The sequence below is a fragment of the Bradyrhizobium genosp. L genome (assembly GCF_015624485.1).
GTDB lineage: Bacteria > Pseudomonadota > Alphaproteobacteria > Rhizobiales > Xanthobacteraceae > Bradyrhizobium.
Window position 1 is genome coordinate 1,363,529 of the sequence record NZ_CP061378.1, and the last position, 55,035, is coordinate 1,418,563.

Annotated in this window: 57 protein-coding genes (2 of these 57 only partly in view); 30 read left to right on the forward strand and 27 right to left on the reverse strand. The window is 65.7% G+C overall.

Annotation, left to right across the window (positions count from 1 at the left end):
• Positions 1-18, forward strand: the 3' portion of a protein-coding gene (locus IC762_RS06345; protein ID WP_195787795.1) for an acyltransferase family protein. 1,128 nt of this gene lie to the left of the window's left edge; 18 of the gene's 1,146 nt are visible here — the last part of the coding sequence; the start codon falls outside the window, past its left edge; it ends in the stop codon at positions 16-18.
• Positions 19-75: 57 nt separating this feature from the next.
• On the opposite strand, the gene IC762_RS06350 is transcribed toward IC762_RS06345, so the two are convergent.
• Entirely contained in the window at positions 76-411 is a 336-nt protein-coding gene (locus IC762_RS06350; RefSeq protein ID WP_195787797.1) for a putative quinol monooxygenase, read from the reverse strand.
• A gap of 336 nt (positions 412-747) precedes the next feature.
• Here IC762_RS06350 and IC762_RS06355 point away from each other — a divergent pair, with 336 nt between their 5' ends.
• The 5 genes from IC762_RS06355 (at position 748) to IC762_RS06375 (ending at position 6,012) form a co-directional block, all read left to right on the forward strand.
• Positions 748-1,434, forward strand: a complete 687-nt coding sequence (locus IC762_RS06355; RefSeq protein WP_195787799.1) for an ArsR/SmtB family transcription factor — start codon at positions 748-750, stop codon at positions 1,432-1,434.
• A gap of 32 nt (positions 1,435-1,466) precedes the next feature.
• Complete coding sequence (locus IC762_RS06360; RefSeq protein WP_195787801.1) at positions 1,467-2,705, forward strand: FAD-binding protein; 1,239 nt, start codon at positions 1,467-1,469, stop codon at positions 2,703-2,705.
• Positions 2,702-4,018: a glycolate oxidase subunit GlcF gene (gene glcF, locus IC762_RS06365; RefSeq protein WP_195787803.1), complete on the forward strand. Its 1,317-nt coding sequence runs from the start codon at positions 2,702-2,704 to the stop codon at positions 4,016-4,018. The genes IC762_RS06360 and glcF overlap by 4 nt, the downstream gene beginning before the upstream one ends.
• A gap of 184 nt (positions 4,019-4,202) precedes the next feature.
• Complete coding sequence (locus IC762_RS06370; protein WP_195787805.1) at positions 4,203-4,622, forward strand: histone; 420 nt, start codon at positions 4,203-4,205, stop codon at positions 4,620-4,622.
• 400 nt (positions 4,623-5,022) lie between these two features.
• Positions 5,023-6,012 carry a TorF family putative porin gene (locus tag IC762_RS06375; protein ID WP_195787807.1) on the forward strand — a complete coding sequence of 330 codons (990 nt, stop codon included), beginning with the start codon at positions 5,023-5,025 and terminating at the stop codon, positions 6,010-6,012.
• 178 nt (positions 6,013-6,190) lie between these two features.
• Here the strand turns inward: IC762_RS06375 and IC762_RS06380 are convergent, their stop codons facing one another.
• Positions 6,191-7,933 carry an ABC transporter ATP-binding protein/permease gene (locus tag IC762_RS06380; protein WP_195787809.1) on the reverse strand — a complete coding sequence of 581 codons (1,743 nt, stop codon included), beginning with the start codon at positions 7,931-7,933 and terminating at the stop codon, positions 6,191-6,193.
• 317 nt (positions 7,934-8,250) lie between these two features.
• Between IC762_RS06380 and IC762_RS06385 the strand changes: the two genes are divergently transcribed.
• The 3 genes from IC762_RS06385 to IC762_RS06395 all read left to right on the forward strand — a co-directional run bounded on the left by IC762_RS06385 (position 8,251) and on the right by IC762_RS06395 (position 11,513).
• Complete coding sequence (locus tag IC762_RS06385; protein WP_195787811.1) at positions 8,251-9,915, forward strand: L-lactate permease; 1,665 nt, start codon at positions 8,251-8,253, stop codon at positions 9,913-9,915.
• A 134-nt stretch (positions 9,916-10,049) separates the two neighbouring features.
• Positions 10,050-10,466 (forward strand): META domain-containing protein, encoded by a 417-nt coding sequence (locus IC762_RS06390; protein WP_195787813.1) that lies wholly within the window; start codon positions 10,050-10,052, stop codon positions 10,464-10,466.
• A 104-nt stretch (positions 10,467-10,570) separates the two neighbouring features.
• A protein-coding gene (locus IC762_RS06395; RefSeq protein WP_195785264.1) for an IS630 family transposase occupies positions 10,571-11,513 on the forward strand; the annotation gives its coding sequence in 2 pieces (ribosomal slippage) (positions 10,571-10,906 and positions 10,908-11,513; 942 coding nt in all).
• A 113-nt stretch (positions 11,514-11,626) separates the two neighbouring features.
• On the opposite strand, the gene IC762_RS06400 is transcribed toward IC762_RS06395, so the two are convergent.
• On the reverse strand, positions 11,627-12,307 hold the full coding sequence (locus IC762_RS06400) for a hypothetical protein (RefSeq protein WP_195787815.1): 681 nt from the start codon (positions 12,305-12,307) through the stop codon (positions 11,627-11,629).
• 149 nt (positions 12,308-12,456) lie between these two features.
• Between IC762_RS06400 and IC762_RS06405 the strand changes: the two genes are divergently transcribed.
• Positions 12,457-12,933: a GNAT family N-acetyltransferase gene (locus IC762_RS06405; protein ID WP_195787817.1), complete on the forward strand. Its 477-nt coding sequence runs from the start codon at positions 12,457-12,459 to the stop codon at positions 12,931-12,933.
• Between the two features lie 25 nt (positions 12,934-12,958).
• Here IC762_RS06405 and IC762_RS06410 read toward each other — a convergent pair whose 3' ends face one another.
• On the reverse strand, positions 12,959-13,342 hold the full coding sequence (locus tag IC762_RS06410) for a VOC family protein (protein WP_195787819.1): 384 nt from the start codon (positions 13,340-13,342) through the stop codon (positions 12,959-12,961).
• A 314-nt stretch (positions 13,343-13,656) separates the two neighbouring features.
• On the opposite strand from IC762_RS06410, the gene IC762_RS06415 reads away from it, so the two are divergent.
• Together IC762_RS06415 and IC762_RS06420 are read left to right on the forward strand one after the other, a co-directional pair.
• A complete protein-coding gene (locus IC762_RS06415) occupies positions 13,657-14,304 on the forward strand; it encodes a bifunctional transcriptional activator/DNA repair enzyme AdaA (RefSeq protein WP_195790017.1) in 648 nt (215 codons plus the stop codon).
• Positions 14,256-14,723, forward strand: a complete 468-nt coding sequence (locus IC762_RS06420) for a PaaI family thioesterase (protein WP_195787821.1) — start codon at positions 14,256-14,258, stop codon at positions 14,721-14,723. The genes IC762_RS06415 and IC762_RS06420 overlap by 49 nt, the downstream gene beginning before the upstream one ends.
• Before the next feature lie 85 nt (positions 14,724-14,808).
• On the opposite strand, the gene IC762_RS06425 is transcribed toward IC762_RS06420, so the two are convergent.
• Positions 14,809-15,336: an ester cyclase gene (locus tag IC762_RS06425; protein ID WP_195787823.1), complete on the reverse strand. Its 528-nt coding sequence runs from the start codon at positions 15,334-15,336 to the stop codon at positions 14,809-14,811.
• On the opposite strand from IC762_RS06425, the gene IC762_RS06430 reads away from it, so the two are divergent.
• Positions 15,324-15,884, forward strand: coding sequence for a hypothetical protein (locus tag IC762_RS06430; RefSeq protein WP_195787825.1), 561 nt, complete (start codon positions 15,324-15,326; stop codon positions 15,882-15,884). The two genes, IC762_RS06425 and IC762_RS06430, sit on opposite strands and share 13 nt — an antisense overlap.
• A 59-nt stretch (positions 15,885-15,943) precedes the next feature.
• On the opposite strand, the gene IC762_RS06435 is transcribed toward IC762_RS06430, so the two are convergent.
• Complete coding sequence (locus IC762_RS06435) at positions 15,944-17,143, reverse strand: hypothetical protein (protein WP_195787827.1); 1,200 nt, start codon at positions 17,141-17,143, stop codon at positions 15,944-15,946.
• A gap of 96 nt (positions 17,144-17,239) precedes the next feature.
• Positions 17,240-17,716, reverse strand: coding sequence for a MarR family winged helix-turn-helix transcriptional regulator (locus IC762_RS06440; protein WP_195787829.1), 477 nt, complete (start codon positions 17,714-17,716; stop codon positions 17,240-17,242).
• A 97-nt stretch (positions 17,717-17,813) separates the two neighbouring features.
• On the opposite strand from IC762_RS06440, the gene IC762_RS06445 reads away from it, so the two are divergent.
• A complete protein-coding gene (locus tag IC762_RS06445) occupies positions 17,814-18,182 on the forward strand; it encodes an antibiotic biosynthesis monooxygenase family protein (protein WP_195787831.1) in 369 nt (122 codons plus the stop codon).
• 54 nt (positions 18,183-18,236) lie between these two features.
• Here the strand turns inward: IC762_RS06445 and IC762_RS06450 are convergent, their stop codons facing one another.
• From IC762_RS06450 to IC762_RS06460, 3 genes are all read right to left on the reverse strand, one after another.
• A complete protein-coding gene (locus IC762_RS06450; RefSeq protein ID WP_195787833.1) occupies positions 18,237-18,767 on the reverse strand; it encodes a GNAT family N-acetyltransferase in 531 nt (176 codons plus the stop codon).
• A gap of 145 nt (positions 18,768-18,912) precedes the next feature.
• Positions 18,913-20,559 carry a chaperonin GroEL gene (gene groL / locus IC762_RS06455; protein ID WP_195787835.1) on the reverse strand — a complete coding sequence of 549 codons (1,647 nt, stop codon included), beginning with the start codon at positions 20,557-20,559 and terminating at the stop codon, positions 18,913-18,915.
• A gap of 154 nt (positions 20,560-20,713) precedes the next feature.
• Positions 20,714-21,010 (reverse strand): co-chaperone GroES, encoded by a 297-nt coding sequence (locus IC762_RS06460; RefSeq protein WP_195787837.1) that lies wholly within the window; start codon positions 21,008-21,010, stop codon positions 20,714-20,716.
• A gap of 317 nt (positions 21,011-21,327) precedes the next feature.
• Between IC762_RS06460 and IC762_RS06465 the strand changes: the two genes are divergently transcribed.
• A complete protein-coding gene (locus tag IC762_RS06465) occupies positions 21,328-21,852 on the forward strand; it encodes a hypothetical protein (protein ID WP_195787839.1) in 525 nt (174 codons plus the stop codon).
• Between the two features lie 137 nt (positions 21,853-21,989).
• Here IC762_RS06465 and IC762_RS06470 read toward each other — a convergent pair whose 3' ends face one another.
• The gene (locus IC762_RS06470) at positions 21,990-22,949 is read right to left on the reverse strand and encodes an IS5 family transposase (RefSeq protein ID WP_433995876.1); all 960 of its coding nucleotides are present in this window, start codon (positions 22,947-22,949) and stop codon (positions 21,990-21,992) included.
• Positions 22,950-23,223: 274 nt separating this feature from the next.
• Positions 23,224-24,003 (reverse strand): protein phosphatase CheZ, encoded by a 780-nt coding sequence (locus IC762_RS06475; RefSeq protein ID WP_195787843.1) that lies wholly within the window; start codon positions 24,001-24,003, stop codon positions 23,224-23,226.
• Positions 24,004-24,313: 310 nt separating this feature from the next.
• Between IC762_RS06475 and IC762_RS06480 the strand changes: the two genes are divergently transcribed.
• Positions 24,314-25,120, forward strand: a complete 807-nt coding sequence (locus IC762_RS06480; RefSeq protein ID WP_195787845.1) for a L,D-transpeptidase — start codon at positions 24,314-24,316, stop codon at positions 25,118-25,120.
• 68 nt (positions 25,121-25,188) lie between these two features.
• Here IC762_RS06480 and IC762_RS06485 read toward each other — a convergent pair whose 3' ends face one another.
• The 6 genes from IC762_RS06485 to IC762_RS06510 all read right to left on the reverse strand — a co-directional run bounded on the left by IC762_RS06485 (position 25,189) and on the right by IC762_RS06510 (position 31,440).
• Positions 25,189-26,070: a DUF2076 domain-containing protein gene (locus IC762_RS06485; protein ID WP_195787847.1), complete on the reverse strand. Its 882-nt coding sequence runs from the start codon at positions 26,068-26,070 to the stop codon at positions 25,189-25,191.
• 113 nt (positions 26,071-26,183) lie between these two features.
• Positions 26,184-27,041 carry a ChbG/HpnK family deacetylase gene (locus tag IC762_RS06490; protein WP_195787849.1) on the reverse strand — a complete coding sequence of 286 codons (858 nt, stop codon included), beginning with the start codon at positions 27,039-27,041 and terminating at the stop codon, positions 26,184-26,186.
• Positions 27,038-28,081, reverse strand: coding sequence for a glycosyltransferase family 2 protein (locus IC762_RS06495; protein ID WP_195790018.1), 1,044 nt, complete (start codon positions 28,079-28,081; stop codon positions 27,038-27,040). Before IC762_RS06495 ends, IC762_RS06490 begins: the two co-directional genes overlap by 4 nt.
• A gap of 163 nt (positions 28,082-28,244) precedes the next feature.
• Positions 28,245-29,222, reverse strand: coding sequence for an ATP phosphoribosyltransferase (gene hisG / locus IC762_RS06500; protein ID WP_195787851.1), 978 nt, complete (start codon positions 29,220-29,222; stop codon positions 28,245-28,247).
• On the reverse strand, positions 29,219-30,394 hold the full coding sequence (locus IC762_RS06505; protein WP_195787853.1) for an ATP phosphoribosyltransferase regulatory subunit: 1,176 nt from the start codon (positions 30,392-30,394) through the stop codon (positions 29,219-29,221). The genes hisG and IC762_RS06505 overlap by 4 nt, the downstream gene beginning before the upstream one ends.
• 287 nt (positions 30,395-30,681) lie before the next feature.
• Complete coding sequence (locus IC762_RS06510) at positions 30,682-31,440, reverse strand: 16S rRNA (uracil(1498)-N(3))-methyltransferase (RefSeq protein WP_195787855.1); 759 nt, start codon at positions 31,438-31,440, stop codon at positions 30,682-30,684.
• A gap of 211 nt (positions 31,441-31,651) precedes the next feature.
• Here IC762_RS06510 and IC762_RS06515 point away from each other — a divergent pair, with 211 nt between their 5' ends.
• Together IC762_RS06515 and ubiA are read left to right on the forward strand one after the other, a co-directional pair.
• The gene (locus IC762_RS06515; RefSeq protein ID WP_195787857.1) at positions 31,652-32,380 is read left to right on the forward strand and encodes a hypothetical protein; all 729 of its coding nucleotides are present in this window, start codon (positions 31,652-31,654) and stop codon (positions 32,378-32,380) included.
• A gap of 10 nt (positions 32,381-32,390) precedes the next feature.
• A complete protein-coding gene (ubiA, locus tag IC762_RS06520) occupies positions 32,391-33,323 on the forward strand; it encodes a 4-hydroxybenzoate octaprenyltransferase (protein ID WP_195787859.1) in 933 nt (310 codons plus the stop codon).
• A 214-nt stretch (positions 33,324-33,537) separates the two neighbouring features.
• Here ubiA and IC762_RS06525 read toward each other — a convergent pair whose 3' ends face one another.
• Positions 33,538-34,065 (reverse strand): DUF6101 family protein, encoded by a 528-nt coding sequence (locus tag IC762_RS06525; protein ID WP_195787861.1) that lies wholly within the window; start codon positions 34,063-34,065, stop codon positions 33,538-33,540.
• A 272-nt stretch (positions 34,066-34,337) separates the two neighbouring features.
• Between IC762_RS06525 and IC762_RS06530 the strand changes: the two genes are divergently transcribed.
• The 6 genes from IC762_RS06530 (at position 34,338) to lpxK (ending at position 39,901) form a co-directional block, all read left to right on the forward strand.
• Positions 34,338-35,732 (forward strand): TldD/PmbA family protein, encoded by a 1,395-nt coding sequence (locus tag IC762_RS06530; RefSeq protein ID WP_195787863.1) that lies wholly within the window; start codon positions 34,338-34,340, stop codon positions 35,730-35,732.
• Positions 35,719-36,528, forward strand: a complete 810-nt coding sequence (locus IC762_RS06535) for a 3'(2'),5'-bisphosphate nucleotidase CysQ (protein WP_195787864.1) — start codon at positions 35,719-35,721, stop codon at positions 36,526-36,528. The genes IC762_RS06530 and IC762_RS06535 overlap by 14 nt, the downstream gene beginning before the upstream one ends.
• 114 nt (positions 36,529-36,642) lie before the next feature.
• On the forward strand, positions 36,643-36,891 hold the full coding sequence (locus IC762_RS06540; protein WP_044538909.1) for a DUF4170 domain-containing protein: 249 nt from the start codon (positions 36,643-36,645) through the stop codon (positions 36,889-36,891).
• Positions 36,888-37,601, forward strand: a complete 714-nt coding sequence (locus tag IC762_RS06545) for a lysophospholipid acyltransferase family protein (protein WP_195787866.1) — start codon at positions 36,888-36,890, stop codon at positions 37,599-37,601. Before IC762_RS06540 ends, IC762_RS06545 begins: the two co-directional genes overlap by 4 nt.
• Entirely contained in the window at positions 37,564-38,898 is a 1,335-nt protein-coding gene (locus IC762_RS06550; RefSeq protein ID WP_195787868.1) for a 3-deoxy-D-manno-octulosonic acid transferase, read from the forward strand. Before IC762_RS06545 ends, IC762_RS06550 begins: the two co-directional genes overlap by 38 nt.
• Positions 38,891-39,901: a tetraacyldisaccharide 4'-kinase gene (gene lpxK / locus IC762_RS06555; RefSeq protein ID WP_195787870.1), complete on the forward strand. Its 1,011-nt coding sequence runs from the start codon at positions 38,891-38,893 to the stop codon at positions 39,899-39,901. The genes IC762_RS06550 and lpxK overlap by 8 nt, the downstream gene beginning before the upstream one ends.
• 2 nt (positions 39,902-39,903) lie before the next feature.
• On the opposite strand, the gene IC762_RS06560 is transcribed toward lpxK, so the two are convergent.
• Complete coding sequence (locus IC762_RS06560; protein ID WP_066502498.1) at positions 39,904-40,131, reverse strand: DUF2093 domain-containing protein; 228 nt, start codon at positions 40,129-40,131, stop codon at positions 39,904-39,906.
• 185 nt (positions 40,132-40,316) lie between these two features.
• Between IC762_RS06560 and IC762_RS06565 the strand changes: the two genes are divergently transcribed.
• Entirely contained in the window at positions 40,317-41,150 is an 834-nt protein-coding gene (locus IC762_RS06565; RefSeq protein WP_195787871.1) for a dienelactone hydrolase family protein, read from the forward strand.
• Here IC762_RS06565 and xseA read toward each other — a convergent pair.
• Positions 41,147-42,757 carry an exodeoxyribonuclease VII large subunit gene (xseA, locus tag IC762_RS06570; RefSeq protein ID WP_195787873.1) on the reverse strand — a complete coding sequence of 537 codons (1,611 nt, stop codon included), beginning with the start codon at positions 42,755-42,757 and terminating at the stop codon, positions 41,147-41,149. The two genes, IC762_RS06565 and xseA, sit on opposite strands and share 4 nt — an antisense overlap.
• Before the next feature lie 167 nt (positions 42,758-42,924).
• On the opposite strand from xseA, the gene purD reads away from it, so the two are divergent.
• Positions 42,925-44,205 carry a phosphoribosylamine--glycine ligase gene (gene purD, locus IC762_RS06575; protein WP_195787874.1) on the forward strand — a complete coding sequence of 427 codons (1,281 nt, stop codon included), beginning with the start codon at positions 42,925-42,927 and terminating at the stop codon, positions 44,203-44,205.
• 105 nt (positions 44,206-44,310) lie between these two features.
• On the opposite strand, the gene IC762_RS06580 is transcribed toward purD, so the two are convergent.
• The gene (locus tag IC762_RS06580; RefSeq protein WP_195787875.1) at positions 44,311-45,543 is read right to left on the reverse strand and encodes an acyl-CoA dehydrogenase family protein; all 1,233 of its coding nucleotides are present in this window, start codon (positions 45,541-45,543) and stop codon (positions 44,311-44,313) included.
• A 120-nt stretch (positions 45,544-45,663) separates the two neighbouring features.
• Between IC762_RS06580 and IC762_RS06585 the strand changes: the two genes are divergently transcribed.
• Entirely contained in the window at positions 45,664-46,569 is a 906-nt protein-coding gene (locus IC762_RS06585; protein ID WP_195787877.1) for an alpha/beta fold hydrolase, read from the forward strand.
• A 212-nt stretch (positions 46,570-46,781) separates the two neighbouring features.
• Here IC762_RS06585 and IC762_RS06590 read toward each other — a convergent pair whose 3' ends face one another.
• Positions 46,782-47,240, reverse strand: a complete 459-nt coding sequence (locus IC762_RS06590; RefSeq protein WP_195787879.1) for a nucleoside deaminase — start codon at positions 47,238-47,240, stop codon at positions 46,782-46,784.
• 129 nt (positions 47,241-47,369) lie between these two features.
• Between IC762_RS06590 and IC762_RS06595 the strand changes: the two genes are divergently transcribed.
• Both IC762_RS06595 and rsmD read left to right on the forward strand, forming a co-directional pair.
• Positions 47,370-49,514 (forward strand): pseudouridine synthase, encoded by a 2,145-nt coding sequence (locus IC762_RS06595; RefSeq protein ID WP_195787881.1) that lies wholly within the window; start codon positions 47,370-47,372, stop codon positions 49,512-49,514.
• A 6-nt stretch (positions 49,515-49,520) separates the two neighbouring features.
• On the forward strand, positions 49,521-50,084 hold the full coding sequence (gene rsmD, locus IC762_RS06600) for a 16S rRNA (guanine(966)-N(2))-methyltransferase RsmD (RefSeq protein ID WP_195787883.1): 564 nt from the start codon (positions 49,521-49,523) through the stop codon (positions 50,082-50,084).
• Positions 50,085-50,341: 257 nt separating this feature from the next.
• Here the strand turns inward: rsmD and IC762_RS06605 are convergent, their stop codons facing one another.
• The 3 genes from IC762_RS06605 to mutL form a co-directional block, all read right to left on the reverse strand.
• Positions 50,342-50,578 carry a hypothetical protein gene (locus tag IC762_RS06605; RefSeq protein ID WP_195787885.1) on the reverse strand — a complete coding sequence of 79 codons (237 nt, stop codon included), beginning with the start codon at positions 50,576-50,578 and terminating at the stop codon, positions 50,342-50,344.
• Between the two features lie 184 nt (positions 50,579-50,762).
• Positions 50,763-51,554 carry an HNH endonuclease signature motif containing protein gene (locus IC762_RS06610; protein ID WP_195787887.1) on the reverse strand — a complete coding sequence of 264 codons (792 nt, stop codon included), beginning with the start codon at positions 51,552-51,554 and terminating at the stop codon, positions 50,763-50,765.
• A gap of 128 nt (positions 51,555-51,682) precedes the next feature.
• On the reverse strand, positions 51,683-53,503 hold the full coding sequence (gene mutL, locus IC762_RS06615; protein WP_195787889.1) for a DNA mismatch repair endonuclease MutL: 1,821 nt from the start codon (positions 53,501-53,503) through the stop codon (positions 51,683-51,685).
• A 218-nt stretch (positions 53,504-53,721) separates the two neighbouring features.
• Here mutL and IC762_RS06620 point away from each other — a divergent pair, with 218 nt between their 5' ends.
• Positions 53,722-54,039, forward strand: coding sequence for a ribbon-helix-helix domain-containing protein (locus IC762_RS06620; RefSeq protein WP_195787891.1), 318 nt, complete (start codon positions 53,722-53,724; stop codon positions 54,037-54,039).
• A gap of 203 nt (positions 54,040-54,242) precedes the next feature.
• On the opposite strand, the gene IC762_RS06625 is transcribed toward IC762_RS06620, so the two are convergent.
• Positions 54,243-55,035, reverse strand: partial view of a GMC family oxidoreductase gene (locus IC762_RS06625; protein WP_195787893.1) — the 3' portion only. It continues 776 nt past the right edge of the window; only the last 793 of its 1,569 coding nucleotides appear in the window; the start codon falls outside the window, past its right edge; its stop codon occupies positions 54,243-54,245.

The window sequence follows — 55,035 nt, forward strand, 5'->3', positions numbered from 1 at the left end:
AATCGCGTATCGGTCTGAGGCCGTGCCGGACTGCGGTGCGGGCCTGCGATGCAAGCCCGCCCGCGAAGGCGCCGCCTACAGCAGCGCATATTGCATGCGTTCGCGTTTTGCCAGCAGCGGCAGCGCCTCGCCCGCGATGTAGGTCTTGAAGTGGGCGCTGTCCTGATGCGCCTTGAACGCGGCCTCGTCGCGGAACAACTCGTAGAACAGGAACTGCCCCGGGTTGTCCTTGGCCCGCGAGATCAGGAATAGCTTTACGCCGGCTTCGCGCTGCGCCTCGGGCAGGAAGCGGTCGAGGATCGCGGCGACCTTGTCGGCCTCGCCCGGCTTCGCTTCCCATTGCGCGACGATCAGCAAGCCGCCGCCGTCGACCGCGTCGCTGATCGATTTCTGTGTTGCATAGTGCTTCATGGTGCTGGCTCCTAGTGGCTGTTGAGATTGCGATGACGATATCGTCCAGGGCGCGAGATAGATCGCCAGGACGGTTCCGAGGGCGGAGATCACCGACCTGCGGCTGAACGCTTCACGGGATCGCGGCGCTGTCGGCGCCGCATTCGATCGCTCCATGTCTGTCTCCATCGGTTGGTTTCGAACGCGATCGGTGCAAGCTTGTAGCGATCGCACTGCCGGATGGATTCGCCTGGCATCGAAGTGTCGATGTCGTGAACGGTTCGATCATGATCGAAACGTTGCGGCGGCCCGCCATGCGAAAAGCCTCCTGCCTGTCGACCGATGCCGGAGCCGGCCATGCAGACCATCGCCGCGGAGCTTGCCGAACTGGCCTCCCTGATCGCCGATCCCGGGCGTGCCAGCATTCTGGTGCGGCTGATGGATGGCCGCGCGTACCCCGCGGGCGAGCTTGCCGAGGTCGCCGCCGTCACGCCGCAGACCGCGAGCTGGCATCTTGCAAGGCTCGCCGAGCGCGCGCTGCTCACGGTCGAGCGGCGCGGTCCGCGGCGGCTCTACCGGCTTGCCACCCCGCTGGTTGCGCAGATGCTCGAGGGCATGATGACGGTTGCTGCGATCGATCCTCGCCCGGACCGGCCGCCGCGGATCGACGCCGAGATGCGCCGGGCCCGGACCTGCTACGACCACCTTGCCGGCGAGCTCGGTGTCGCCGTCACCGACGCGATGCGCCAGTGCGGTCATCTCAATCTGGACCCGGAGGGCGGCGAGTTGACCGCGGCGGGGCTGACGTTTCTCGGCGAACTCGGCATCGACCTGCGTTCGCCGGCGCGGCGTCGGCGGGCGTTGTGCCGGCCCTGTCTCGACTGGAGCGAGCGGCGCCCGCATTTGGCAGGACGGGCAGGCGCCGCGCTCGCCGAGCTTGCGTTGCAGCGGGACTGGATCCGGCGCCGGCCGCAGGGCCGTTCCGTCGAGATCACCGATGCCGGGCTCGCCGCGTTCCGCAATCTGTTCGGCGCGCGCATTTGATTTCGGAGCCGAATTTGGTTACCGCCTAGCGCGTGGATACGCTCAAGGTCAGAGACGCCAAAGACGTCGAGGAAGTGGTGCGCGCGGCGATCGCCAGCGAGCAGCCGCTCGAGATCATCGGCCATGGCTCCAAGCGCGCCATCGGCCATCCGATGGCGACCAATGCGGTGCTGGACGTCTCGGCGCTGAACGCGGTCACCTCCTATGAGCCGAACGAGCTGATCATCACCGTTCAGGCCGGCGCGCCGCTTGCCGACGTGCAGTCGCTGATCGATGCGAAGAACCAGCAATTCGCCTTCGAGCCGATCGACACCTCGGTGCTGCTCGGCAACGCGGCGGGGGGCACCATCGGGGGCATGATCGGGGCCGGGCTCGCCGGACCCCGCCGCATCAAGGCTGGCGGCGCCCGCGATCACCTGCTCGGGGCGCATGCCGTGTCCGGGTTCGGCGACAGTTTCAAGACCGGCGGCCGGGTGGTGAAGAACGTCACCGGCTACGATCTCTGCAAGCTGCTTACCGGTTCCTGGGGCACGCTCGCGGTGATGACCGAGGTGACGCTGAAGGTGATGCCGAAGCCGGAGGCCGAACGGACTTTGCTGTTGCGCGGCCTCGACGACATCGCCGCCAACAAGGCGATGACGGCGGCACTGGGTTCGCCCTTTGACGTCTCGGGTGCGGCGCATCTGCCGCAGCAACGATCTGGCACTGAGGCGGGCGTGCTCGCCAGCCTGGCGGGAGCAGGGCAAGCGGTGACACTGGTGCGGCTCGAGGGCATCGCGGCCTCGGCGGCGCACCGGGCGGCTTCGCTGAGCCGGACCTTGTCCTCCTTTGGAACCGTCGATGTGCTCGAAGACGACGCTTCACTGAAGGCCTGGGCCGCATTGCGCGACGTCACCCCCTTCGCCGCCAATGGCGCACGCGGGGGCTGGCCGGTGTGGCGCATCGTCTGCCCGCCGGCCGCGGGCGGCGGGCTGGGCGAAGCGCTGGCGAACGAGACCGGCGGCGAGGTGATCTACGACTGGGGCGGCGGGCTGATCTGGGCGGCGCTGCCGCCGGATGCCGACGCCCAGGCCACGCTGGTGCGCAGTCGTGCCGGGGCGATCGGTGGCCACGCCACCCTGATCCGCGCCGGCGAGGAGGTGCGCCGCATGGTCGACGTGTTCCAGCCGCAGGCGGTCGGCCTTGCCGCGCTCGGTGAGCGGGTGCGGGCCAGCTTCGATCCGAAATCCATCCTCAACCGTGGCCGGATGACGCGAGGCGGCGCTGCATGAAGACCGAATTCACGCTGACACAGCTCGCCGATCCCGACATCAAGGAAGCCGATACGATCCTGCGCAAATGCGTGCATTGCGGCTTCTGCACGGCGACTTGTCCGACCTATGTGCTGCTCGGCGACGAGCTCGATAGTCCGCGCGGGCGCATCTACCTGATCAAGGAGATGCTGGAGAAGGACCAGCCGCCGACGGCGGACGTGGTCAAGCATATCGACCGCTGCCTGTCCTGCCTCGCCTGCATGACCACCTGCCCGTCGGGCGTCAACTACATGCATCTCGTCGACCAGGCCCGGGTCCGAATCGAGCAGGACTACACGCGCCCGCTGCCCGAGCGGCTGCTGCGCTCGGTGCTCGCCTTCGTGCTGCCGCGGCCCGGCCTGTTCCGGATCAGCATGATCCTGGCCGGGCTCGCCCGTCCGTTCGCGGCGCTGCTGCCGACCCCCTCGGTCGGCGCGTCGAGCCCCGGCCTGCTGCGCCGGATCAAGGCCATGCTGGCGCTGGCGCCGCGCGCATTGCCGCGGCCGGGTCCAGCGGCGGGAACCGTGTTCGCACCCATCGGCCGGCGGCGCGGCCGGGTCGCACTGTTGCAGGGCTGCGCCCAGCAGGTGCTGGCGCCGCGCATCAACCAGGCTGCAATCAATGTGCTGACCCGGCACGGCATCGAGGTGGTGCTGGTCAGGGACGAGCAATGCTGCGGCGCGTTGACCCATCACATGGGGCAGGACGCCGACGCGCTGGCACGGGCGCGGGCCAACATCACGGTGTGGCAAAGGGAAGCGGACCGCGAAGGGCTCGACGCCATTCTGGTCACGACCTCGGGCTGTGGGACAGTTGTCAAAGACTACGGCTACCTGCTGCGCGAGGATGGAACGTTCGCCGAGCCGGCCAAGCGCATCTCTGCGCTGACAAAGGATATCACCGAGTATCTCGCAGGCCTCGAGCTTGCGCCTTCAACGCTCGAGGCCAACGTCACCGTCGCCTATCACTCGGCTTGTTCGCTGCAGCATGGACAGAAAATAACTGCGCTTCCGAAAGAATTGCTTTCCAAGAATGGATTCGTGGTGAAAGATGTGCCTGAGAGCCATTTGTGTTGCGGTTCGGCGGGCACCTACAACATTCTCCAGCCCGACATTGCGAGCAGATTGCGCGATCGCAAGGTCGCCAATATCGCGCTTGTCAAACCGGACATGATCGCTGCGGGCAATATCGGTTGCATGGTTCAGATTGCCGGCGGCACGTCAGTCCCAGTGGTGCACACGATTGAGCTTCTCGATTGGGCGACAGGAGGTCCCCGGCCAGGATTGAATTGATCGACTGCCACCCGGGCATGATCCGGACCTGAGCTTCTCGCCGCAAACACCAAGCCTTAACGCGGCGATCATGCCCGGCAAGCGATGCGGATGATGCCTCTCGCGAGGCCCGTTCGCTGTCCGGCAAGCGATCACTTCAATGCGCCCGGCGGACTCAAAACTCAGCGGCAACTGGAGGACCACGATGGCGAAGTCGAAGAAGGCGAAGAAAAGCAAGAAGGCCAAAAAGGCCAAGAAGGCGGTAGCGGCGAAGAAGAAGTCTGCGAAGAAGGCCAAGGGCTACGCGAAGAAATCCGCCAAGAAGGCCGGCAAGAAAGCGGCCAAGAAGGGCGCCAAGAAAACAGCAAAGAAAGCGGCGAAGAAAGTCGCCAAGAAGGCGGCTCCGAAAAAGGCTGCTGCTCCCAAGGTAGCGGCGCCAGCTGCGCCCAAGCCGGCCGCCAAGAAGAGCGCGCCGAAAAAGGCCGCGCCGAAGCCGGCTCCGGTCGCAGCACCTCCGGCGCACGAGTCCGCGCCGCAGCCCGCCGCGAGCTGGGCCACGCCGAGCCACGAGCCGGCGCCGGGCTGGGTCGCCGGCACCGCCTCCGAAGGCGGCGAGCACCACTAGCCTTGATCTTGGCAGCCCGTCGCCCACCGGCGCGGAACTCGATTGATCGCGAAGCCGCAGCGGACCTCCGCTGCGGTTTTTCGCTGTCTGGTCGGCGCAGGCCGCAGCGGTTGCCCCGCCGAGAGATTCGCTGGCCGGCTCGCCCAAAAGCCGCACCGCCGATGATCATCAGATGTTTCAACCGCTACGGGAGGCACAAAGTTGTTGTGCCGGTGCAACACCCGCCAACCAACATAAGCTGAAACAGTGCGAACGCCTAAAAAGTCGGCAAATGCCCGCCTTTTTTGCTTCTCGGAAGTGGAGTCGCGTTTCAGATTGGCCACACGCGATTTGGTTGCAGTCCGTTTGTCGCGCGCCCCGGGGGGCCTCTGGGCTGTTTGGAACGTAAATGGGGACCGTCATGAAGAAACTGGCTTTGTTAGCAACGGCGCTAGCAATGATCTCGAGCTCGGCAATGGCAGCTGACATGGCGGTGAAGGCCGTCAAGGCGCCGCCGCCGGCCCCGTTCGATCCCTGGGATGTCGCCTTCGGCGCCGGCATCATGAGCGACTACATCTTCCGCGGCGTCACCCAGTCGAACCACAATCCGTCGGTCACCGCGTATTTCGAGCCGCGCTACAACGTCAACAAGGACCTGCAGCTCTACGTCGGCACCTCGACCGAAAGCATCTCCTTCGCCAACCGTGCTGCGGCCGAAGTCGACGTCTACGGCGGTATCCGCCCGACCTTCGGCGCCTTCGCCTTCGACATCGGCGTCTGGGGTTACCTTTATCCGGGTGGAACCTGCTACTACGGCGCGCCGTTCGATACGGCCGGCAATGCGCTGAGCCCCCAATGCGCCACCAACTTCCTGGCAAACGGCAACGTGATGAAGAAGGACGTCTCGTTCTTCGAAGTCTACGGCAAGGGCACCTGGACCATCAACGACAACTGGGCCTTCACGATCGACGACTACTACTCGCCGAACTTCCTCAATACCGGCGCCTGGGGCAACTACGCTTCGATCATTGGCAAGTACACCGCGCCCAGCACCGTGTTCGGCTCGAGCGGCGTCGGCATGTATGTGTCGGGTGAGTTCGGCCGGCAGTGGCTCGGCACCTCCGACAGCTTCTATGGCGTTCCCGCGTTCCCGACCGGCATCAAGTACGCCGACTACAACACCTGGAACATCGGCATCGGCTTCACCTACAAGGTGTTTACGCTCGATCTGCGCTACTCCGACACGGACATGTCGAAGGGTGATTGCTCTGCCTTCACCAGCGACTACACCGCAGGCGGCACCACCAACGTGACCCCGATCAACCCCGGCGGCACCGGCTCCAACTGGTGCGGCGCGGCCGGCATCGCCAAGCTCTCGGTCGACCTGACCGCGATGTCCAACCTGAAGTAATCTCTCCTTCCGGAGACAAGGGGCGGCAGAGCAATCTGCCGCCCCTTTTGTTTTGGTGGCCTCCCACAATCTCGTCATGCCCGGGCTTGTCCCGGGTATCCACGTCTTCGTTTCCGCGTGAAGAAAGACGCGGATGGCCGGGTCAAGCCCGGCCATGACGTTGTGGAGATGCCAGCGTCTACGACGCCGCCAGCTTCGTGGCGTCGCGCAGGGTGAAATGGTCGCCGTCGCGGACCAGCGTGACGTTGCGGTCGTGGACGGCCTCGAGCGTCGAACGGTGGCCGATCGAGACCACGGTGGTGCCGGGCAGCTTCTCGGCGATCAGGTTGTAGAGCGCGGCCTCCGACGGTTCGTCGAGCGAGGCGGTCGCCTCGTCCAGGAACAGGAATTGCGGTGCGTGCAGCAGCGCGCGCGCAATGCCGAGCCGTTGCTGCTCGCCAAGCGACAGCATCCGGTTCCAGTGCGCCTCTTCATCAAGCCGGGTGGCGAGTTGCGGCAGGCCGACCGCCGCCAGGGCATCGCGGACCCGTCCTGCCTCGAACTGCGCGGCTTCGCCCGGATAGACCACCGCGTCGTGCAGCGATCCGATCGGCAGATAGGGGCGCTGCGGCAGCGTCATCAGCTTGGCATCGGCGGGAATCTCGACCGCACCGCTGCCGAACGGCCAGATGCCGGCCACCGCGCGGAACAGCGTCGACTTGCCGGCGCCGGAGGGACCCGTCACCAGCGTCCGCTCACCGGGACGGAAGCTGAATTGGTGGGCCGAGACCAGGGGCGCAGCGTTCGGCAGTTTGACCAGAAGCTGCGGCAGGGTAATCGCGGCGCCGGCAGCCGGCCTGGTGTGGATCATCGCGGGATCGGTTGCGAGCGTCTCGCCGCTTGCGATCGAGTTCTCGAAGCCGTCGAGACGGTCGACGATGGCGCGCCATTCCGCGAGGCCCCGATAGTTCGAGACGAAGAACGAAAACGCATCCTGCACGTTGCTGAAAGCTTCGAGCGCCTGCTGGAACGTGCCGATCTGGATCTTGTTGGCGAAATAGGCCGGCGCCACCATCATCACGGGAATGACGACCGAAGCCTGGCTGTAGCTCTGCGTAAACGCGATCAACCGCTTGGTGCGGGTCATGAGCTCGAACCAGTTGCCCATGACGCGGCCGAAGCGCATCAGCAGCCGCGCGCGCTCGGCTGCGCCACCCTTCAGCAGCGCGATCTGTTCGGCGTTCTCGCGGACCCGCACCAGGTTGAAGCGGAAGTCGGCCTCGCGGCGCTGCTGCTCGAAATTGAGGCCGACCAGCGGCAGGCCGATCCAGTGCGTGAATGCCGTGCCGAAGATCGCGTAGATCAGCGCGGTCCACACCAGATAGCCGGGGAATGTCAGGTCATGACCGTAGATTTGCAACGGCGCGGCCGCCGACAGATTCCAGAGCACGACCAGGAAGGACAGGATCGTCACGACCGAGCTGAGCAGCCCGACGCTGATCGAAAGCGTCTGATCGACGAACATCTTGACGTCGTCGCTGATGCGCTGGTCGGGGTTGTCGGCCGAATCGCCCTTCAGTTGCATGCGATAGTGGTTGGCATCGTGCAGCCAGCCGCCGAGATAGCGGTTGGTCATCCAGCGGCGCCAGCGGATCTGCAGCCACTGGTTCAGGTAGAGCTTGTAGATCTGAAGCAGGACCAGCATCGCCGCGAGGAAGCAGAAGACGAAGAACTGCCAGACGAACCCGTTCCAGTCGCGCTCCTGCATGGCGTTGTAGAAGTTGGCGCGCCATTGATTGAACAGCACGCTGTTGGCCACCAGCGCGAGCTCGATGACGATGATGATCGCGAGCAGGCCGCGGCCGGCCCATTTGTCCTCGGAGTAGAAATAGGGCGAGGCGATGCGCCACACCGTCGCGAGCGTCGTGCGGATCTTGTTCACAGATTATCGTCTCCGGGGAATGGGGCCGCAAAGGCCTGAAGAATCGGGACAATCAGGGCAAGACTCGACTAAAGTCGTAAGTCTGGCATGCAAGCGTTGGCTTGTCCCAACATTGCTGTCAACCCTAGCATGCCGATAACGGCTGGGGGCGGGGGACCTACCAAATTTCGCGAGGATGTGAGCGATCCTAAAGGATTGTTCATGCGCGAGCCGGGCTTGACCACTGTCGACGCAACTCCCGCGATCCATGCCAGGCGCGCCGCGACCGTTCACGCCGGCCGGCGCGCTGCATAACGCGTGAGGAGGAGCCGGAAACAATGTGGAATCAAATCTACAACCCGTTGGGCAACGCGGCGCTGTCGACGATCGCGGCCGCCGTTCCCGTGGTCACGCTGTTGATCCTGATCGCCAGCGGCAAGGTGAAGGCGCATATCGCGGCGATCATCGCCGTCATCGTGACCAACCTGATCGCGATCGTCATCTTCACGATGCCGGCCGGCATGTCGATCCGGGCCTCGCTGCTCGGCATCGTCTCGGGCTTCTTCCCGATCGGCTGGATCGTGCTCAACGTCATCTTCCTCTACCAGGTCACGGTAAGGTGCGGGAAGTTCGAGCTGTTGAAGCGCGCGATCGGCGGCGTGACCGAGGACCGCAGGCTGCAGCTGCTGCTGATCGCGTTCTCGTTCGGCGCCTTCTTCGAGGGCGCCTCGGGCTTCGGTACCCCGGTTGCGATCACCGGCGCGGTGCTGATCGGGCTCGGCTTCTCGCCGCTCGCCGCCTCGGGGCTTTCGCTGATCGCCAACACCGCGCCGGTCGCGTTCGGCGCGCTCGGCACGCCGATCCAGGGCCTTGCCTCGGTGACCGGGCTCGATCCCTACATCCTCGGCGCAATGGTCGGCCGGCAATTGCCGCTGTTCTCGCTGATCGTGCCGTTCTGGGTGGTGTGCGCCTTCGCGGGCTGGCGCGGCATGATGCAGGTGTGGCCGGCGATCCTGGTCACCGGCGTCTCGTTCGCGGTCCCGCAATTCGTGATCTCGAACTACATCAATCCCTGGATCGTCGACATCGGGGCGTCGCTGATCTCGATGGGCTCTCTGATCCTGTTCCTGAAGGTGTGGCAGCCGCGCGAGCTCTGGCTGTCGCCGAAGCTGCGCGGCCATGACGAATCGGCGGCGACGATGGCGGCTGCCAAGCCGCTCGACAAGACGCCGCTGACCTCGGGTGAATTGTGGAGCGCGCTGCTGCCGTGGATCATCGTCTGCATCCTGATGCTGATCTGGGGCAATGGCGCCTTCAAGAGCCTCGCCGACTCGATCTTCACCTACAAATTCCCGATCCCCGAGCTCGACAAGATGATCATGAAGGTGCCTCCGGTGGCGGCTCAGCCGACGCCCGAAGCCGCGGTGTTTAACTTCACCTATCTGTCGTTCACCGGCTCGGGCATGCTGATTGCCGCGATCATTTCCGGGCTTCTCATGGGTGTTTCGCCGGCCGGGCTCGTCAAGGAATATGGCCGCACCATCCGGCTGTGCGCGATCTCGCTGATCACGATCTCGGCGATGCTGGCGATCGGCACGCTGACCCGGCTGTCCGGCATCGACGCGACGCTTGGTTTGGCCTTTGCCGCGACCGGCGTGCTGTATCCGTTCTTCGGCACGCTGCTCGGCTGGTTGGGCGTGGCGCTGACCGGATCGGACACGGCCTCCAACATCCTGTTCGGCAATCTGCAGAAGATCACCTCGCAACAGCTCGGCCTGTCGCCGATCCTGATGGCGGCGGCGAACTCGTCCGGCGGCGTGATGGGCAAGATGATCGATGCGCAATCGATCGTGGTCGCCTCCACCGCGACCAACTGGTACGGCCACGAAGGCTCGATCCTGCGCTACGTGTTCCTGCACTCGATCGTGCTGGCCTGCCTGGTCGGCCTGTTCGTGACGCTGCAGGCCTATGTCTATCCGTTCACGGAGTTGGTGCTGAAATAGCCTTGTTCCGGTGGCTTCGAAATCCCCGTGGGCGCAAGCGCGCGGGGACTTTGTTTGCGCTGTGGTCGAACTGGCCAAGCGCGGTGGCGTCCAATACAAGGGCGCCCGTCAGGGTCGCGATTTCGAGGAATGGCATGATTTCGGTCGGACGATTTTTGCGCGGTGTCGCACTTTCGAGCGCGGTGTTGGGAGCGGCTCCAGCCTTGACACCAGCGTTGGCCCAGGAGGAATTCCCGTTCGGCGCGCTGATGACGCTGGATGCCGCGCGGATGCCGGGCTCGAAGCGGATTCCCTCGCTCGAGATCGGCGACAATGGCGAGGTTTCGCTGGAGCTGTGGTGCAATGGCGGCCGGGGCCAGTTCTCGGTCGCCGGCAACACCGTGATCTTCGTCCCCGGCGCGATGGAGAACCGCAATTGCCCGCCTGATCGAACGCAGGCCGACGGCGATCTGCTCGCAGCCTTGGGCGAAGCCACGACATGGAAGCGGCAGGGCGATGTCGTCACCCTGATCGGCAGCAGGTCGCTGCGCTTCCAGATCAATTCCAACTGAGACGGTAGCGCCTCTTAGAGTCTTTCCGACTTTGTCTGAATCGGGGATTCCCAAATCAGGTGAGCTCTGATTCAAGCTTCCTGCTGGGACGGAGGCCAGCAAGGATGGCGCGAGCATACTCACTGGATCTGCGTGAGCGTGTTGTTGGGTTGGTTGCAAGTGGCGAAACGTGCCGGGCGGTGGCGGAACTGTATGACGTCAGCGTTGCGAGCGTCGTGAAATGGTCGCAGCGGGCGCGAGCGACAGGCAGCGCGGCGGCCAGGCCGATGGGCGGCAGGCGGCCTTACCTGCTGGAAGGTGAGCGCGACTGGCTGCTGGCTCGGCTGACCGCGAAGCCTGATCTGACCCTGCACGCGCTGTTGGCGGAGCTTGGGGAGCGCGGCGTCGTAGTGTCCTGCGACACGCTCTGGCGATTCCTCAAGCGCCAAGGCATCAGCTTCAAAAAAAACCGTGTTCGCGACAGAGCAGGATCGTCCTGACATCGCGCGCCGCCGGGCCTGGTGGAGACGACACCAGTCGAAAATCGATCCTGCTCGTCTCGTCTTCATCGATGAGACCTGGGCAAAGACCAACATGGCCCGGACCCATGGCTGGTGGCGACGGGGCGCCCCTCTCAGGGCTCAGGTCCCGCACGGCCATTGGCGGACGATGACCTTCCTCGCAGCACTCCGGCACGACCGTATCGCGGCCCCCTGCGTCATCGACGGGCCGATCAACGGCGAGAGCTTCCGTGCCTATGTCGAGCAGTTGCTGGTGCCAACGCTCCAACCCGGCGACATTGTCGTCATGGACAATCTCGGCTCCCACAAGGGCCAAGCTATCCGCACGGCCATCCGCGCCGCGGGCGCCCGGCTCGTCTTCCTGCCGCCCTATAGCCCCGACCTCAATCCGATCGAGCAGGTCTTCGCAAAGCTCAAAATCCTGCTCCGCAAGGCTGAAGAACGCACCGTCGACGGCGTCTGGCGTCGCATTGGCAGTCTTCTCCAACACTTCACACCGCAAGAATGCGCAAACTACCTGCGCAACGCAGGATATGCTTCTGTCTAAATCGGAAAGGCTCTAGAGCATGATCCGGAAAAGTGTGAAGCGGTTTTCCGAAAAGATCATGCTCAAACAAAGAGCTAAAGCGCGATGACGATTCAACCCAATCTCATCGCGCTTTAGGGCGTCGCGATCAATCCGCCGGCAGTGGCGACGATCCAGCGGTTGCCCCAGCGGACGATTGAATCGACCCGTCCGAGGCCGGGAATGACGTCGCCGCGGGCCGCCATCTTGACGCCCTCGGGGCCCTCGATCACGGCGGTGCCGTTGCGGACCTCGACCACGGACCATCCGGGGATCGTGCTCGGCCGTGACTCCGGCGCTACCGCCAGCGGCTGATTCGGCGCGAGCGCAGCGGCCTGCGCGTTCAGCGTGGTGGGGGCGGCGCCCAACGCGAGCGGGCGCGGCGGCGCTGCCACGGTCCTGGGAATGCTGCCGGTGACGGCCGGCTCGGCGTTGGCGGCCATCCGTCGCGGTGTCTCGCTCTTGCTCGGGCGGGTTTCTGCGATGTGCGGGGGAGGCGGTGCTTCTCGCTGCGCCACGGGGCGCGGGCTCGGCAGGCCCATGAATTCGTGCCAGTTCACTCCGCCGGTCCAGCCCAGCACGAAGCTCGCGGCCAGCGCCGTGGCAGCCAGCAATATGGTGCCGACACGGTCGGCGATCGGTTCGCGCAACAGCAGGGCGGCGTCATGATTCTCGCCGGAAAGGTCCCAGAGGTCCGCGGCCGGCTCCGGCGAACGCGTCTCCGTCGCATCTGTGGGCCAGATGCTCCCAGGACTGATCGGCTCGCGGTCTTGCATGGCGCAACCTGTGGTTCGGCTGACGCAAATGATGATCCCGGGAACTGAATCGAGCGTTAATTTTCCGTGACCGAACTGCGGCAAAGTGTTGCCTGGCGGTCGGTGGTACCACATTGACGCCGCCGCGCCGGCCGACAACGATGCCTGGGATGCGCCAGAGCGAGTTCAACGTCGCCGCCGAGGATCCGACGCAGCCGGACATCCGGCAGCTGATTGCCCTGTCGGACGCCCACATGGAGGGGCTGTATCCGACCGAGAGCAACCACCTGGCTGGCGCCGAGGCGCTTGCGGGACCGGACACGGTGTTCCTGGTTGCACGCCGCAATGGCGAGGCGTTCGGATCGATCGCCTTCCGCATCATCGTGTCCGGTCATGCCGAGATGAAGCGGCTGTTCGTCCGCGCCGAGGCGAGAGGATTCGGGCTCGGCCGGCGGCTGCTCGCAGCTCTCGAGCATGAGGCGCGCCGGCGCGATATCGACCGCATCAGCCTGGAGACCGGAATCCGGCAGCCGGAGGCGATTGGGCTCTATCGCGCCTCCGGCTTCCAGGAGTGCCCGCCGTTCGGCAGCTACGCGGCCGATCCGCTCAGCCTGTTCATGACCAAGCGCCTGAACCGGGTGGGCTAGCGAAAGCGTAACCTACTCCACGGTCCTAGGCCTCGTGCGGGTCCGGCGGCGTGGCGATCTCGACCAGGATGCCGCCGGGCGCGGTGCAGTAGAAATGCGCGCCGCGGCCGCTGCGGCCGGCTTCCTGGATCGGCTGCGGCGACAGGCCGGCGGCGACCAGTTCGCCGCGCTTGGCCTCAACGGCATCGCGGTCCTCGACATAGAGGCCGAGATGGAAGGTCTCCGGATAGCTCTCCGGGTCGGCCTTTTTCAGTTTCATGAGCGTCAGCACGAAGCCGTCGTCATTGCGCAGGATCGTGAAGGCGCCGGCGCCGCGTTCGAGCAGGCTCTTGAAGGCGAAGTGGCGCTGGAAGAAGCCGGCGAGGCCGCCGACGTCGGAGGTGGCGAGATTGAGATGTTTCAGGTGCATGGGTCGCATCCGTTCGGGTTCGAGGGAACGGACGGTGACGACATCGAAGCTGACGGAAGAGCCGAACTGGCAGTGCGCGCGACCCAACCGGCAGCGTGACGATCGCGTCGCTCTGTCCGGCCGTGGGTCTCTCCGCAGCGCGGAGGGCTAGTATTCCCGTCGGGAACTGGCCGGGCTTACCAATCCGGCCACACCTATTTTCGGCAGAGAGGCCGTAACACGCGGCGCGATGCAGCGTCAAACGGCGGTCGTTTCCGGACGTCGTCTCCGCAAAGCGGGTCGTCGTGGCGGCAGCGCGCGGCTATAGCGGTCGCATGCTCGATTTCGCCGCACAGTATCAAGCCTTTCAACGCCGCGATCCCGCCTGGGACGGCGTCGTGTTCGTCGCGGTCAGGACCACGGGTGTGTATTGCCGCCCGGTCTGCCCGGCACGCACGCCGCTGGCGCGCAACATCCGCTTCTACGGCAGCGCCGCGTCGGCGGAGCGCGCCGGTTTCCGCCCCTGCCTGCGCTGTCGTCCCGAGGCGGCGCCGTTCTGTCCGGCGTGGAAGGGCACCCGGACCACCGTCGAGCGCGCGCTGGCGCTGATCGAAGCGGGCGCACTCGACCGCGGCGACGTCGATGCGCTCGCAGACCGGCTCGGGATCGGCGCGCGGCATTTGTCGCGGCTGTTCGCCGAACATCTCGAGGCCTCGCCGCTGCAGGTCGCGCTGTCGCTGCGCGTGCAGCGCGCCAAGCGCCTGATCGACGACAGCGACCTTCCGATCCGATCGGTGGCGCAGCGCGCGGGCTTTTCCAGTGCAAGGCGCATGAACGCGGCATTCGCGAAGCTCTACGGCCGGTCACCCTCGTCGCTGCGGCGGAGACCACCGCCGGCCATCACGACGCAATCAAATCGCGAAGGAGATCAGCAATGGCCAAGACCTACGGCACCGTCAGCGCAGAACAAAAACAGCAGATGAGCGGCCTCGCCTTCGTGCAGGGGCTCGCCGGCGGGGCGCTGCCGCTCAACACGATCGCGCGGACATTGGGATATGACGTCGCGGAAGCCGAGCATGGCCGCGTCGTGGTCACGCTCCGGCCGACCGACGCGCATCTCAATCCGGCCGGCACGGTGCATGGCGGTCTCACCGCGACGCTGCTCGACAGCTGCATGGGGCTCGCCGTGCAGTCGACGCTCGACCCCGGCATCAGCCAGACCACGCTCGAATTCAAGATCTCGCTGGTGCGTCCGATCACGCCGGATACCGGGGAGATCAGGGCCGAGGGCCAGGTGCTCAATTGCGGCCGCCGCATCGGCACCGCCGAGGGCAGGGTCACCGACAGCAAGGGCCGCCTGCTGGCACATGGCACGACGACGTGCCTGATCTTCCCGGCATAGCCAGGAGCTGTAGGGCGCAAAGCGCAGCGTGCCCACCTTCCACGACGTGCTCGTGAAGGTGGGCATGTCGCTACGCTTGTTGCTCTCAGCGCGCGGTTTCCTGAGACCCCGGCATGTTGTTCCAGCCGGCCGGCAGCGCGCCGCCGGGCCGCCCCGCAGGGCCCTCGTGCTCGGGCAATCTGATCAGGCCGAGCTGCAGCATGGCGGTGATCGCGTCTTCCTGCCCGAGCTCCTCGGCGATCCGTCCGTCCTGCACGCGGAGCACCGTGGTGCCGGCGAACCTCATCTTGCGGCCCGAGGCGGCCGGAAGCGAGCCGAGGCGGAAGTCGCTGAGCGCCGCGCCGGTGTGGGTGCCTCCGCCCTCCCAGCGGCCGACGACAAGATCGCCCTCCGCGATCAGATCGCCGACGCCCCAGAAATTGAGATCGGGGAAGGCGTCGCGAAACTCGGTCATGAATTTCGTCACCGCGGCGCGGCCGCGCTTCGGTTCATGCATCGGGTAGTGCACGAGAATGTCCGCGGTGGCGAGCTCGTTGATGATGCGCGGATTCCAGGGATTGCCCCAGAACTCCTTGAACCAGCGGGCCACGACGCTCTTGTTTGCTTCTGACATCGGATCGTCTCCATCTGCGTGTTGCCGGCGTCGCGATCGGCGATGCCGCGATGGGCGCAGTCAACAATGGGACGAGGTGTATCCGACACCCGATTCCGGATCGGGCGTGCTGCGCCGCGCCGCGCCAGATTCTGCTGTGCCCGCATGGCGTTTGGCACGGCCTGTCGCGTCGCGTCGCACGATCCGGAATCGGGTGGTTCGCGGAACGCCAACGCGAAATGCTTCTCCTGAACACGGAGGACCAGGTGATGCGAAACTTCGATGCGATCGCCGCGCTGCGCGGCGAGGGACTCCGTCCCGAATTACGCGCGCTGCTCGATCGCGTGGCGGCTGAGCCGCGCGATGAACTTTTCAGGAGAGGCGACGGAATGCTGCAATCCGGCCCCGACCCCGTCCCCGCAACGGCGCGCAACAACGTCGTGCCGCTCAAGCGCGACAGAGCTGGATCAATCGGCTTGCCGCTGTTTGGCTCACCTCTCCCCGCTGGGGAGAGGTCGATTTGCGCAGCAAATCGGGTGAGGGGCCGCAACTCCGACGAGAGACCGTAATCCCTCACCCGACGCTATGCGCCGACCTCTCCCAAGGGAGAGGTGGACCATCGACGGTCTCAGCGCCACACCGATTTGTCGGCGTCCCAGCGCTGGCCCTTGAATTCCTTCAGCAGCGCGTCGATCGAGCCGTTGTCGTCCTTCGGCTCGCCGCCTTCCTCGTCGCTGCCGGTGTCTTCGGAGAGGCTGAGCTTGGCGCCAGCGCTGTCGTCGGTGGTCGAGGTCGCCGGGCTCGAGACCCACAGGATCATGCGGTCGGTGGCGCCGGGTTTCTCGGGCGAGACCAGCGCGGTGATCTCGAGATTGTCGGTGAGGCCGAGTGCGGGATAGATCGGGCTCGGCCGCTTCAGCACCAGCTTCAGCTTGCCGGTGTTGGCGTTCCAGGTCGCGGAGGCCGGCTTCGCCGACAGCGTCTTGCCGAGCACGCTGCCGATCGCGGTGGCGATCTTGTCCTTGTTGATCTTGTCGCCGCTCATCCAGTCGGCGGCGGCGAAGCGGATGGTGCGGTCCATCTCGATCACGCCGCTGGTCCATCCGGCCGCGGTGACGCCCGCGGTGGATTTCGCCTTCGCGAGCAGCGCGCTGGCGCGTTCGGGGTCGATGGTGAGGTTGATGGTCTGCTCGCCGGCGCGCATCGCATCGCAGGTCACCGCGAGGCTGGAGGTGGCGATCTCGACCGGCTCGCCCTTCAGGCCCTTCAGGAAATCGGTCGCCGCATCGAGCTTGACCCGCACGCCGACCGATTCCGGCGAGACGTCGGTAAAATCCTTCGGTTGCGGCGTGATGCCGTCCTCGCTCGCCTGGTTGTCGAGATATTCCTTCTCGCTGAGGTCGGAATTATCAGACGAGGCGACCTCGGTCACGGCTGGGCCGATCGTGATCTGGCCGCGGAATTCGAAATTATCGCCGGTCTGCTTGCGCGTCAGCTTGACGATGACCGGCTGCTTGTCGGCGACGGTTTGGGTGGTGCCCGACAGCGTCTGGCCGTTGACGGCGAGGTTGGCGACGAACCGGTCCTTGCGGTCGGAGCCCTTTTGCGCGGGATAGCAGACGTCGAGCACCGCCGCCGTCACGGCCTTGCCCTGGCGGGTTTCCTTCAGGACGACGTCGGCATTGCCGTCCATCAGGCCGTCGATCGAGGTGAAATAGCGGGTTTCCGGGCCGCCGGTCGGGTTCGCCTTCGATTGCAGCTTGATCTGGGCGAAAGCAGGCGCCGAGGCAACGGCAAGACCGAGCAGCAGGAGGGGCAGGGCGCGCATGCGATGAAGTCCTCGAGGGGGAGAATCGGTTCCGTCGTAACTACCAAACCTCCGTGTCATTGGCCAAAAAAGAAGGCCGCCTGACGGCGAAGCGGATCAGGCGCGCGTCTCCGGCTCCTCGCTGCTCTCGAGCTTGCCGCGCAGCGCCGTGACGACCCGGTGCATCGCTTCGATGTCCTTGATCGCAAGTCCCTCGGCGAGCCGGTTGATCCAGGGCAGCTGCAGGCGCATGGCGGCGTCGAACGCCTCGCGTCCCCTGTCGGTCAGGACGACGAGCTGGGCCCGGCGGTGGTGCGGGTTGGTCTCGAATGTGACGAGCCCGTCGCGTTCCAGGTCGTTGACGATCCGCTGCACGTTCTGTCTGGCGGCGCCGAGGTCGCGCGCCAGCCACGCCACCGGCTGCGGCCGTTCGGCGGCGATGATCGCGCCGAGAATCTGCCAGCGCGCGCTGGTCAGCCCGAGGGGCGCCACCAGGCGATCGCCGGCGGTGAAAATCAGGCTGTTGAGCCGGAACAGGTCGAGCATCAACTCGCTCAGGGCGTCGCCCGCGGGCGTTCGCTTGGCATGCGGCATTTGTCACCATAAGTTTATATTGACATCATGTTGTCAATATACTACGTATCGATCGTAACGGAATGACACCATAGCACCATATCGAAGGGAACCAACCATGCCGCAGATGCGCCCCCTGGATCCGGCTTTTCCGATCGGCCGCCAGCTCGCGGTCGACGCCACCTCCGTCGTGCTGGTGAACGTTTTCACGCTGGACGCGGCCGACGAGTCGAGCTTCCTGAAGGCATGGCAGGACGATGCCGTCATCATGAAGCGGCAGCCGGGCTTCATCTCGACCCAGCTGCACCGAGCGCTCGGCGCAAGCCCGACCTACCTGAATTACGCCGTCTGGGAATCGACCGCCGCGTTCCGCACGGCCTTCGCCAATCCCGAGTTCAGGGCCAAGCTCGCGGCCTATCCGGCCTCGGCGGTGGCATCTCCGCATCTGTTTCAGAGGGTCGCGGTGGCGGATATCTGTGTCGCGTAGTCCGGCAAAGGCGATCCGGTCGGCGCCGAGGTTGTCGCCTCGGGATCTATCCGTTCACACCGTGTTGCCGCGGAGATCGAGCAGTTGATTCGGCCATCGCATTGCTGAGAGTTCTGCGTACATGCTTCCCCGATAGATCAAGGTCCTCGGCGTCCCGTCCGGCTCAATGAAGTGCGTCGCATTCTCCATCAGCCTGTAGCCCGCGCCTTGGTAGATGCGGGGCTCGTAGGCAAACAGGATCGCGAAGGGAATGTGCCGCTTTGCCAGCTGTTCATGCGCGCGCCGGACCAGCGCGTGGCTGTAGCCGGATCGCCTGCGGTCGGGCGCAACGGCAATTCCGCCAAGCAGTCCGATTTCGACATTCTCGCGTCCAATTCCGACCTCGCGGGTGTAGAGGCCCAAATGGCCGAACACCAGCGGACCATCGCGCAAGATGATGGCTATGTCAGGCGCTCCGACCGCGCGATAATAGTCACCCTCGTTCGGTCCATCTTCGGGAAAGGCATCCCTGAGCAACCGGCCGACGCCGGATGCGAGATCGCTGTCACCGAGGTCATCCGGTCGAACCTGCAACAGCTCAATCATCGGCTCCCCACTCGGTCGCAACGCCGAGAGCTTATCGCGGATCGCAGATTTCCGCCAAAGGCGCGGGCAAGGCCGGGGCCCCGTGGCGAAAAAAGAAGGCCGCCCGGAGGCGGCCTTCGATTGCGATCGGGATGTGCGTGAGGGCTCAGAAGCCGCCCATGCCGCCCATTCCACCCATGCCGCCGCCGCCCGGCATCGCGGGGGCTGCTTCCTTCGGCGCCTCGGCGACCATGGCTTCGGTGGTCACGAGCAGGCCGGCCACGGAGGAGGCGTCCTGCAGCGCGGTGCGCACCACCTTGGCGGGGTCGATGATGCCCTTGTCGACCATGTCGACATAGTCCTCGGTCTGGGCGTCGAAGCCGAAGGTCTCCGACTTGTTCTCGAGGATCTTGCCGACCACGATCGAGCCCTCGACGCCGGCATTCTCCGAAATCTGGCGGATCGGAGCTTCCAGCGCCTTGAGCACGATGTTGATGCCGGCCTGGACGTCGGCATTGTCGTTGGTGAGACGGCCGACCGCCTTCTTGGCGCGCAACAGCGCGACGCCGCCGCCCGGCACGATGCCTTCCTGCACCGCGGCGCGGGTCGCGTTCAGCGCGTCCTCAACACGGTCCTTCTTCTCCTTGACCTCGACCTCGGTCGCGCCGCCGACCCTGATCACGGCAACGCCGCCGGCGAGCTTGGCAAGCCGCTCCTGCAGCTTCTCACGGTCGTAGTCCGAGGTGGTCTCCTCGATCTGCGCCTTGATCTGGCCGACCCGGGCGTCGATGTCCTTCTTCTTGCCGGCGCCCTTGACGATGGTGGTGTTCTCCTTGTCGATCACCACCTTGCCCGCGCGTCCGAGCATGTTGACCGTAACGCTCTCGAGCTTCATGCCGAGCTCGTCGGAGATCAGCTGGCCGCCGGTCAGGATCGCGATGTCCTCGAGCATCGCCTTGCGGCGATCGCCGAAGCCCGGCGCCTTGACGGCTGCGACCTTGAGGCCGCCGCGCAGGCGGTTGACCACCAGCGTCGCCAGCGCCTCGCCCTCGACGTCCTCGGCGAGGATCAGGAGCGGACGGCCGGACTGCACCACGGCTTCCAGCACCGGCAGCATGGCCTGCAGGCCGGACAGCTTCTTCTCGTGCAGGAGGATGTAGGCATCTTCCAGCTCGGCGGTCATCTTCTCGGCGTTGGTGATGAAGTAGGGCGAGAGATAGCCGCGGTCGAACTTCATGCCTTCGACGATGTCGACCTCGGTCTCGAGCGACTTGTTCTCCTCGACCGTGATCACGCCCTCATTGCCGACCTTCTGCATCGCCTGCGCGATCATCTTGCCGATCGCGGTATCGCCGTTGGCCGAGATGGTGCCGACCTGGGCGACTTCCGACGAGGAGGCGACCGGCTTGGCGCGCTTCTCGATGTCCTTGATGACGGCTGCGACCGCGATGTCGATGCCGCGCTTGAGGTCCATCGGGTTCATGCCGGCGGCGACCGACTTGCCGCCCTCGCGGACGATGGCCTGGGCCAGCACGGTCGCGGTGGTGGTGCCGTCACCGGCGGTGTCGTTGGTCTTGGATGCGACCTCGCGCAGCATCTGCGCGCCCATGTTCTCGAACTTGTCCTCGAGCTCGATCTCCTTGGCGACGGTGACGCCGTCCTTGGTGATGCGCGGGGCGCCAAAACTCTTCTCGATGACGACGTTGCGGCCCTTGGGGCCCAGCGTCACCTTGACGGCATTGGCGAGCACGTCGACGCCGCGCAGCATGCGCTCGCGGGCGTCTCCGGCGAATTTCACGTCCTTGGCAGCCATTGTGTGTACTCCTGGATGATTGGGATGCGCCGTTTCTCTCGCTCGTCATCGCCGGGCTTGACCCGGCGATCCATCTTCTTCCGAAGTGTGATGGATGCCCGGGTCAAGCCCGGGCATGACGGCGTGGGGGTTGCGGCAGCGCGAATGAACTACGTCAGGCCAGCACGCCCATGATGTCGGACTCCTTCATGATCAGGAGCTCCTCGCCGTCGAGCTTGACCTCGGTGCCCGACCATTTGCCGAACAGCACGCGGTCGCCGACCTTGAGGTCGATCGGGATCAGCTTGCCCTGCTCGTCGCGGCCACCCGGGCCGACGGCGACGATTTCACCCTGCGAGGGCTTTTCCTTGGCCGAGTCCGGAATGATGATGCCGCCCTTGGTCTTCGCTTCGGCATCGATACGCTTGACCACGACGCGGTCATGCAGCGGGCGGAAGGTGGATTTAGCCATGACGTTCCCTCTTGGAAGGCTGGTTTCAGGTCCGGTTCATCGAGACCGGCGTTGGATACGTCCCGTCAGCGCCCGACAGGACGCCGGACGCGCTTAGCAATCGTAGTGCGAGAGTGCCAACCGCGCGCGGGAAATATGGCCTGGCGCCGATCCTGTCAAGCAAAGTGGGTTAAGGCCTTGGTGAGGCCAATATAGGATGGTGGACCGGAAACCAAATCGTAGCGATGACGTAATTTTGCCAGACGTCGTTGCTCCGCCTTAAGTTTTACGCTTGGCTGCGGGACGGGTGTGGCCAGGACAGAAGTCGGGGGATGCAAATGAACAGGTCACTCAACGCGCGATTGGTCGCACGGCTCGCGGCTGTCCCGGCGCTGGCGCTATCCCTCGGGGCGTGCAGCAGCTTCAGCTTGCCGTCGTTCTCGTCGAACAATCCCGAGCCGCCGCCGCAGGCCGATGCCGGAGGGGGGCCGGAGATGCCGGCGACCATCCGACCCGACGAGATCGTCGGCCGCTGGGGCCTCGCCTCGTTCCAGAACCCCGCCGACCGCGCCCGCACCGAGAAGGCCGCGCGCGATCAGTGCAAGCAGCCCTACGTGATCGGCGCCGGCCAGTCCGGCGGCGTCATCATGCATCTGGCCGACCAGGCCACCCCGCAGGAATTGCGGCTGAAGGGTTCGCCGAGCGGCAAGAACTATATCGGCCCGCCCGGCCCGACCCCCGGCGAGCAGGACCGCGAGATCGTCTCGTTCGACGGCCGCGTCCTGATCACCCGCTTCGTCGACAAGGACGCCGCCACCCGCTACGGCAACATGGTCTACGTCCGCTGCGCGCCGCGGGCGTAGTTCGTTTCTCGATCTCGCCGCATCAAAGGTCCGCCTCTCCCCTTGTGGGCCTGTTGCGTTATTGACGTTTTGAAGCGCGGCGGGAGAGGCAGGCGTGGCAGCCGGAACGGTGTTGATTGATGTGCTCGGAGGGCGGCTCAGGCTGCGATTGTCGCCCACCGCCGCATATTGAAGGCGATGGCGGCGAGTTTGACCTGTGCGCTTGCCTTGATCAGGCCAACGTAACGGATACAGGTCAGCCGCATGCGGCATTTGAGAGTGGCGAAGGTGGTCTCCACCTGCGCCCTTCGCCGTGCGATGAGGCGGTTATAGCGTTTGAGCCTGGCCGGTAGCTCCGGATGATGCTTGTTGGGGCGGCGCGCGATCCGAGGCTTCTTGCCTTCCGCTTTCAGCCGAGCCCGTCTGGCATGGGTGTCGTAGGCCGCGTCGGCCCACACTGCGGCTTCATCTCCGCGGATCAAGTCGTCTGCCGGTGTCGTGTCGTTGATATTGGCGGGTGTGGTCAAAACCGCGCGGATCAGGCCGGATCCTTCGTCGACGCCAACATGTGCCTTGTAGCCGAAGGTCCAGCCGCTCTTGCCTTGCCGCTTGACGAACCGGGCGTCGGGATCGTTTGACGGCCGATCATCCTTCGGCGGTGCAGATACCGCCTGGATCAAGGTCGCATCCAGCATTGTGCCGCGCTTCAGGATAACACCGGCATTCTCGAGCTGACGGTCCAGTTCACTGAACAGCTTCTCCAAAAGCTCCTGTTCGACCAACTGGTTCCGGAAGCGGCTGAGCACCGTGTGATCAGGCACCGCATCCTCAAGGCTCAGACCGACGAAGCGCTTGAACGATAGCCGATCTCCCAGCGCCTCCTCGAGGTCGCGATCCGAAAGACCATAGAGCGACTGCAACAGCAGCGCGCGGAACAGCACCAGCACAGGATAGCCCGGGCGACCGGGGCTTGCCTCATCCCGCAAATGGGCCAGCAGCTTCTCGAACCGATACCATTTGACCAAGCTCGACAACCGCTCCAGCGCCGCATTGGCGCCAGCCCCCTTCGGCAGCAGCGCTTCCACAAAGCTCGGCTGTCCCGTCTGCTTCACCGCCATCGTCATTCCCCTCGGCCTTTGCCCTAAGGAATCACAATCGCCAGATTACGCAACAGGCCCCTTGTGGGAGAGGCCGGATTGCATCGCAGATGCAATCCGGGTGAGGGGTATCTCTCCCCGAGTTCAACTCTCTCAGTCTGGGCAAGCGGAGAGATACCCCTCATCCGGCGCTTCGCGCCACCTTCTCCCACAAGGGGAGAAGGAAAGAGGGCGGCCACAAACAAAAACGCCGGCCCTTGAGGCCGGCGCTTTGTATTCTCCCAATGCCGATCGTTCAATTGAACATCGCGTCGATGTCGTCCTGCGAGGCGTGGCCGACGTCGCCGTCGAGCTTGGGGCCGTTGAGCAGGCGGGCGTCGCCCTCGCGGGTGTCGACGATCGGCGGGGCGTGCGACTTGATGGCGTCGACGCCGCCCCAGATTTCCATCATCTCGCTGATGTGCTGCTCGATGAACTTCATCGTCTGCATCACCTTGTTGATACGCTGGCCGGTGAGGTCCTGGAAGTTGCAGGCCTCGAAGATCGCGATCACGCGCTCCTGGATCTCCTCGCTGAGCAGCTTCTGCTGGTCCGGCGTCACATTCTTCGACAGCGCGCTGGCGGCCTGGTCGATCGCCTCGACCGCCTCGAGGATCTGCTGGGTGGCCTGCTCGGTGCCGCCGACCACGGCGCCGAGCTCGCCATTGACCTTGGCCATCTCCTCGCCGTTGAAGCTCTTGCCGTGCAGCACGGCGATCTCGCGCTTGGTGCGGCTGATCGCGTCGTGGATCAGGTCGAGTTCGACCTTGAGCTTCTCGCATTGTTCGACCTGGGCGCGGTAGGTCTCGAGCATCGCATGCATTTCGGCAACCTCGCGCGCCACCATCGCTTCCGTGGTCTCGATGGCGCGCTGCGCGGGCGGCGCGGCCATCTGCGCGCGGATCGAGCGCAGTTCGGCCATGATCTCGCGATGCATCGGGCCGATGTCGACGCCGCCGGTCGCCTCAGGCTCCGGCGTGGCCACGTCGCCCATGATGGCCTGCTCGACACGAAAACGCTTGCGCTTCACTGACATGATTTCAATTCCCGCCCCATAACTGATGTCCGTTCTAGACAGAGCGGATTTAACGTCAGGTTCACGCGGGAACAGTTTGCGCGCATCACGTGAAGCAGCGTCGAACGGCCGGTTAACCATGTCGGGCGCGCGTTCACGCAAAATAAACGCTGTCGGCCAAAACCGCCGCCGATTGCCGGCGTGGTGAATCCCAACCGCGATTCCGTTTACCAAACCGATGCGGTTTTCATTGCTTATTGACCACGTGCAACGGCGCAAGGTCTTGCCGCCGCACGCAACACGTCACGACGAAACAGTACAGAGTACGTCGATGCAAAACAGAACCACGCTTGCGCTGCTTGCCGGCGCCACCTTCCTTGTTGCTGCTCCGCTTCCCGCATTCGCGATCGATGCGGCGCAGCTCCCCGAGCCCACCGTGATCTACGCCGCCCCGCCGGCGCCGCCGCCGGTGCGCACTGCCTATGCGCAGCCGCAGCGCTCCAGCATGGGCGGCGGCTTCATCGAATTCCTGTTCGGCGACGCGCCATCGTCGCAGGGCTACGCGCCGCAGCAGCCGGTGTATCAGCAGCAGCCAGCCTATTACGGCCGTCAGTCGCTGCCGCCGATGGATCCGCAGCAGCAGATGATCCAGCAGCAGCAGGAAGCCGGTATCGATCCGCGGCAGCAGCCGTTCGATCCGAAATACGAAAAGCAGATGGTCGACTATTCCGGCAAGGAAGGCGCCGGCACCATCGTCGTCGATACCCCGAACAAATTCCTCTATCTGGTGCAGCACGACGGCAAGGCGCTGCGCTACGGCATCGGCGTCGGCAAGCCCGGCTTCACCTGGTCTGGTGTCAAGACGGTCTCGGCCAAGCGCGAATGGCCGGACTGGACGCCGCCGGCGGAAATGCTGGCACGCCGTCCCGATTTGCCGCGGCACATGGAAGGCGGCCCGGAAAATCCGCTCGGCGCGCGCGCGATGTATCTGGGATCCACGCTGTACCGCATTCACGGCTCCAACGAGCCCTGGACGATCGGCACCAATGTCTCCTCCGGCTGCATCCGGATGCGCAACGAGGATGTCATCGACCTCTACGGCCGCGTCAATGTCGGCGCCAAGGTCGTGGTGATGTGATCGATCACAACGCTTGAATCAAAACGGCCGCTCGATGAGAGCGGCCGTTATCGTTTAAGCGATCGCGTTTACGCGTAGTCGCTGTTGTCGCCGCCGCCGTCGAAACCATCATCGTCGTCGGCGTCCTGATCATCGTCTTGGTCCTGGTCGGCCTGCGCCTGGTCGAACGCGCTGGTGCGCGAGCCGGAATCATTGTCGCGGCCGGAGGAGTTGACGTCGTTGATCCCGGCGTCACGCGCCAGATTGCTCGACGACTGGTCGCCGCCCCAAGGACGCGAGCCGCCACCGAACAGGCCGCCGCCGTCGGCAACCGACTGGTGCGTGCCGCCGCCCATCAGGCCGCGGATGCTGCTCATCAGCATCGAACCGCCGACCACGCCGGCCGCGGCCGCAGCCGCAGTGCCGAGGAACGAGCCGCCGCTACCGCCGCCGAACGCGCCGCCCTGCGGAGCGCCGTATTGCTGGCCGTAGCCTTGTCCGCCCTGGCCGTAGGACTGACCATAACCGCCAGACTGGCCATAACCGCCGGACTGGCCGTAGCCACCGGATTGATCATAGCCGCTGGCATGCTGCATCGCCTGGCCCGAGTTCCAGACCGGGCGGCTGCCCTGATCGCGGCCCATGTCGGGGGCACGCACCGGCGGCACCGACCCGTGCGACTGATCCTGGCCGAAAATCGCACCACGCATCGAATCGAGGAAGCCGCCGGATTGCTGCTGCGCCGGCTGCTGCTGGCTGACCGCGGCCTCCAGCTCCTGGATACGGTCGTGGGCGCGCTTCAGCGCCTCGTCCTGCACCAGCGCCGTCTGCACCAGCGCATAGACCGCGTTCGGCGCGGTGCGCAGGCCGGCCATGATCGCGGACATGGCCTCATTGTCACGTGGGGCATTCTCCAGCTTGGCGAGCCGGTCGAACAGGTCGTCGATCAATTGGCGTTCTTGCGGTGTCATGGCGTTCTCCATCGCGTCGATTGCGAACCGGCGCGCCCGAGATGTAGGACGGGCTTTGTGGCGCAAGGAGTGGGGGTGCGAATTAAATTTCTGTATGCGACAAAACGACCGGATTACCTTGGCGAATTCAGCCCCAGTGTAACATTATTCAGCGCGAGCTGCGCCGGAAAGTCGTCGCTTGCGAGATAGGCATATTCCTTCTCGCGCTGCGTGGTCAGGATGTCGAGGTTCTTCAGCACCTCGTCGACGAAGCCGGGATGGCACATCACGAGCCCGTCCTCCGGCAGGTCCTTCAGGAAGCCGCGCATCAACGGCCCGAAATCCGGCTCTTTGGTGAAATCATAGGCGCCGGCAAAGGTCGGATTGAAACGCAGGCCGAGCTTTCTCGCCTTGTTGCGGAATTGCGTGCTGAGCACGTCCAGCACCAGGGTCTTGAACCCGGTGACCCGCTGCGTGAACGGCAAATTGAGCCCGCCCTGGCGCACCCAGGCATCCGGCGTGCGCTCTTTCACCGCGCGCAAAAAACCGTCGCGCACCTGCGGGAACAGCTGCGCGTGCTGGTGGCCATCGACATAGTCGGGGGCGCGACGGAACAGCTCGCGAAAGGCGTCGAGTTGCGCCAGCACCTCGGCATGAACAAGCTCGGCATCGAGCCGCCGCAGCATCCCGGCGCGCAACAGTTTTGGGAACGGCAGGAACATGTCGCCGTCGAGCGGACGGAAGTGCAGCGTCAGCGGCCGGAACGGCGCAGTCAGCGTCACATGCAGCCCGATCGCGCAGCGCGGGCTCTTCGCCACCGATGCCACAAGCGCCGCCGCGGCGTCGCGGCCGATCGCCGGCGTCACCATCATGACCGATGTTGCGTTGAGCCGGCCGCGCTCGATCAGATCGCGGATCGCGCGGTTGACGCCGTCGCTCAGGCCATAGTCGTCGGCACACAGCCAGATCCGGCGTGGTGCGGCGTCGCTCATTCGGCGGCGGTCCGCTCGCTCGCTTCGGCGGCGGCGCCGTCGGCGTGCTTCTCGGTGTGCTCGGCGACGAAATAGATCGGCCGCGCCTTCAATTCACTGAGGATCTTGCCGATATATTCGCCGACGATGCCGATCATGATCAGCTGCACGCCGCCGATCGTCATCACGCCGATCACCAGCGACGGATAACCCGGCACCTGCTTGCCGGTGGTCCAGACTTCCCAGAGGATCGAGAGGCCGAACAGGAAGGCGAAGCCCGCGAGCAGCGCGCCGAGCAGGCTGGCGAAGCGCAGCGGCGCCACCGAGAACGAGGTCAGGCCCTCGATCGACAGGCCGATCAGCCGGCCCGCGTTGAACGTCGTGACTCCGTGCTCGCGCGGCGCCGGCTCGTAATCGACACGGATCTGCTTGAAGCCGATCCAGCTCGCCAGACCCTTGAAGAAACGGTTGCGCTCCGGCAATTGCCGCAACGCGGCCGCCGCGCGCGGCGACAGCAGCCGGAAGTCGCCGGCATCCTCCGGGATCTTCTGCCGCGCGCCCCAATTGATCAGCGCGTAGAAGCCGCGCACCGCAAGCCGCCGCGCCGCCGATTCATTGTCGCGGTTGGCCTTCGCGGTGTAGACGACATCGTAGCCGTCCTCGATCCAGTGCGCCACCAGCCGCTCCACCAGCGTGGGCGGATGCTGGCCGTCGCCGTCCATGAACAGTACCGCGCCGCGGCGGGCGTGGTCGAGGCCGGCCATCAGCGCCGCCTCCTTGCCGAAATTGCGCGACAGCGACACCACCTGGACGTCGAGGCCGTCGGGCGGAAGCTCACGCGCGATCGCCAGCGTATTGTCGGCGCTGCCGTCGTCGACATACACCACCTCGCAGGCGACGCCGTAGCGGGCGCGCAGCGACTTGGCGAGGCCGACCAGCCGCGCGTGCAGCGCGGAAAGTCCGGCGGCCTCGTTGTAGACGGGCACGACGATGGACAGGCCGCGGGAGGATGCGGTCTTCGCGGTTGTGGTCAGGCTGGAAACGTCAGAGCCCAGCATCATCATCGATCAGGTTCCGGAACTAGAGCGTTTTCGAGCGAGGCCGGTCCCGGACTTGATCCGGGATGGACTTCCGGTTCGCGTGCAGAAAACGCGTCGAAAAAGAGATCATCTGCACAATATGGTACCGCCGGCCGGCTGTCGCCAACATGAACGGCCAATTGACTCATTGTCGCAGGAAGGCCTCGAGTTTCGCGAACAGCGGGTTCTCGCGGTCGAACACATAGTCGAGCGACACCACCGACACCGTATCGGCGCCGTGGTCGCGCAGGAAGGAGCCGAGCGCGTAGAGTTTTCCCGGTGGGCAGTGCAGCGTGAGCATGCCCGACGAGGTCGGCCCGCCGAACGGAGCGACCACACCGAACCGGTTGTGTGCCTCCGTCAGCAGCGCATCGTTGCAGCCGGCGAAACGGGTGCGGACCTCGCGATACTTGCTGGCGCGGGCGCGGGCGGCGATGTGGTCGAGGATGACGCGCGCCGTCTCGCGGGCGCCGTTCGACCAGTCGGCATCCCGCGACGCAACGAGGTTGGCCTGGCTGCGCAGCATCACGCCGTCGTCGAGCACCTTCAGCCCGTTGGCGGTGAGCGTCGCTCCCGTCGTGGTGATGTCGACGATCAGCTCGGCCGAGCCGGCCGCCGGCGCACCCTCGGTGGCGCCGGCGCTCTCGACGATGCGGTAATCGCCGACACCATGCTTGGCGAAGAAGCCCCGCGTCAGGTTGATGTATTTGGTCGCCACCCGCATGCGGTGATTGTGCTGCTCGCGGAAGCCGCTTGCGACGTCGTCGAGATCGGCCATGGTGCGGACGTCGATCCAGGCCTGCGGCACTGCGACCACGACGTTGGCATAACCGAAGCCGAGGCCGTCGATCATCAGCACGCGCCGGTCGGCGTCCGCGATGCTCTCGCGCACCAGGTCCTCGCCGGTGACGCCGAGATGCACCGTGCCGCGCGCCAGATTGGCCGCGATCTCGCTCGCCGAGAGATAGGCGATCTCGACATTGTCGACGCCTGCGATGGTGCCGCGATAGTCGCGCGCGCCGCCGGCCTTCGACAGCATCAAGCCGGCGCGGGCGAAGAAGCTCTCCGCGTTCTCCTGCAGGCGGCCCTTCGAGGGTACCGCGACGACGAACGGCGTGCTCATGCGGCGTCTCCGCGGCTGGCAGGTTTGCCATGCCGGACCAGCGCTTCGATCCAGACCGAGAAGCCGACCGCGGGGATCGGGTCGGCCGCGCCGAGCTGCGACATCAGCCCGTCGTAGCGGCCGCCGGCGACCAGCGGCTCGGCGCCGTTGCCCTTGGCGTGCAGTTCGAACTCGAAGCCGGTGTAGTAGTCGAGGCCGCGGCCGAACGCGGTCGAGAATTTCGTCTTGTGGGTGTCGATGCCGCGCGCCGCCATGAAGCCGACGCGGCTTTCGAACTGGTCGATCGCCGCGGTGAGGTCGAGCTTGGCGTCGGAGGCCAGTGCGCGCAGCTGCGCGACGGCCTCGTCGGGATCGCCCGCGATCGCAAGGAAGCGCTTGATGATGTTGACCGCATCGCGCGGCAGCGCGCCGGCCTTCAAGGTCGACTGTTCCAGGAAACGGTCGGCGATCTCGGCGACCGTGCGTCCGCCGACGTTGGTGGTGCCGGCGATCGACATCAGATCGGTGACCAGCGCCAGCGCCGCCTTGCGGTCGGAGCCGGCGAGCGCGGCGAGCACGCCCTCATATTCGTTGCGGCCCGGCGCGGTCGAAAGCGTCAATCGCTCGATGTCGTCGGTCAGCGAGACCTTGCGGTTGAAATCCTTGATCAGCCGCCGCCGCCACACCGGATAGAGCCCGAGCGCGTCGATCAGCGCGTTGAACAGCGCGACGTCGCCGGTGCGGATATCGACGTCGGAGAGCCCAAATGCCGTGGTCGCCTCCAGCGCCAGCGCCAGCATCTCGGCGTCGGCCGCGGCGCGGTCCTGCCGCCCGAAGGATTCGATGCCGGCCTGCAGGAACTGGCTGGTCTGGCCCCAGCGATAGCGGAACACCGGGCCGAGGTAGCTGAAGCCGGCCGGCTGGCCGGCGCGCGGCGAGGCGAGGTAGTCCCGCGCCACCGGGATCGTCAGATCCGGGCGCAGGCAGAGTTCCTCCCCGGTCGGATCGGTGGTCAGATAGAGGCTCTTGCGGATGTCCTCGCCGGAGAGATCGAGGAACGGTTCCGCCGGCTGCAGGATCGCGGGCTCGGACCTGGCGTAGCCGGCCTGCGCGAACGAGGCCAGCAGCGCATCCGCCCAGGAGGCTGGTCCTCCGGCGGATTGAGGTGTGCGCGGTGTGGCGGCTTCGGTCATCGCAAGGTCCAAGAGGTGCGGAATTTCTGGTTCCGGTACCGGGTTCCAGGTTGGCTTGGCGCAGCCATTACCATGGCCGAACCAGGGTTTCGACAGGGAACGGCCAGATGGCTTAATGATTGCGTCGGTTAACGATTTTACGACGACTTGGCTAGGGGCGCGGCAGTCTCAACTGCACCTCCCCTTGAAAAGGGGAGGTCGCTTTGCCCGCAGGCAAAGCGGGTGGGGATCATCTCTCCCCGCGCGCATTGGTATCTGCGGCCGACCCCCATCCCGACCTTCCCCTTTCAGGGGTAAGGAGAAGACCGCCAATCGCCCAGCGCGGCCTGCACCAGCGCCAGCGCCGCTACTGCCGCGGTGTCGGCCCGCAAAATCCTGGGCCCCAGCGCAAGCCGGAGAATGCGCGGCTGCCGCAACAACGCTGCTCGCTCTTCTTCGGCAAAGCCGCCCTCGGGGCCGATCAGCACGTCGATCCCGGCATTGGTTGCCTTCGCCGCTTGCAGCGCCTGCACGGGATCGGCCACTTCCGCGGCCTCATCGCAGAACACCAGCAGCCGCGCCGAATCGCGGCCTGACAGGAAGCGCTCCAGCGGCTTCGGCTCGGCCACCTCGGCGAGCGAGAGGATGCCGCATTGCTCGGCCGCCTCGATCACATTGGCCCGCATCCGCTCGCCATTGACCCGCGACACCTGGGTGAACCGCGTGATCACGGGCGCGAGCCGCGCCGCACCCATCTCGACCGCCTTCTGCACCATGTAGTCCAGCCGCGCATGCTTCAGCGGCGCGAACGCGTAGGTGATGTCGGGCAGATGGTCTTGCGCGCGGGTCTGCGTCGTGATCGCCAGCGTATCGGCCCGTTTGCGGCCTGAAATCTCGGCGCGCCATTCGCCGTCGCGGCCGTTGAAGGCCAGCACGGTGTCGCCGGCGGCAAGCCGCAGCACATTGCCGAGATAGTTGCTCTGGTTGCGGTCGAGCGTCACGGTCGCACCCGCGCCCAAGGCGGCGTCGATGAACAGTCGGGGGCTACGAAAGTCCAGTTCAGGCATATTTGATCGGTCCGTTCCGCCGCGCTTCTAGCCTAAAGACCTCAAATCCCGGAACAATTTTAATGTGGCCGATGTGGCCCTACGCCGCGCTCTCGCCCAAATCCACGGGTTGTTAAGGCTTCGCAGGAATCGTAAAACGCCCCCTCAAATGTCGTTGCTTCGTTTGGAAGCCGCCGGGGTTGCCTCGACCTTTGCCGGAGAAACACCCTCGATGATCCGCCGCCTGATCGTGCTGACCATTGCCGCGACCGCCCTGTCCGCAGGCCATGCCGCCGCCCAGAGCGCATTTCCGGCGCCGTTGCCGGGCCAGGCAGGCACTGTCAATGACCCGGCGTTCCCGCCGGTGAATGGCGCGCCTGCCAAGCGGGCCGGCACCGCCTCCGATCCCGCCTTTCCGCCGGTCAACGGCGCGCCGGCATCCAGGATCGGTGCGACACCGTCGGCGTTCCCGAGCCAGGGCGCCGCGCCGATCGCCGGCGGCGGGCTTGGGTCGCCGCCGCCCCCGCCGGGCGCGGGCGAAGGCGGCGCTTCGGAAGCCTGCATGAAGAACTTCGTGCCGTTGCGCGAGGAGGCCGAAAAGCGCGGCAAGGCGATCAAGACCGCGAGCGACCGCCACGCCAGCCCGCAGGAGGCCTGCAACCTAATCGGCAATTACAGCCAGGCCGAGGTCAAGATGATCAAATATGTCGAGACCAACGCCAGCAAATGCGGCATCCCGCCGGAGATCGCCAACCAGCTCAAGAACGGCCACAAGAACACCGAAGGTCTGCTCAAACGGGTCTGCGGCGCCGCGCAGCAGGCCGCCGCCCAGCCGCGCGGGCCGGCGGGGCCGTCGCTCAGCGACGTGCTCGGCTCGTCCGCCTCGATGCCGGAAGCGACCGCGACCAAGAAGGGCGGCAGCACCTTCGATACCTTGAACGGCAACGTTCTCACCCGATGATCGTGCTGACATGACCGACGTCACCACCCGCGTTGCCGACTCCACGGGCAACTGGGTGGATACGCACGCGCCGGCGTGGTCGCGGCCCTATCTGCGGCTGGCGCGGTTCGATCGCTCGATCGGCTCGTGGCTATTGTTGATGCCGTGCTGGTGGTCGGCGGCGCTCGCCGCCGGCACAGCCCACGACATCAGATCGCTGCCGCTTAACGTCGTGCTGTTCTTCGTCGGCGCCTTCGTGATGCGCGGCGCCGGCTGCACCTGGAACGACATCACCGACCGCAACCTCGACGCCAAGGTCGAGCGCACACGCTCGCGGCCGATTCCGGCCGGGCAGGTGACGGTGACGCAGGCGCTGATCTGGATGGTGCTGCAAGCGCTGATCGGGCTCGCGGTGCTGCTTCAATTCAACCGCTTCGCGGTGTTGACCGGTATCGCCTCGCTCGCGATCGTTGCGATCTATCCCTTCATGAAACGCATCACCTGGTGGCCGCAAGTGGTGCTCGGCCTCGCCTTCTCCTACGGCGCGCTTATGGGCTTTGCGGTGACCTTCGCGCGGATCGATGCGACGGCGATCGCGCTCTACGCCGGCTCGATCGCCTGGGTGATCGGCTACGACACGATCTACGCGCACCAGGACGCCGAGGACGACGCGCTGATCGGCGTCAAATCCACCGCGCGCCTGTTCGGCGAACGCACCCACCGCGCGCTGGTGGTGTTCTATGGCGCCGCCGTGCTGCTCATCGCCACAGCACTGTGGCTCGCTGCGGCGCGCTGGCCGGCCTGGCTCGGGCTCGCCGCCTTCGCGCTGCAATTGGCCTGGCAGATCCGGCGCCTCGACATCGCCGATCCCAAGCTCTGCCTGCGCATCTTCTGGTCCAACCGCGAAGCCGGCCTGATGCTGTTCGCCGGACTCGTGGTTGATGCGGCGTTGCGGGCGATGTGATGACACGCCTGTAAGGAAGGCAAGCTATGCCTCCGCCCACCGCTGTCATCGCCCGGTTTATCCGGGCGACCCAGTACGCCGCGGCCTCTCGGCTCAAGCACAACTGCCTCTGGAATACTGGATCACCCGCATGCGCGGGTGATGACACCGCGTGTTTGGTGCGCGGACCGCCCACAAATTCGACAATGCGTGCGTGGCGAGCGCAGCGACGCAACTAATCCCGCGCGATGATCTCGCGTTCGTCGCGATGCACGCTTTCGCCGTTGAGGCGGAAACCCGTGCGGCGGCGGACCAGGAATTTCGGGCGGCGGCTGCGGATCGCGTTGCGGCGGCGGCGGCGCACCGACGGCTCGCGCGGCGGCGCCTGCTCGGTCAGCTGCGGCAGGCGGAAGATCTCGCTCCAGCTCTGCCACGCGGCGGTGATCTCATCGGTGTCCGAACTCGCACCGAGCGGAATTGACAGCGCGGGATCACGGTGAACCAGCACCACCATCTGCGCGTCGTCGATGCCGCGCACCGCGACGCCGAGGAAGTCGCTGACGCGAAGGTTGACCGCCATCCGCATGCCCTGCACGGCACGGCGCAGCACGATGCGTTCGCGATGAAGCTCGATCTGCCGCATCCCGCCATCCGCGCGCGCATCCTGCGCGTGAAAGGAGAGCGGAAGGGAAAGAGGGTCGAGCCGCTGTGCGCAGCTCGACCCGGCGGAATGGATTCCGCTTGTTGGTGTTTGACGCCTCACGTCCTAGTCTCCCCGCCGGGATTATGTTCCCGGTCGATGCGTGAGACCTTAGCGGACGCGTGGCCGTTTCAGCTTAAAAAGCCTGGTTAACCCGTTCTCACCTGGCACCATGATTGACAAGAGGTTGGCCGGCATGATTGACGAGACCTTGCACGGACGCTTCAAATCTTTGTTGTCCGGCGGTGCAAAATGCTTGAAATCGCTGTGAATCCGGCACATCTGATGGGATCGGCGCCGTTATCCCGCCCCGTCCAATCCGCAGGAATCTGTTCGTGAACCCTTCACCATCAACATCGTCCGCGCGAGCCGGCGATCCTTCCGGCCTGTTCGATCAGTCCGGCTTGAGCGATCTCGCACAGCGGCTGGTCGACGCCGCCAAGCGCGCCGGCGCCGATGCGGCCGATGCCGTCGCGGTGCGCGGCATCTCGCAGGGCGTCGAGGTGCGCGACGGCCGCGTCGAGGAGACCGAGCGCTCCGAGGGCGACGACGTCGGATTGCGGGTGTTCGTCGGCCGGCGCCAGGCGGTGGTGTCGACCAACGACGTCTCCGGCGACGGCATCGCCAAGCTCGCCGAACGCGCGGTCGCGATGGCGCGCGTCGCGCCCGACGACAAGTTTGTCGGGCTCGCCGATCCGGCGCTGCTGGCACATGATTTCCCCGATCTCGATCTGCTCGACCGCACGGTTCCCTCGACCGCCGAGCTCGAGCGGCGCGCGATGGAGGCGGAGGCCGCGGCGATCGCCGTCAAGGGCGTCACCAAGTCCGGCGGCGGATCGGCTTCGACCGGGATCGGCGGCATGGTGCTGGTAACGTCAACCGGCTTCCACGGCTCCTATCTGCGCTCCAGCCATTCGATCTCGACGACCGCGATCTCGGGCGAAGGCACCGGGATGGAGCGCGACTATGATTTCACCAGCGCGCTGCACGGCTCCGATCTCGATGCGCCCGCTACCGTGGGGCGCAAGGCCGGCGAGCGCGCGGTGGCGCGGTTCAATCCGCGCAAGGTCGAGACCTGCAAGGTGCCCGTCGTGTTCGATCCGCGGGTGGCGGGCTCGATCATCGGTCATGTCGTCGGCGCCATCAACGGCGCCTCGATCGCACGCAAGACGTCGTTCCTGAAGGACAAACTCGGCGAGCAGCTGTTCTCGAAGGACATCCGCATCGTCGACGATCCGCTGCGGGTGCGCGGCCTGCGCTCGCAGACCTTCGATGCCGAAGGCGTCAAGGTGAAGAAGACCGCGCTGATCGATGCGGGCGTGCTGACCACCTGGATCCTGGATTCCGCGACCGCACGCGAGCTCGGCCTGGTCACCACCGGCCATGCGCATCGCGGCGTGTCCTCCTCGCCGTCGCCGGGATCGTACAATCTGCATCTCGAGCCCGGCGCGGTGACGCCGAAGGAATTGATCTCCGACATCAAGCAAGGCTTCTACGTCACCGACCTGATCGGCTCCGGCGTCAATGGCGTGACCGGCGACTACAGCCGCGGCGCGTCGGGCTTCTGGATCGAGAATGGCGAGATCACCTATGCGGTCAGCGAGGTCACGATCGCAGGTCATCTGTTGCCGATGTTCAAATCGCTGGTCGCCGCCAACGACCTGGAATTCCGCTACGGCGTCAATTCGCCGACGCTGCGCATCGAGGGGCTGACGCTTGGCGGACGCTGATACGGACGACTGGACCAAGGCGCGCGATGCGGCCTTGCTGACCAGGACGGTGCAGGAGGCGGGCCGGCTCGGCCTGTCGATGTTCCGCACCGAATTGAAGAACTGGATCAAGGGCGCCTCGTCGCCGGTGTCGGAGGCCGACATCGCGGTCAACGATTTGCTCGAGGCGAAGCTGCGCGGGGCGACGCCGGATTACGGCTGGTTGTCGGAGGAGAGTGCCGACGACGCCGTGCGGCTCAACCGGCGGCTGACCTGGATCGTCGACCCGATCGACGGCACCCGCGCCTACCTCGCCGGGCGCGAGGACTGGTGCGTCAGTGTGGCGCTGGTTGAAAATGCCTCACCGGTGCTCGCGGCGGTGTATGCGCCGGTCACTGAAGAGTTCTTCTTCGCCGCGCGCGGGCAGGGCGCGACCCTCAACGATACCGCGATCCACGCCACCGCGGGCGGCGATCTGGTTTTTCCGCGCATGGCGGGACCGAAGCCGCTGGTGCAGCGGCTGAGCCCGACGGCGGAGGAGATCACGCTGCATCCGCGGATCGGATCTCTGGCGTTGCGGCTGTGCCGGGTCGCACAAGGGCGACTTGACGCCGCCTTTGCCGGCGGGCAAAGCCGCGACTGGGATCTTGCCGCCGCGAATTTGATCGTGCAGGAAGCGGGTGGTAAGATGACGGCGCTCTCGGGGGACGCGATTGAGTACAATCGCCGGGAGGTGACGCATGGGGTGCTGGTGGCAGCGGGACGCGATCGTCATGCACGCATTGTCGAGCATTTCCAAAAGCGCCCATTGCCGTGAGGCCCCTCCGATCCTCAGCTCCCGTCCGACCGCTGTGACCAGACGTGTTACGACCACGCGTGTTACGACCAACCTCATCTGCTTGCCGGGCATCTCACCAGGAAAAACCCCATCATGTCAGACAATGCCCAGCCGCAACTGCTTCATCTCGTGATCGGCGGCGAACTCACCGACCTTGAGCACAACACCTTCAAGAACCTCGACGAGGTCGAGATCGTCGGCGTCTATCCGAACTATGCGACCGCCTATGCGGCCTGGAAGGCGAAGGCGCAGCAGACCGTGGACAACGCCCAGATGCGCTATTTCGTCGTTCACCTCCACCGGTTGCTCGACCCCGAGCAGGACGCAAAGCACTCCCATTGAAACGTTTTTTTCGCGATTTGTTGCGCAGCGCGTTCGTGCAGCGCGCGCTGGGCGTGCTTGCGGCCGAGTATCTGCGGCTGGTCTGGCGCACCAACCGCTTCAGCTACGAGCCGGGCGATGTCTACGCGCTGGTCGAGCCGTGGATGCCGGCAATCTTCGTGTTCTGGCACGGCCAGCACTTCATGACGCCGTTCATCAAGATCAAGGACAGCTACCGCGCCAAGGTCCTGATCTCCCGCCACCGCGACGGCGAGTTCAACGCCATCGCGGCGGAGCGGCTCGGCATCGGCACGATCAGGGGTTCCGGCGATCATTCCGGTGCCTTCCACCGCAAGGGCGGCATCGGCGCCTTCATGGAGATGGTGCGGGCGCTGCAGGACGGCTGCAACATCGCGACCACGGCCGATGTGCCGAAGCGGGCCCGGGCCGCCGGGCTTGGACCGATCATGCTGGCGCGGGAGACCGGTCGGCCGATCATTGCCTTCGCGATGGTCACCAGCCGGTTCGTCCGGTTGAAGAATTGGGATTCCACCACCATCAATTTGCCATTCGGGCGCGGCGCAGTGGTAGGTATTGAGCCGGTCTACGTGCCGCCGGATGCCGATGCCGAGACGATGGAAAAGTGTCGGCAGCACGTGGAGTATCTCCTGAACGAATCGACCCGACGCGCCTATGCAGCCGTCGGGCGGCCGGAGGCAGCGCTTGGCTAGCTCGCTCCCGATCACGTTGCGCGTGTATCGCAAGCTGTCGTCTGCGATGGTGCCGCTCGCGCCTGCCCTGATCAAGCGCCGGCTCAAGCTCGGCAAGGAAGACCCCGAGCGCGTCGGCGAGCGGCGTGGCATGAGCGCCGATGTCCGGCCGCACGGCCCGCTGGTCTGGATCCATGGCGCCAGCGTCGGCGAGGTGCTGGCGGCGGCGGGCTTGATCGAGCGGCTGCGTGCGCTGAACCTGCGCATTCTCCTGACCTCGGGCACGGTGACCTCGGCCGCAATCGTTGCCAAACGTTTCCCGCCCGACGTGATCCATCAATACGTGCCCTATGACTCGCCGCGCTATGTCGCGCGCTTCCTCGATCACTGGCGTCCGTCGCTGGCGCTGTTCATCGAGTCGGACCTCTGGCCGAACCTGATCCTCTCCAGCGCGGCGCGGCGGCTGCCGATGGTGCTGATCAACGGGCGGATGTCGCAGCGCTCGTTCCCGCGCTGGCAGCGGCTGTCCCACACCATCGGGACACTGCTCGGGCAGTTCGACATCTGCCTCGCGCAGTCGAAGACCGATGCAGAACGCTTTGCCGCGCTCGGCAGCCACAACGTCATCACCACCGGCAACCTCAAGCTCGACGTTGCGGCGCCGCCGGCCGATCCCGCCAAGCTGGAGCGGCTGATGTCGGTGACGCGCGGCCGACCGATCGTGGTCGCGGCCTCCACCCATGCGGGCGAGGAGGAGATCCTGGTCGAGGCGCACAAGTCGCTGGCGGGCTTCTTCCCCGGGCTGCTGACGGTGATCGTGCCGCGCCACGCCGATCGCGGCGAGGCGGTGGCGCAACTCGTGACCGATGCCGGGCTCAATCCAGGCCTGCGCTCGCGTGAGGATTTGCCGGTCGCGACCACCGATATCTATGTCGCCGACACCATGGGCGAGCTCGGCCTGTTCTACCGGCTGGCGCCGATCGTGTTCATGGGCGGCTCGCTGGTCGCGCATGGCGGCCAGAATCCGATCGAGGCGATTAAGCTGGGTGCTGCGATCGTGCACGGGCCGCACGTCTTCAATTTCACCGACGTCTACGAGGCGCTGGACCGCGCGGGCGGCGCCCGCCGCGCCGATGATCGCGAGGCGCTGGTCAAGCAGCTCGGCCAGTTCCTCGCCGACCCCGCGGCGCGCAACACCTCGCTCGCCGCGTCCGAGCGCGTCGTCGAACAGCTCGGCGGCGCGCTGGAGCGGACGCTTGTCGCGCTCGAGCCCTATCTGTTGCAGTTGCGGCTCGAGATGGGAGCCGCCAATGCGTGAGCCGGGCTTCTGGCACCGGCCGTCGTCCTGGACATCGCATCTGTTGACGCCGCTTGCCGCGCTTTACGGCGCAATCGCTGCGCGCCGGATGCAGCACGCCGGCATCGAGGCCGGCATCCCGGTGTTTTGCATCGGCAATTACCATGTCGGCGGCGCCGGCAAGACCCCGACGGTGCTGGCGCTGGCCAAGCTGTTGCGCGAGCTCGACGAGCGGCCGGTGGTGCTGAGCCGCGGCTATGGCGGCAGCCTGCGCGGCCCGGTCAAGGTCGATCCCGCCAGCCACAGCGCGGCGGACGTCGGCGACGAGCCGCTGATGCTGGCGGCGACGCTGCCGGTCGTGGTGTCGCGCGCCCGCGCGGAGGGCGTGGCTCTTGCCCGCGCGCAAAATGCCAGCGTCATCCTGATGGATGATGGTTTCCAGAATCCGGGCGTGGCCAAGGATACCTGCCTGATCGTGATCGACGCCACGCGCGGGCTCGGCAATGGCCGCGTCATTCCGGCCGGACCGTTGCGCGCGCCGTTGTCGCCGCAGCTGGCGCGTACCGACGCGCTGATCGTGGTCGGCGAGGGGGATGCGGCGCAAAAGATTGCGGCCGAGGTCGTCTCGCGCGGCAAGCCGGTGCTGTCGGCGCATCTGAAACCGGACGACGCCTCGCTCGCCGCGCTGCACGGCAAGCGCGTGTTGGCGTTTGCCGGAATCGGCGATCCCACGCGCTTCTTCAACACGCTGCGGTCAAGCGGCGTCGATGTCGTGCGCGCGCGCGCGTTCGCCGATCACCACGCCTTCACGAAGGCAGAGATCGACGCGCTCGTGACCGACGCGCGCCGCGACGGCCTGACCCTGGTGACGACGGAAAAGGATCTGGCGCGCTTGCGCGGCGCAGACGTGGCGACGGCAATCGTGCCGTTCGCGGTGACGCTGCAATTTGCGGATGCCGGCGCGCTGCGGCGCTTGGTGACCGATCGGCTGTTCGAGGCGAGGCAGAGGAGAGTGGGGAGGTGAGCCTAACCCTGCGGCTTGAGCGCGCCGGGGAAGTGGCGCTGCAGCACGGCGCTGGGGACCGCGTAGGCCTCCTGCAGGTCGACGCTCCAGTACTTCAGCTCGTCGAGCGGAATGCGGGCGTCGGTGACCGCGCAGCGCACATAGGTGCCGGGCGAGATCACGCGGAAATCGCCGTCGAGATATTGCACCTGCGCTTCGCCATGCCCCGAGGGACCGAATTTGTTCAGCACGAATGAAGCTCCGCCTTGCCCTGCATAATGATTACTGGATGTTCATGAAACCGTCTATCCTACATAGGACGGCGTGTCCGCCCGTTAAACCACCGACTTGTGATGATTTGGCGGCGGAAGTGCATGATAGCGTTGCACATATGGTTCGCTGTGTCTCCCGCACCATAACGAGACGGCCGGATCTGATGCGCCTCAAATCAGCGTTAATGTTACTGACGATATCAGCTGCCCCGCTTGCGGCCGCGACGCCGCTGCCGGTCCCGCACCAGGTCGAGATCCCCGAAGGCAATGTGACGCTGCATGCGCAGCTCTACCGGCCCGACGGTGACGGGCCGTTTCCCACCGTGATCGCCCTGCACAGCTGCGACGGGCTCGCCACCCGTTCCGAGCCGGTGTTGCCGCGCTATCGCGACTGGGCCGAGCAACTGCTGACATCAGGTCACGCGGTGCTGCTGCCGGACAGCTACGGCTCGCGCGAACTTGGCCCGCAATGCCGGGTCAAGGAGCGTCAGGTCCAGGTCCGCCGCGAGCGGGTCGCCGACATCAGCGCGGCGCGGCAGTGGCTGGTGCAGCAGAAATGGGTGGCGAAGGGCCGCATCAGCCTGGTCGGTTGGGGCAATGGTGCCGCCGCCTTGCTGTGGGCGGTGCGGCCGCAAATGTGGTCGCGCAACAGCGAGCCGGATTTCCGCTCGGCGGTCGCGTTCTATCCGGACTGCCGCTCTTCGTTCGGTCTCGGCTGGAGCGCGCGGGTGCCGACGCTGGTGCTGATCGGCGGCCGAGACGACGTCACCTCGCCATCGGCCTGCCACCAGATGGTCGATGCCGCCCGCGGTCGCAGCGCGCTCGCCCGCATCGTGGTCTATCCCGAGGCCTATCACGATTTCGATCGCGCCAATCTGCCGCTGCATGCGATCGCAGTCTCGTCCGATGGCACGGAGGCGGAACGCGGCCACGTCGGCACCGACGCGGACGCCCGCAAGGACGCGCAGAGGCGCGTCGCCGAATGGTTGTCGCGCTAGAACAAGCTGCCCTGATCGACGGGCTTCACGATCCGCTTCGGCGTCGCGGGTTTTGTTTCGCGCGGCGGCTGCGGCTTGTGCGGGCTCGCGGGCGGCCGATCGGCATCGGTGGTGGCGGCGACGCGGCCGTCGGCGAATTCGATCGAGAGGCTGGCGCTGGGGCCGATATCGGCGGCGGCATGGACCGAATGGCCGCGCTCGTCGCGCACCAGCGCAAAGCCGCGCGCCAGCACGCCGCGATAGGACAGCGCCGCCAGCAATTGCCCGCGATGGGCGACCCGTGCCTCCAGCCGCTGCATGGTGGTGAGGAGCGCGCGGCGAGCGCGCTCGGCGAGGCGGTGGGTGCGCTCCAGATCGCGCGCGATCGCGTTGCGTTGCGCCTTGGCGTTGGCGAGCCGCGAGGCCTTGAGCCGGATCTCGAGCCCGGCAAAGCGCTCCTGCCTGCGATGCAGCAGCGCGCGCGCCGAGAGTGTGATGCGCTCGCCGGAGACGGTGAGGCGCTGCCGCGCATGCGCGACCTGGCCGCGCAATACGCCGATGGTGAGCCGCGCGCTGCTGGCGGCGAAACGGCGGAAATGCGCGTGGGTGTTGGCTTTCAGCCCGCGCGGCAGCGCCGCGCCGAGATGGTCGAGCCGTTGCCTCGGGATCGCGAGCAATTCATTCGCCGCGGGCAGCGCCCGGGCCGCGGCGCGCAGCTCGGTGCGGCGGGCCTCCTGGCCGCGCTGCCAGCACACGGTCACGCGGCGGGCCAGCGCGCCTACCTCGGTGAACAGCTCGCTACGGACAGGCACTGCCATTTCGGCGGCTGCGGTCGGCGTCGGCGCGCGCTTGTCGGCGGCGAAGTCGATCAGCGTGATGTCGGTCTCATGGCCGACCGCCGAGATCAGCGGGATATGGCTGTCGGCCGCGGCGCGGACCACGATCTCCTCGTTGAACGACCAGAGGTCCTCCAGTGAGCCGCCGCCGCGTGCGACGATCAGAAGGTCGGGTCGTGGAATCTTTCCGCCCTCGGGCAGCGCGTTGAAGCCGCGGATCGCGGCCGCGACCTGCTCGGCCGAGCCTTCGCCCTGCACCTTGACCGGCCAGACCAGCACGCGGCGGGGAAAGCGGTCCTCCAGCCGGTGCAGGATGTCGCGGATCACGGCGCCGGTCGGCGAGGTGACGACACCGATCACCTCCGGCAGCCACGGCAAGAGCTGCTTGCGCGCCTCGTCGAACAGGCCTTCGGCGGCGAGCTTCTTCTTGCGCTCCTCCATCAGCGCCATCAGCGCGCCGACGCCGGCCGGCTCCAGCGAATCGATGACGATCTGGTATTTCGAGGAGTTCGGATAGGTCGTCAGCTTGCCGGTCGCGATGACCTCGAGCCCTTCCTGCGGCTTGAAGCGCATCCGGGCATGGGCAAACTTCCAGATCACCGCCTCGATCTTGGCGCTCTCGTCCTTCAGTGCGAAATAGCAGTGGCCGGAGGAATGCGGGCCGCGAAAGCCCGTGATCTCGCCGCGGACGCGGACATGGCCGAACCGGTCCTCCACCGTGCGTTTCAGGGCGGAGGACAGTTCCGAGACGGTGAATTCGGGCGCGTTGACGAGATTCGGTGCAGCGGTCATTCGAGCTATAGAATCGGGGTTTTCGTCGCCATGTGCAAGGTCCGCGCGGCCCAATTCGGGCAGCGCCTCACATATCCACATAGGGCCGGCACGGATCGATTGCGACGGTCCGGAGCCGTGCTAAACCATCGCAAAATGGCCTCGCAACCCCTCGATCGGCTGCATCGATGAACATCCTCCTGCTCGGTTCCGGCGGCCGCGAACATGCGCTGGCATGGAAGATCGCAGCATCCCCGCTGCTGACCAAACTGTGGTGCGCGCCGGGCAATGCCGGGATCGCGCGCGAAGCCGAGTGCGTTGCGCTCGATGTCGCCGACCACGCGGCTGTGATCGGGTTCTGTAAGTCCAATGCGGTCGATCTGGTCGTGGTCGGGCCGGAGACGCCGCTCGCCGCTGGAATCGTCGATGATCTCGCTGCCGTCGACATCAGGGCGTTCGGGCCGCGCAAGCTCGCTGCGCAGCTCGAGGGCTCCAAAGGCTTCACCAAGGACCTCTGCAGCGAGTTCGATATTCCGACCGGTGCCTATCGCCGCTTCGACAATGCCGAGGACGCGCTGGCCTATGTCCGGGCACAGGGCGCGCCGATCGTGGTCAAGGCCGATGGCCTCGCCGCCGGCAAGGGCGTCGTGGTGGCGATGACGCTGCCCGAGGCCGAAGCCGCTGTTACGATGATGTTCGAGGGCGGCTTCGGTTCGGCCGGCGCCGAGGTCGTGATCGAGGAGTTCTTGTCGGGCCGCGAGATCAGTTTCTTCGCGCTGTGCGACGGCGAGACCGCGATTCCGCTGGCGACGGCGCAGGACCACAAGCGCGTGTTCGATCACGACGAGGGCCCGAACACCGGCGGCATGGGCGCGTATTCGCCGACGCCGTTCGTCACGCCAGAGGTGCACGACCAGATCATGACGCGGATCATCCTGCCGACGGTCGCCGGGATGAAGCGCCGCGGCACGCCGTTCAAGGGCGTGCTCTATGCCGGCGTGATGCTGACCGCGCAGGGCCCAAAGCTGTTCGAGTACAATGTCCGCTTCGGCGATCCCGAGTGCCAGGTGCTGATGCTGCGGATGATGTCGGACATCGTGCCGGCGTTGCTCGCGGCGTGCGACGGGCAATTGAAGCATTTCGATCTGCGCTGGTACCCCGAACCCGCGCTGACGGTGGTGATGGCGGCGAAGGGCTATCCCGGCGATTACGCCAAGGGCACGCGGATCGAGGGGCTCGATGATGCGGCCAAGGTCGAGGGCGTCGAGATCTTCCACGCCGGCACGGTGGCGAAGGACGGCGCCGTGCTCGCCAATGGCGGTCGCGTCCTGAACGTCAGCGCGATCGGCAAGACCGTCACCGAGGCGCGGGACCGCGCCTATCAGGCCGTCGACCGCATCGAATGGCCCGACGGCTTCTGCCGCCGCGACATCGCCTGGCAGGCGGTGGAGGTGGAGCGGAAGGGCTAGCGCGTAGGGTGGGCAAAGCGAAGCGTGCCCACCATCACGAGCACGGCGTGGATGGTGGGCACGGCGCTTTGCGCCTTTGCCCACCCTACGCAGCTACGCAGTCGGTCAGAGCAAATCCCCGCCCGCCGCACTCGCCGTCGTCCCATGCTCGCGGAACGCCTTGATGACGTTCTTGCCGATCTTCCACTTGTGCACCTCGTCGGGACCGTCGACCAGCCGCTGCGAGCGCACCTGGGTGTACCATTTCGCCAGCGGCGTATCCTGGCTGAAGCCGAGCGCGCCATGGAGCTGGATCGCAGTGTCGATCACCTTGTGCACCATGTGGGCATGGAAGATCTTGGCGATCGAGTTCTCCTGCCTGATATCGAGGCCCTTCTCGGCCTTGTAGGCGATGTGCAGCAGCATCAGCCGGCCGATATAGAGCTCGCTGGCGCAGTCGGCGAGCATGAACTGCACGGCCTGGCGGTCGGCCAGCAACTGGCCGAAGGTCGAGCGCTTGGTGACGTGCGCTGCCGCCATGTCGAGCGCGCGCTGTGCCTTGGCGACGTTGTGCATGCCGTGGCGCAGCCTCCCATAGGCGAGGCGGTGCTGGCCCATGTTGAAGCCGTTGCCCTCGCCGCCGAGCAGATTGTCGGCGGGCACTTTCAGATCCTTGATCTCGATCTCGGAGTGGCCGCCATGGATCACGTCGTCATGCGGACCCTCGATCGCCATGTTGGCGATATTGCGCTTGATCTTGTAGCCGGGGTTCGGCAGCTCGACGATGAAGGTCGAATATTGCTTGTGGCGCGGCGCGTTCGGATCGGTCTTGGCCATCACCAGCGCCATGTCGGCGACGCTCGCCGAGGATGAGAACCACTTTTCGCCGTTGAGGATGTAGTTCTCGTTGCCGTCCTTCACCGCCGTGGTCTGCATGCCCGTGGCGTCGGCGCCGGCGGCCTTTTCCGTCATCGAGAAGCAGATCCGCTTCTCGCCGTTCAGCAGGGGTTTAAGGAATTTTTCCTTCTGGTACTCGGTGCCGTGCGCCAGGATCGTCATCATCGAGGCATCGTCGGGGCCCTGCGTGTTCAGCGCCAGCGCGCCGAGCATGCTTTCGCCGAGCTCCATCTGCACCAGCGCGTTCGCCAGCGGTCCGAGGCCCATGCCGCCATATTCCTTCGGCACGAACGGGCACCACAGGCCCTGTGCGCGGGCCTTCTTGCGCAGCGGCGCGAGCACCTCGGGAAGCGGCTTGCTGTCGAGCTGCTTTTCCGCCGGGATGCACTCGTCGTGCACGAATTTGCGGACCTTTTCGCGGATCGCCTTGGCTTCGGCGGGAATCTCGAAATCGATCGACATGGCACTCCCTCATTTCATGTTGTTGTTGGCGCGACGTGAGGATGGCATAAACCTCGCGACAGCCAGCGGCAACGCCAAACAAAGTTTGAAGCATGGGCTGCGTCAGGGAAGGAGCCAACGATGCCCGATCTCGCCGATCTTTTTCCCGGCTACGCCTCGAAATGGATCAACACCTCACAAGGCCGCATCTTCGCCCGCGTCGGCGGCAGCGGACCACCATTGCTGCTGCTGCACGGCTTCTCGTCGACCCATGTGATGTGGCATACGGTGGCGCCTGATCTCGCCGACAAGTTCACGCTGATCATCCCGGACCTGCCAGGCTACGGCTGGTCCGACATGCCCGACAGCGACAAGGATCACACGCCCTATACCAAGCGGGTCTGGGCCAGGACCATGATCGAAATGATGGAGCAGCTCGGTCATGTGCATTTCGCGCTCGCCGGCCACGACCGCGGCGGGCGGGTGTCATACCGCCTGGCGCTCGATCATCCCGGCCGGCTGTCGAAGCTCGCGGTGCTCGATATCGCGCCGACCTATGACTACTGGCAGAAGCTGAATCGGCTCTCCGCGCTGAAGATCTATCATTGGGCCTTCCTGGCGCAGCCTTTTCCGCTGCCGGAGACGCTGATCGCAGGCCACGGCGAATTCTTCCTCAAGGAAAAGATGGCGAGCCAGACCAAGAGCAAGACGCTCGATGCGATCGATCCGCGTGCGCTCGAACATTATATCGCGCCATTCCGCGATCCCGCGCGCATCCATGCGATGTGCGAGGACTACCGCGCCGGTGCCTTTGCCGATTACGAGATCGACAAGGCCGATGTCGACGCCGGCAACAAGATCACGGTCCCGATGCTGGCGCTGTGGGGTGATGCGGGCGTAGCGAGCGCGGCGACCACGCCGCTCGATACGTGGAAGAAGTGGGCAACGAATGTGTCGGGGGCGCCGGTAGATTCCGGGCATTTCCTGCCGGAGGAGAATCCGGATGTGACGGCGAAGTTGCTGCGCGAGTTTTTCCTGGCGGCGTAGCTCGTTTCCGCACCGTCATCCTGAGAAAATGTGAATGTATCGCTCAAAAGCGGCACCAAACACTCGGCGTCGTCCTGGCGAAAGCCAGGACCCATTACCCCAGCCGCTCATTGTCGCGCGAGGCCCGGGCCACAATCCGGTTCACAATCAAACTCGGTGGTAATGGGTCCTGGCTTTCGCCAGGACGACGGCGTGAAAGGGAGCGAGCGGCCCTACCGCCGCTCCCGAAAAAACTCGCGCAGCAGGCGCGCCGCCTCGGTCTCCCCCACCGCGCCATAGACTTCCGGCACGTGGTGGCAGGTCGGCTGGGCGAAGAAGCGCACGCCTGATTCAACCGCGCCGCCCTTGGGATCGGCAGCGCCGTAATAGAGCCGGCGGACGCGGGCGAGCGAGATCGCGCCGGCGCACATGGTGCAGGGTTCGAGCGTGACGTAGAGGTCGCAATCGACCAGCCGTTCGGTGCCGATTGTCTCGGCAGCCTGCCGGATCGCCAGGATCTCGGCATGGGCGGTCGGATCGCGGTCGGTCAGGGTGCGGTTGCTGGCGGTGGCGATCACATCGTAACCCCGCACGATCACGCATCCGATCGGAACTTCGCCCGATTTTCCGGCGTTTTCGGCCGTTTTCAGCGCCAAATCCATGAAAGAAGGGGCTGACATGCCTCGTATCATCGGAAGAAACCTGCTACTAGCGTCGCCTTCAGCAACAGCGGATGCCGGTTTTGCGTCAAGCGCGCTGCCAACAGGGCGCGTACGGCCGGTTACCTTTGCACCCCAATTGAACGTCCAGCGAGATCATTCATGCCCCGCGACAGCGACAAAAACAACGATTCCCGCGGCCGGCGCGATCGGCCCGGGGGCGGCCAGGGTCGCTCCGGCGGAAGCAAGGGCCGCTCCGGCGCCGCGCGAGGACCGGACAAGAAATTCGCCAAACGCGGCTTTGGGGCCAAGGATTCGGCCGGTAAGGGCGATGGCGAGAAGCGTCCGTATCGTCGCCGCGAAGAGGGTGATGCACCGCGCCGCGATTTCGGCGACAAGCCCAGGTTCAACCGCGACGACCGCCCCCGCGGCGACCGGCCGTTCCGTGAGCGTCCCGCGCGCGACGGTGACGGCGAGAAGCGCGCATTCAAGCCCCGCGCCGATCGGCCGAGATTTGACCGTGACGGTGGCGGCGAAAAGCGGTCGTTCAAGCCGCGCGAAGACCGTGGCGGCGAAAAACGCCCCTACACGCCGCGCGGCGACCGCCCGAACTATAACCGTGACGACCGTCCGCCGCGCCGCGATCGCGACGATGCGCGCCCCGCAGGACGCTCTTCGGATCGGAAGTTCGGCGACAGGAAGCCCTACACGCCGCGGGAGCGCGACGGTGAGAAGCGGCCCTATACGCCGCGCGGAGAGCGATCCTTCGGTGATCGTCCGTCGCGCGACGGCGACCGGCCGGAGCGGAAATTCGGCGGCGAGCGGAAGTTTTCGCGCGGCGCGCCAGATCGTGGCAGCCGCGGTCCGCGCAAGGATTTCGGTGATCGGCCGCCGCGCGGTGAATCCAAGCCGTGGCAGAAGCGCGATGACCGCGGCGATCGCGAGCAGCGTCCGCCCCGCGACGGCGCGCGCAATTTCGACCGGCCGCGCTTCGACAAGCCCCGCTATGACCGGCCGCGCGATGACCGCGGTGGCGACGAACGTCCGCGGTTTTCGCGGTCACGCGAGGATCGCGAGCAGGGCGATCGTCCGCGATTCAGCCGGCCGCGCTGGCAGAAGGACGAAGACGGCGGTGACCGCCGGCGCGAGCGTCCCGAAGGCCGTACCGACTGGCAGGAGCATCCGCGCAGCGAAGGCCGCTTCTCCGACCGCCCGCGCCGCGACAATGAGGACGACAGCAAGGTGTTCGCCAAGCGCGCCGCCTTCGGCGGCCGCGGCGCTTATCGCGAGCGGCCCTCGGACGACCGGCGCGAGCGGCCCGAGCCGAAGCCGAAGAAATCGGGCGAGCGCATCGCAAAAGTGCTGGCGCGCGCCGGTCTCGCCTCGCGGCGCGACGCCGAGGAGATGGTGACGCAGGGCCGCGTCACCGTGAATGGCCGCGTCATCAATTCGCCGGCGCTCGATATCACCGAGAACGATGTGGTGGCTGTCGACGGCAAGCAATTGCCGCCGCGCGAGCGGACGCGGCTGTTCATGTATCACAAGCCGCGCGGGCTGATGACGACGCACGCCGATCCCGAGGGACGGCCGACGGTGTTCGACAATCTCCCCGAGGGCTTGCCGCGCCTGATCTCGATCGGCCGGCTCGACTTCAACACCGAAGGCCTGCTGCTGCTCACCAATGACGGCGGCCTCGCGCGCACGCTCGAATTGCCCGACACCGGCTGGTTGCGGCGCTATCGGGTCCGCGCGCATGGCGAGGTGACGCAGGCGCAGCTCGATGAACTGAAGAAGGGCGTCGAGGTCGACGGCGTCAAATACGGCTCGATCGATGCGACCCTGGAGCGCGACCAGGGCGCCAATGTCTGGCTGGTGTTTGCGATCCGCGAGGGCAAGAACCGCGAGGTGCGCAACGTCATGGCGCATCTCGGCCTCGAGGTGAACCGGCTGATCCGGGTGTCCTACGGCCCGTTCCAGCTCGGCGAGCTCGAGGAGGGCAAGGTCGAGGAGGTCAAGACCCGGGTGCTGCGCGAGCAGCTCGGCGAGAAGGTCGCCAAGATCGCGGGCGCCGACTTCACCCGGCCGGAGCAGCGCGAGACCGGCGATGGCGACGATACGCCCGCCAGGAAGCCGAAGCCCAAGCGCGAGACGATCAACGACCGCAAGGGCCGTCGCGTGCTGGTGCAGCGCTCCGGCAGCGAGGAGGCCCGCGCCCGCAACGAGGACGAAGCCAATGGCTACGGCCCGCCGCGCCGCCCCAAGCGCGGCTATCACGGCAAGCGCGATCTCAAGCCGCAGGACGAGTAGGGCGCGATGCGTGTCGTCGGGGGACGATTGAAGGGGCGGACTCTCGCATCGCCGTCAGGGCGCGAGATCCGGCCGACGGCGGATCGTCTCCGCGAGTCCGTGTTCAACATCCTCGTCCATGCCTATGACGATCCGATCGCGGACGCGCGCGTGCTCGATCTGTTCGCCGGCACCGGTGCGCTCGGCATCGAGGCTTCCTCGCGCGGCGCCAAGTTCACGCTGTTCGTCGACAATGGCGCGGAGGCGCGCGCGCTTCTGCGCAACAATGTGGAATCGCTCGGCCTCGGCGGTGTCACCAAGGTCTATCGCCGCGATGCGACCGATCTCGGTCCGGCGCATCCGGTCGAGCCGTTCTCGCTGGTGTTCCTCGATCCGCCCTATGGCAAGGGCCTGGCCGAGAAGGCGCTCGCCTCGCTGCGCGACGGCGGCTGGCTAATGCCGGGCGCGCTCGCAGTGGTGGAGGAGGCGAAGGCCGCGGCGTTTATGGCGCCGGAGGGATTCGAAGAGCTCGAGCGCCGCGCGTATGACGACACGGAATTTGTGTTCTTGCGGGCTGGCGCGGCATCTTGAACTGTCGTCCCGGCGAAGGCCGGGACCCATAACCACAAATGTGGATTGTGAAAGCGCGCTGGGGCCACAGCTTTGGTCCATCGAGATCGGTGGTTATGGGTCCCGGCTTTCGCCGGGACGACATTGATTTTGCCGCGCTACCACCTGCCAAGCAGAATTCGTAGGATGGGTAGAGCGCAGCGAAACCCATCACCTTTCATCGACGCGGCAAGGTGATGCGTTTTGCTTCGCTCTACCCATCCCACGGGTGTTGCGGATCACTTAAGCCGCTCCCACACTCCCACGCGCGATTTCTTGTCGAGCTTTCCCTCCTTTACGAGGCTGTCGCCTGCCCATCGCATATCGTATTGCCAAGTGTAGAAGAAATCTCCGGAGGCCTCTAGGTCACTCTGGTGGTGATCCCAGATGAACTTCGCAATTTTCGCGATCTTTGCTTTGTTGCCGGGCGAACCGATTGCGGTCAAAATGAGTGGCTTCAAATCCTCTCGAGTCATCCCAAACCTCTCGTAAAAAGCTACCTTCGCCCGAACAGTTTCTCGATTCCGACAGCTTCAGTTCGACATAGGTCGGGCGGCTGTGGTTGCACCGGCCAGAGTTTGACGCATCTTCCATCTCGCGCAACAGTGTGTTCGTCTCCTCTAGCTTGAGGCGCCCACCTTCACCGCGCGTATCTCGCTTTCACCCCTTAGTCTCGCCTGTCTTTTTAGCGCGCTCCCACCTTTCACGCCATGCAGGCAGGTCGAATTCCTCGAGCCACATGCCGAGTTGTCTTACGGTATCAATGACAGCTAGTTCAACGTCATGTTGCGTGTCTGCGTGAGCATATATTGCGGCTTCGCGGCCGCCAGAGCCCGGGCCATCTGGCTCCCAGAGAGCAAGATTCCAGCCGTATCTGTCAGCAACAAACTTCGCGATGTATTCATCGGCTCGCACTCCACCGAAGTGTCTTGGTGGATACCAAGCGGCTAAGCGTATCCAACTTTGTGCGAGCACATCGATAACCATTTGCAATCCGTGCAACATGTCTCCGCGTACAACGGAACTGAGTAACGGCGACGCTCGCCGTCTTATGTCTTCGTAAATGATCGGGAGTGTATTGAGAATCGTAGCTAAGGCTTCATCCGTTGGCCGTGTCCAGTGAGGTGAGTCGGCCTCGGGCGCACCCAGAGCCATTCGCTCGACAACAATTTTGTCAGCGGCGGCGCGTCTTTCTGCAATACGTCTCAACCAATCTTCTCTATGTCTCCTTACATCGACATCGCGGAGCTTTCTGCCGAACCCGCCGCGAACCTGAGTTTGCTCATGGTGCTCTAAACACAGCACGGCTAGATTGTCTGGGTCATGATTAGAAGGATTTTCGTCGATATGGTGTATTTGGACGGACTTGCCCGGCGCATTGCACACGCAGCAAGTACGATCATGGCGAAACATTATGTCTGCAGCTATTTCATTTGAAATAGGCGTTCGCATCTACCCTCCTGATTCGATGCGCGTGGCGAAGTTCCGAAGCGCTGCGCCCACTTGATCGCGGACGTTGGAGTATGGTCAAGCTGGCCGCGTTGCGCCTAAGATTAGTACATTCTCCGGCTTCCGTTTTCCTACCTCCGCCCGAACAGTTTCTCGATATCGCTGAGCTTCAATTCGACATAGGTCGGGCGGCCGTGGTTGCACTGGCCGGAGTTCGGGGTGTCTTCCATTTCACGCAGCAGCGCGTTCATCTCTTCCGGCTTGAGGCGTCTCCCGGCGCGGACCGAGCCGTGGCAGGCCATGGTGGCGGCGACGTGCATCAGGCGGCGTTCCAGCGGCAGCGCCTCGTCCCACTCGGCCATATGCTCGGCGAGGTCGCGCAGCAGGCCGGCGGCGTTGGCCTTGCCGAGCAGCGACGGCGTCTCGCGCACCGCGACCGCGCCGGGGCCGAAGGATTCGATTGCGAGCCCGAATGAGGTCAGTTCCTCGACACGATCGAGCAGCTTCTCGACGGTCGCCTCGTCGAGCTCGACGATCTCCGGGATCAGCAGGATCTGCCGCTGCACGCCGTCCTTCGCCAGCGACGCCTTCAGCCTCTCGTAGACGATGCGTTCATGCGCGGCGTGCTGGTCCACCACGATGAGGCCGTCGCGGGTCTGCGCGACGATGTAGGTCTCGTGGATCTGGGTGCGAGCGGCGCCGAGCGGGCGGTCGAGCAGGTCGGCGTGAGGGGCCGCCTCGAAGCGGACGTCGGCGGTCGGCGTGCCGACGTCGAAGGCGGCCTGTCCAGGCTCGGCGAAGGCGGTCGCCGCCGCGCTCTCGAACGCGCGCATCGGATTGACCGGATAGGACGGCGAGCTGCGCCAGTCCCAATTGCCGGCACGGGGCGGTGGCGTGAAAGCGGGACGGAACGCGGAGAGCGCCGCACCATCGGCGGTGTTGGCCGCGGTGCGCTTGCCTTCGCGGGCCAGCCCATCCTTCAGCGCGTGCACGATCAGCGCGCGGACCAGGCCGGCGTTGCGGAAACGTACCTCGGTCTTGGCCGGATGCACGTTGGCGTCGACCTCCTGCGGTTCGCAGCTGACGAACAGCGCCACCACGGGATGGCGGTCGCGCGGCAGATAGTCGGAATAGGCGGCGCGCACCGCGCCGAGGATCAGCTTGTCGCGCACCGGGCGGCCGTTGACGAACAGATATTGCCCGAGCGCATTGGCGCGGGTCAGCGAGGGCGCGGCGGCGAAGCCCTCGACGATCACGGCCTCGCGCTCGGCGCGCACCTCGATCGCGCAGGCGCGGAAGTCGGCGCCCAGGATATCGCCGAGCCGGGTCAGCCGGCCGGCGGCGCCGGGCAACGCGGCGGCCCAGGTCACCGGTGCGCGCTCCTCGCCCGCGAGCGTGAAGGCGATGTCGGGTCGCGCCATCGCGAGCCGCCGCACCACCTCGCGAATCGCTTCCGCCTCGGTGCGGTCGGTCTTCAGGAATTTGAGCCGCGCCGGCGTCGCGTAGAAGAGATCGTTGACCTCGACGCGGGTGCCGTGGCCGAGCGCCGCCGGCATGATCTTCGACTTCTCGCCGCCTTCGACTGCGAGCGACCAGGCATGCGGCTCGCCGGCGTGGCGCGTGGTGATACCGAGCTTGGCCACCGCGCCGATCGACGGCAGCGCCTCGCCGCGGAACCCGAGGGTCTTGATGCGCAGCAGATCCTCGTCGTCGAGCTTGGAGGTGGCGTGACGGTCGACCGCGAGCGCGAGGTCGGCGCGGGTCATGCCGCTGCCGTCGTCGGTGATGCCGATCCGGCGCCGTCCGCCGCCATCGGTGAAGATGTCGATCCGGCTGGCGCCGGCGTCGATCGCGTTCTCGACCAGTTCCTTGACCACGCTCGCAGGCCGCTCGACCACCTCGCCGGCGGCGATGCGGTTGACGACCTGTTCGGGAAGCTGGCGGACGGGCATGACGCGTTGCAGTGAGGATTCGAGGGCCAAACGGCATTCTAGAGGCCCGCGCAGGCAAATGCATGGGGTGGTTAGGCCTTAGCTGGGGATGGCGCCTACGGCCTTGAAGATGCTCGACTTCGGCAGCGCGGTATCCGGTACGCCCTACGTCCCGATTGTGGGGCTGCACGTGGGAGTATATCGTTTAGAAAAATTATAAGTTCTCGCCGGAGGAACCCATGTGCCATCTGTTCGCGCACCAGCCGCAACGCGACTATGAATCGCAGACCCGATCGTTGCGGCTCGACGGCCACTGCACGTCGATCCGGCTGGAAATGTCGTTCTGGGATACGCTGGAGGAGATCGCGGCCAAGGAAGGCATGAGCCTCGCCAAGTTCCTCACCACATTGCACAACGAGGTGCTGGACCATCACGGCGAGGTGAACAATTTCGCCTCGCTGCTGCGCTGCTCCTGCCTGATCTACCGCTCGAAGGCCAACGCGCCGGCGACTGACTATCGCGCGACTGCGGCGCCGATCATGGATGCGGCGGAGTAGCAGTCCAGGCGGGACACGGCTTGCGCATCTCGCCCGGTGTCGTCACCCGCGCATGCGGGTGATCCAGTATTCCAGAGACAGTAGTGATTGAGCCGATGGGCCGCGGCGTACTGGGTCGCCCGGTCCATGTGCGCAATTGCGCACAGGCCGGGCGACGACACTGGCAGCTGAGGACAAGGCCTCGCACCCTCTCAGAGGGAAACTCAGATCTCCTTGCGCTGCATTGCGCCGGCGATGTGGTCGGCCTGGCGGATCGCCAGCGAGACGATCGTCAAGGTCGGGTTGCAGGCCGCACCGGAGGCGAACTGGCTGCCGTCGGAGACGAACAGGTTCTTGATGTCGTGGCTCTGGCCGAACTTGTTGACCACACCGTCGCGCGGCTTCTCGCTCATCCGGTTGGTGCCCATGTTGTGGGTCGATGGATAGGGCGGCGTCGGGTAGGTCACGGTGGCGCCGACCGCCTCATACACCGCCGAGCCTTGCTTGTAAGCGTGATCGCGCATCGCGACGTCGTTCGGATGATCGTCGAAATGCACGCTGGCGACCGGCATGCCGAACTTGTCCTTGACCACAGGGTCGAGCGTGATGCGGTTGGTCTCCTGCGGCATGTCCTCGCCGACCAGCCACATGCCGGCCATCCGCGGATAGCCTTCCATCGCTGACGTGAAGGAGCGGCCCCAGGCGCCGGGATTGAGGAACGCCGCCATGAAGGGCAGGCCGAGCGACAGCGTCTCCATCTCGTAGCCGCCGACGAAGCCGCGTTTCGGGTTGTTCGCGGCCTCGTCGCGGATGATGCCGGCCATCGTGGTGCCGCGATACATGTGCACCGACTTCTCGAAGGTCGCATACACGCTACCGGTCATGTGCCGCATGTAGTTGCGGCCGACCTGGCCGGACGAGTTGGCTAAGCCGTCCGGGAACATGCTGGAGGCGCTGTTGAGCAGCAGCCGCGGGCTCTCGATCGAGTTGCCGGCGACCGCGACCACGCGCGCCTTC

Coding starts and splice junctions, on each gene's coding strand:
- IC762_RS06445 (WP_195787831.1), top strand. CDS start 17,814: ATGCCGCAGATGCGCCCCCTGGATCCGGCTTTTCCGATCGGCCGCCAG.
- IC762_RS06415 (WP_195790017.1), top strand. CDS start 13,657: ATGCTCGATTTCGCCGCACAGTATCAAGCCTTTCAACGCCGCGATCCC.
- IC762_RS06620 (WP_195787891.1), top strand. CDS start 53,722: ATGTGCCATCTGTTCGCGCACCAGCCGCAACGCGACTATGAATCGCAG.
- IC762_RS06595 (WP_195787881.1), top strand. CDS start 47,370: ATGCCCCGCGACAGCGACAAAAACAACGATTCCCGCGGCCGGCGCGAT.
- IC762_RS06590 (WP_195787879.1), bottom strand. CDS start 47,240: ATGATACGAGGCATGTCAGCCCCTTCTTTCATGGATTTGGCGCTGAAA.
- IC762_RS06390 (WP_195787813.1), top strand. CDS start 10,050: ATGATTTCGGTCGGACGATTTTTGCGCGGTGTCGCACTTTCGAGCGCG.
- IC762_RS06490 (WP_195787849.1), bottom strand. CDS start 27,041: ATGAGCGACGCCGCACCACGCCGGATCTGGCTGTGTGCCGACGACTAT.
- IC762_RS06440 (WP_195787829.1), bottom strand. CDS start 17,716: ATGCCGCATGCCAAGCGAACGCCCGCGGGCGACGCCCTGAGCGAGTTG.
- IC762_RS06480 (WP_195787845.1), top strand. CDS start 24,314: ATGCAAAACAGAACCACGCTTGCGCTGCTTGCCGGCGCCACCTTCCTT.
- IC762_RS06565 (WP_195787871.1), top strand. CDS start 40,317: ATGCGCCTCAAATCAGCGTTAATGTTACTGACGATATCAGCTGCCCCG.
- IC762_RS06485 (WP_195787847.1), bottom strand. CDS start 26,070: ATGACACCGCAAGAACGCCAATTGATCGACGACCTGTTCGACCGGCTC.
- IC762_RS06350 (WP_195787797.1), bottom strand. CDS start 411: ATGAAGCACTATGCAACACAGAAATCGATCAGCGACGCGGTCGACGGC.
- glcF (WP_195787803.1), top strand. CDS start 2,702: ATGAAGACCGAATTCACGCTGACACAGCTCGCCGATCCCGACATCAAG.
- rsmD (WP_195787883.1), top strand. CDS start 49,521: ATGCGTGTCGTCGGGGGACGATTGAAGGGGCGGACTCTCGCATCGCCG.
- mutL (WP_195787889.1), bottom strand. CDS start 53,503: ATGCCCGTCCGCCAGCTTCCCGAACAGGTCGTCAACCGCATCGCCGCC.
- purD (WP_195787874.1), top strand. CDS start 42,925: ATGAACATCCTCCTGCTCGGTTCCGGCGGCCGCGAACATGCGCTGGCA.
- groL (WP_195787835.1), bottom strand. CDS start 20,559: ATGGCTGCCAAGGACGTGAAATTCGCCGGAGACGCCCGCGAGCGCATG.
- IC762_RS06385 (WP_195787811.1), top strand. CDS start 8,251: ATGTGGAATCAAATCTACAACCCGTTGGGCAACGCGGCGCTGTCGACG.
- IC762_RS06375 (WP_195787807.1), top strand. CDS start 5,023: ATGAAGAAACTGGCTTTGTTAGCAACGGCGCTAGCAATGATCTCGAGC.
- ubiA (WP_195787859.1), top strand. CDS start 32,391: ATGACCGACGTCACCACCCGCGTTGCCGACTCCACGGGCAACTGGGTG.
- IC762_RS06425 (WP_195787823.1), bottom strand. CDS start 15,336: ATGTCAGAAGCAAACAAGAGCGTCGTGGCCCGCTGGTTCAAGGAGTTC.
- IC762_RS06505 (WP_195787853.1), bottom strand. CDS start 30,394: ATGACCGAAGCCGCCACACCGCGCACACCTCAATCCGCCGGAGGACCA.
- IC762_RS06580 (WP_195787875.1), bottom strand. CDS start 45,543: ATGTCGATCGATTTCGAGATTCCCGCCGAAGCCAAGGCGATCCGCGAA.
- lpxK (WP_195787870.1), top strand. CDS start 38,891: ATGCGTGAGCCGGGCTTCTGGCACCGGCCGTCGTCCTGGACATCGCAT.
- IC762_RS06550 (WP_195787868.1), top strand. CDS start 37,564: ATGCAGCCGTCGGGCGGCCGGAGGCAGCGCTTGGCTAGCTCGCTCCCG.
- IC762_RS06355 (WP_195787799.1), top strand. CDS start 748: ATGCAGACCATCGCCGCGGAGCTTGCCGAACTGGCCTCCCTGATCGCC.
- IC762_RS06370 (WP_195787805.1), top strand. CDS start 4,203: ATGGCGAAGTCGAAGAAGGCGAAGAAAAGCAAGAAGGCCAAAAAGGCC.
- hisG (WP_195787851.1), bottom strand. CDS start 29,222: ATGAGCACGCCGTTCGTCGTCGCGGTACCCTCGAAGGGCCGCCTGCAG.
- IC762_RS06475 (WP_195787843.1), bottom strand. CDS start 24,003: ATGTCAGTGAAGCGCAAGCGTTTTCGTGTCGAGCAGGCCATCATGGGC.
- IC762_RS06465 (WP_195787839.1), top strand. CDS start 21,328: ATGAACAGGTCACTCAACGCGCGATTGGTCGCACGGCTCGCGGCTGTC.
- IC762_RS06540 (WP_044538909.1), top strand. CDS start 36,643: ATGTCAGACAATGCCCAGCCGCAACTGCTTCATCTCGTGATCGGCGGC.
- IC762_RS06495 (WP_195790018.1), bottom strand. CDS start 28,081: ATGATGCTGGGCTCTGACGTTTCCAGCCTGACCACAACCGCGAAGACC.
- IC762_RS06435 (WP_195787827.1), bottom strand. CDS start 17,143: ATGCGCGCCCTGCCCCTCCTGCTGCTCGGTCTTGCCGTTGCCTCGGCG.
- IC762_RS06420 (WP_195787821.1), top strand. CDS start 14,256: ATGGCCAAGACCTACGGCACCGTCAGCGCAGAACAAAAACAGCAGATG.
- IC762_RS06470 (WP_433995876.1), bottom strand. CDS start 22,949: ATGGCGGTGAAGCAGACGGGACAGCCGAGCTTTGTGGAAGCGCTGCTG.
- IC762_RS06400 (WP_195787815.1), bottom strand. CDS start 12,307: ATGCAAGACCGCGAGCCGATCAGTCCTGGGAGCATCTGGCCCACAGAT.
- IC762_RS06515 (WP_195787857.1), top strand. CDS start 31,652: ATGATCCGCCGCCTGATCGTGCTGACCATTGCCGCGACCGCCCTGTCC.
- IC762_RS06450 (WP_195787833.1), bottom strand. CDS start 18,767: ATGATTGAGCTGTTGCAGGTTCGACCGGATGACCTCGGTGACAGCGAT.
- IC762_RS06460 (WP_195787837.1), bottom strand. CDS start 21,010: ATGGCTAAATCCACCTTCCGCCCGCTGCATGACCGCGTCGTGGTCAAG.
- xseA (WP_195787873.1), bottom strand. CDS start 42,757: ATGACCGCTGCACCGAATCTCGTCAACGCGCCCGAATTCACCGTCTCG.
- IC762_RS06610 (WP_195787887.1), bottom strand. CDS start 51,554: ATGCGAACGCCTATTTCAAATGAAATAGCTGCAGACATAATGTTTCGC.
- IC762_RS06405 (WP_195787817.1), top strand. CDS start 12,457: ATGCGCCAGAGCGAGTTCAACGTCGCCGCCGAGGATCCGACGCAGCCG.
- IC762_RS06605 (WP_195787885.1), bottom strand. CDS start 50,578: ATGACTCGAGAGGATTTGAAGCCACTCATTTTGACCGCAATCGGTTCG.
- IC762_RS06410 (WP_195787819.1), bottom strand. CDS start 13,342: ATGCACCTGAAACATCTCAATCTCGCCACCTCCGACGTCGGCGGCCTC.
- IC762_RS06510 (WP_195787855.1), bottom strand. CDS start 31,440: ATGCCTGAACTGGACTTTCGTAGCCCCCGACTGTTCATCGACGCCGCC.
- IC762_RS06585 (WP_195787877.1), top strand. CDS start 45,664: ATGCCCGATCTCGCCGATCTTTTTCCCGGCTACGCCTCGAAATGGATC.